Genomic DNA, 57,671 nt, shown 5'->3' on the forward strand with positions numbered 1-57,671 from the left:
CCTCCATCTGGGGGTGACGGAGGCGGGTCCGGCGTTCCAGGGGACGATCAAGTCGGCGGTGGCGTTCGGTGCGCTGTTGTCGCAGGGGATCGGGGACACGATCCGGGTGTCGTTGTCGGCGCCGCCGGCGGAGGAGGTGAAGGTCGGTATCCAGATCCTGGAGTCGTTGAATCTGCGGCAGCGGGGTCTGGAGATCGTGTCGTGTCCGTCGTGCGGGCGGGCGCAGGTGGATGTGTACAAGCTGGCGGAGGAGGTCACGGCGGGTCTGACGGGCATGGAGGTGCCGTTGCGGGTCGCCGTGATGGGGTGTGTCGTCAACGGTCCGGGCGAGGCGCGTGAGGCGGACCTGGGTGTGGCGTCGGGCAACGGCAAGGGGCAGATCTTCGTGAAGGGCGAGGTCGTCAAGACCGTGCCGGAGTCGAAGATCGTGGAGACCCTGATCGAGGAAGCCATGAAGATCGCCGAGCAGATGGAGGAGAACGGCGTCACGGCGGACGCCTCCGCCACCGGGACACCGACGGTGACGGTGAGTTGACGAACGGCACGGACCGAGAGGGGGCCCAGTGTGACCATTCTGGAGAACATCCGGGGACCACGCGACCTGAAGGCGCTGTCCGAGGCGGAACTCGGCGAACTGTCCGACGAGATACGTGACTTCCTGGTGCAGGCGGTCGCCAGGACCGGTGGTCACCTCGGGCCCAACCTGGGGGTGGTGGAACTCACCGTCGCACTGCACCGGGTCTTCGAGTCGCCCGCCGACAGGATCCTGTGGGACACCGGCCACCAGAGCTATGTGCACAAACTGCTGACAGGGCGTCAGGACTTCTCCAAGCTGCGCGGCAAGGGCGGCCTGTCCGGCTACCCCTCGCGCGAGGAGTCCGAGCACGACGTCATCGAGAACAGCCACGCCTCGACCGCGCTCGGCTGGGCCGACGGCCTCGCCAAGGCGCGCGACGTACGCGGGGAGAGCGGACACGTGGTCGCCGTCATCGGAGACGGCGCGCTGACCGGCGGCATGGCCTGGGAGGCGCTGAACAACATCGCCGCCGCCCGCGACCGGCCCCTGATCATCGTCGTCAACGACAACGAACGCTCCTACGCGCCGACCATCGGCGGCCTCGCCAACCACCTCGCCACCCTGCGCACCACCGACGGCTACGAGAAGTTCCTCGCCTGGGGCAAGGAGGTGCTCCAGCGCACCCCGGTCGTCGGCGGCACCCTCTACGAGTCGCTGCACGGCGCCAAGAAGGGCTTCAAGGACGCCTTCGCCCCCCAGGGCATGTTCGAGGACCTGGGACTGAAGTACGTCGGCCCGATCGACGGGCACGACCTGCGCGCCCTGGAGTCGGCGCTGCGCCGCGCCAAACGCTTCCACGGGCCGGTCCTCGTGCACTGCCTCACCGAGAAGGGCCGCGGCTACGAACCGGCCCTCGCCAACGAGGAGGACCACTTCCACACCGTCGGCGCGATGGACCCGCTCACCTGCGCCCCGCTCGCCCCGTCCGGCGGACCGTCCTGGACCTCCGTGTTCGGCGAGGAGATGGTCCGCATCGCCGAGGAGCGCGCGGACGTGGTGGCGATCACCGCCGCCATGCTGCACCCGGTGGGCCTCGGCAAGTTCGCCGAGCGCTTCCCGGACCGGGTGTGGGACGTCGGCATCGCCGAGCAGCACGCGACCGTCTCCGCGGCCGGCCTCGCCACCGGCGGACTGCACCCCGTCGTCGCCGTCTACGCCACCTTCATCAACCGCGCCTTCGACCAGCTCCTCATGGACGTGGCCCTGCACGGGTGCGGAGTCACCTTCGTCCTGGACCGGGCCGGCGTCACCGGCACCGACGGCGCCTCCCACAACGGCATGTGGGACATGTCCGTCCTCCAGGTCGTCCCCGGGCTGCGCATCGCCGCGCCGCGCGACGCCGCCCAACTGCGCGCCCAGCTGCGCGAGGCCGTCGCCGTGGACGACGCGCCCACCCTGGTCCGCTTCCCCAAGGAGTCCGTCGGACCGGAGATCCCGGCCGTGGACCGGGTGGGCGGCATGGACGTCCTGCACCGGGCCGGGCGGCCCGAGGTGCTGCTCGTCGCCGTCGGCGTGATGGCGCCCGTCTGCCTCCAGGCCGCCGAACTGCTCGAGGCGCGCGGCATCGGCTGCACGGTCGTCGACCCGCGCTGGGTCAAACCCGTCGACCCCGCCCTGCCGGGCCTCGCCGCCGGACACCGGCTGGTGGCCGTCGTGGAGGACAACAGCCGGGCGGCCGGCGTCGGCTCCGCCGTCTCCCTGGCCCTCGGCGACGCCGAAGTGGACGTGCCCGTACGGCGGTTCGGCATCCCCGAGCAGTTCCTCGCGCACGCCAAGCGCGCCGAGGTGCTCGCCGACATCGGGCTGACGCCGGTCGAGATCGCCGGCCGGATCAGCGCGAGCCTCGCCGTACGGGAGCAGAGCGCGGACGTACCGGCCCCGCGGTCCGCCGACGCGGCCGGGACCCCCATGCCAGTCAAGGAGACAACTGAATGACCACGGAGTTCGACCTCGGGGCCCTGCTGGCCGAGCGGGGAGCCGAGCGCTACGAGCTGCACACCCGGCACCTCAACCACCAGCTGCCGCGCATGCTGCACACCATCGGCTTCGACAAGGTGTACGAGCGGGCCGAGGGCGCCTACTTCTGGGACGCGGACGGCAACGACTACCTGGACATGCTCTCCGGGTTCGGCGTGATGGGCCTCGGCCGCCACCACCCCGTCGTCCGCAAGGCGCTGCACGACGTCCTGGACGCCCAGCTCGCCGACCTGACCCGGTTCGACTGCCAGCCGCTGCCCGGCCTGCTGGCCGAGCGGCTGCTCGCCCACAGCCCGCATCTGGACCGCGTGTTCTTCGGCAACAGCGGCACCGAGGCGGTGGAGACCGCGCTGAAGTTCGCCCGCCGCGCCACCGGCCGGCCGCGCGTCCTGTACTGCGAGCACTCCTTCCACGGCCTGACCACCGGCTCGCTGTCCGTCAACGGCGAGGAGGGCTTCCGGGACGGCTTCGCCCCGCTGCTGCCCGACACCGCCGTACCCCTCGGCGACCTCGACGCGCTCGCCCGCGAGCTGAAGAAGGGCGACGTGGCCGCCCTGATCGTCGAGCCGATCCAGGGCAAGGGCGTGCACGAGACCCCGCCCGGCTATCTGCGGGCCGCGCAGGAGCTGCTGCACCGGCACAAGGCGCTGCTCATCGCCGACGAGGTGCAGACCGGCCTCGGCCGCACCGGCGACTTCTACGCCTACCAGCACGAGGACGGCGTCGAACCGGACCTGGTGTGCGTCGCCAAGGCCCTGTCCGGCGGCTATGTGCCGGTCGGCGCCACCCTCGGCAAGGACTGGATCTTCAAGAAGGTCTACTCCTCCATCGACCGGGTGCTGGTGCACTCGGCGAGCTTCGGGTCCAACGCGCAGGCGATGGCCGCGGGCCTGGCCGTGCTGTCGGTCATGGAGAACGAGCAGATCGTCGCCAACGCCCGCGCCACCGGCGAACTGCTGAAGTCCCGGCTGACGGAGCTGAAGGACAAGTACGAGCTGCTCGCCGACGTGCGCGGCCGGGGCCTGATGATCGGCATCGAGTTCGGCCGGCCCAAGTCGCTGAAGCTGCGCAGCCGGTGGACCATGCTCCAGGCGGCCCGCAAGGGCCTGTTCGCGCAGATGGTCGTCGTCCCGCTGCTCCAGCGGCACCGGATCCTCACCCAGGTCTCCGGCGACCACCTGGAGGTGATCAAGCTGATCCCGCCGCTGATCGTCGGCGAGAAGGAGGTGGACCGGTTCGTGGACGCCTTCACCGCCGTGATGGACGACGCGCACGACGGCGGACTGATGTGGGACTTCGGGAAGACGCTGGTCAAACAGGCCGTCGCCAACCGCTGAGGGACGCTCTTCGGAGCCGCTGAGCGGGACCCGGGCGGACCGGGCCATGGGACCTCGCCCGGCTTTTGCCTCTGAGGCAAGAAATTTGCCGCAGAGGCAAAGCTGCGGCTGAATGGAGGCATGAGCTCCTCCGAGTCCGAACCCTCGGCGAGGCCGGCCGACAACCTGCCCGCCGTCGCGCCCCAGCTGCGTGCGCTGCGCCGCCGCGCCTCCCTCACCCTGGAGGCCGCGGCCCGCGCCGCCGGGCTGTCGCCCGCCCACCTCTCCCGGCTGGAGACCGGACAGCGCCAGCCCTCGCTGCCGATGCTGCTCGCCCTGGCCCGTGTCTACGGTACGACGGTCTCCGAACTGCTCGGCGAGACGGTCGCCGACCGGGACGCGATCGTGCGCGCCGGGGACATGGAACCCACCCGGGCCGGCGGCTGGACGTACTGGCAGGCCGGCTCGCCCGGCCGCGGGATGCAGTCCCTGCGGGTGCGCGTCCCGCACGGCTCCCAGGGCGACATCGTCCGCGTCCACCCCGGCGAGGAATGGCTGTACGTCCTCAAGGGGCGGCTCAGGCTGCGCCTCGGCGACACCTCGTACCTGCTGGCGCCGGGGGACAGCGCGCACTTCGACTCGCTGACCCCGCACCGGATCGCCGCCGAGGACCCCGACGGGCTCGAGCTGCTCTTCGTCCACACCCTGCTGCAGAGTCCCACGGCCGCGCTGTGCCTGGGCCCCCACACCGGAGACACGCCATGACCGACATGGAAGAGAAGTTCCCCCGCGCCCTGTGGGTCCGGCTCATCATCTACATCGCCGTCGGGCACGTCTTCGCCGCCTTCATCTGGCTGCTGTTCGAGGTCGGCGCCAAGTAGCGGGCGCGCCGCGCCGAGGGGCGGGCGAGCGATGCCCGGGGGGCGGACGGTTCAGGCCGCCCCCTGCGCCGGACCGGGCCCGCCGGTCAGTCCAGCAGGCGCTCGCGCAGCCGCTCCCGGGTCGCCGGGGCGAGCCGCAGGCCCTGCTCCAGATACGCGTCCACGCCGCCCCAGGTCTCCTCGATGGTCTCCAGGGCGGCCGTCAGATACTCGGCGCGCGCGTCGAACAGCGGGCTGAGCAGCTCCATGACCTCGGGGGAGTACGCCGAGGGCGAGGTGCTGGAGCGGTGCACCTTGTAGCGGCGGTGCTTGGCGTTCGACTCCAGGTAGTCCGCGACGATCGCGTCCCGCTCCACCCCGAGGGCGAGCAGGGTCACGGCGATGGACAGGCCCGCGCGGTCCTTGCCCGCCGCGCAGTGCATCAGCGCCGGGACGCTGTCCTCGGCGATGGCGTGCAGCACCCGCGAGTGCTCGCCGGTGCGCTCCTTGACGATCGTGCGGTACGAGGCGATCATCCGGGCCTCGCCCTTGCCGTCGGCCAGGATCGACCGCAGCTGGTCCAGATCGCCGTCGCGGACCATCTTCCAGAACTCCGCGCCGTCGGCCGGGTCGCTCAGCGGCAGGTTGACGTTGCGCACGCCGGGCAGCTCGACGTCCGGGCCCTCCAGCCTGCGGTCGGCCGCGTTGCGGAAGTCGAAGACGGTGTGCAGCCCCAGCGAGGCGAGGAACACCGCGTCCTTCGCGGTGGCGTGCGCGAGATGGCCGCTGCGGAACAGCACCCCGTGCCGCACCCGCCGTCCGTCCACCGTGGGCAGCCCGCCCACATCGCGGAAGTTGCGCACTCCGGCCAGCTCGGGCTCGGTCGACGGGACCTGCTGCGTCACGGGAACTCCTCCCTGTCGGCCCCGCTCCACGGCTCGTCGGCGGGCGCGCTACGACGATACGACATGGCTTCCCGGGGCAACGATGTGTCGGCGGCCACGCGCCCCACCTGCCCCGTCATCGCCCGGCACCGTGTATTCCCGGATGATCCAGGAAGTTGAAGTGGCTTATCTCACCGACCGTCAACCCCTTCCTACGGTCGCGTAAGTCACATTCCAAGGTGAATCATGGGCCGACGTGGCAGACGATTCGAAGAGTGACAGCGCAGCAGTGATCGGGTCGTACGTGGCGGTGGGGGACAGCTTCACCGAGGGCGTCGGCGACCCCGGCCCCGACGGGGCGTTCGTCGGCTGGGCCGACCGGTTCGCCGTCCTGCTCGCGGACCGCCGTCCCGAGGGCGACTTCCGGTACACGAACCTCGCCGTACGGGGGAAGCTGCTCGACCAGATCGTGGCGGACCAGGTGCCCCGGGCCGTGGAACTCGCCCCCGACCTCGTCACGTTCTGCGCGGGCGGCAACGACATCATCCGGCCCGGCACCGACCCGGACGACGTGGCCGAACGGTTCGAGAAGGCGGTGGCCCAACTCGCCGCCGTGGCCGGCACCGTCATGGTGACCACCGGCTTCGACACCCGCGGGGTGCCCCTGCTCAAGCATCTGCGCGGCAAGATCGCGACGTACAACGGGCATGTGCGGGCCGTCGCCGACCGCTACGGCTGCCCGGTGCTGGACCTGTGGTCCCTGCGGGCGGTCCAGGACCGTCGGGCCTGGGACCACGACCGCCTGCACCTGTCGCCCGAGGGGCACACACGTGTGGCGCTGCGCGCCGGGCAGGTCCTCGGTCTGGAGATCCCGGCCGACCCCGAGCAGCCCTGGCCGCCGCTGCCGCCGCGCGGCACCCTGGAGGTCCGCCGCGACGACGTGCACTGGGCGCGCGAGTACCTGGTCCCGTGGATCGGCCGCCGCCTGCGCGGCGAGTCCTCGGGCGACCATGTGACGGCGAAGGGCACGCTGTCGCCGGACGACATCAAGTCGCGTATCGCCGCGGTGGCCTGACGTAGCGTCAGCGGGGCGGAGGGGCTTACGGGACCCGGACGGGGGTCCCGCGGCCCCGTGGCCCCGTGGCCCAGGCTCCTGCCGTCGCCGTCGCCGTCGCCGTCGCCGCGCCGCGGCACGAGCGTTGCGTGCCCCCGTCGCCGGACGCCGTCGGCGCGCGCCGCGGTCATGGGGCCTGCGGCCCCCGCCTGTGCGTGTCACCGCCGTGCGGCGCCGGAGGGCCTGCGGCTCCGCCGCGTGTCGTCGCCCTGCCGCGCGCACGGGGCCTGCGGCCCGTCCCGCAGGTCACCGGGCCGAGGTCAGCGCCTCGCGGTCCAGGCCGAGTTCCCGGAGCAGGGCGTCGTCCACCCACTCCTGGGCGCGGGCCCGGGCGACCGTGCCGCCGTACGAGGTCAGCTGGACGGCCAGTCCGTCCAGGAGCGCGGTCAGCCGCAGAGCGGCGCCGGCCGGGTCCGGGCAGCAGAACTCGCCCGCCGCCACGCCCTCGGCCAGCACCTCGGTCAGGGCCGCCTTCCACTCCCGGTCGAGGTCCCGCGCCACCTCGCGCAGGGCCGGCTCGCGCAGCGCGGCCGCCCACCCCTCGATCCACAGCCGCCAGCCCTTGGCCGTACCGGTGGGCGCGTACCAGCGCACGGCGGCCCGCAGCCGGCGCAGCGCCGTCGTGCGCCGGCCGAGCAGCTTGCGCAGATGCGCGAGGTCGTCCTCGGCGGCGTGCGCGAACGCGGCGGAGACCAGCTTCTCCTTGGTGGAGAAGTGGTAGAGGACCAGCGCGTTGCTCACGCCGAGCACCGAGGCCACGTCGGCGATCCGCACCGCCGCCACGCCCCGGGCCTCGATCTGCTCGATGGCGGCCCGCAGCAACTCCTCGCGCCGCTCAGCCACGCTCAACCGCAATCTCGCCACGCCGTCACCCTAACGGGTGTTGCCCGAGAGGCAATCGAATTGCCGTCCCGCACGGAAGGCCCGCACCGGGAGGGACGGGCCGGGCGGCGCCGCACGAACCGGAGGCGGAGTCCGGTTGCCGCGGGCTCCGTTCATAATGGAAACCTGACCGACCCCACTGGAGGTACCGTGTCCGGCTTCCGTCTCCCGAGCTCCGGGCTGCGCGCACTGCGCCCCGAGGCCTTCGGCGCGGACCCCGACGGAGCGCGCATGGCGCGTATCCGCCGCTCACCCCACTTCAAGGACGGCGTCTTCCAGAACCCCGGAGGCCCCGCGCGCACGCGGCCCTCCGGCTCGATGCTCGACTTCGCCAAGCTGTACTTCGACAAGCAGGAGCGCCCCCGCCGCTCCCCGCAGGGCACCGTGCCGGTGCACCCCACCACCTACGCCGACCTGGCCCGGCCCGCGGCCACCGGCCTGCGGCTGACCTGGCTCGGCCACTCCAGCGTGCTCGCGGAGATCGACGGGCAGCGGGTGCTCTTCGACCCGGTGTGGGGCGAGCGCTGCTCCCCGTTCCCGTTCGCCGGCCCCGCGCGGCTGCACCCGGCGCCGCTGCCGCTGGCCGCGCTCGGCCCGGTCGACGTGGTCGTCATCTCGCACGACCACTACGACCACCTGGACATGCCCACGATCAAGGCGCTGGCGGGCACGGACACCCTCTTCGCGGTCCCGCTCGGCGTCGGCGCCCACCTGGAGCGGTGGGGAGTCTCCGCCGACCGGCTGCGCGAGCTGGACTGGCACGAGGCCACGAAGGTCGGCGGCCTGACCCTGACCGCCACCCCGGCCCGCCACTTCTGCGGCCGCGGCCTGCGCAACACCCAGCACACCCTGTGGGCGTCCTGGGTCGTCGCGGGCGAGGAGCACCGCGTGTACCACAGCGGCGACACCGGCTACTTCGAGGGCTTCAAGGACATCGGCGCCGAGCACGGCCCGTTCGACGCCACGATGATCCAGATCGGCGCGTACTCCGAGTTCTGGCCCGACATCCACATGACCCCCGAGGAGGGCGTGCGCGCCCACCTCGACCTCCAGGGCGGCACACCGCACGGCGCGCTGCTGCCGATCCACTGGGCCACCTTCAACCTGGCCCCGCACGCCTGGGCGGAGCCGGGGGAGTGGACGCTGGCCGCCGGCGAGGCGGTCGGCCAGGCGGTGGCCTGCCCGGTCCCGGGCCTGCCGTTCGAACCGGCGGGCGAGATCCCGGCCCGCCCGTGGTGGCGGGACGTCTCCCAGACCCTCACCCGCGAGTGGCCGGCGCCGGAACTGGCGCTGCGGACGAGCCGCGGGCTCGACCTGGTCGCGGAGGACTGACCGCCCGCGGAGGCGGCGGCCGTCGTGGCGCCGCCTCCCGAAAGCGGGTGACGGCCGCCCGCCCGTGCGCCATCATCGCGGCATGATCGGCAGACGCATCACCCATCGCACGGCGGACGGCACGCGCATCCCCGGCACCTGGCGCCACGTGTTCATCCGCAACGGCGGCTACTTCCTCACCGACCTCTTCATCTACGCCGACGGCCTCATCGACTGCTGGGGCCTGGTCACCCTGGAGGAGTTCGAGGAGAAGCTGCGGAGCGGCTGGGTGGCGACGGCCCTGCCGGAGGGCGCCCGGGCATCCGCCCACGATCTGGCCGTCTGGAAGTTCAGCGAACCCCGGGTGCGGCACACGCCCGAGCAGCTCCTGGCCGAAGTGCGCGACACCATCGACGAGTTGAACGCCCGGCCCGACTCCACCGGCCGCTGCCTGGCCGCCGTGGACGCCTTCCTCGCCGACCGCACGGAAGCCAACCGCGCCGCCGCCCGCGAGGCGTACCTCGCCATACCGGCGACCCGGCGGCGCTACGCACTCGGTGACATGGACCGCAAGGACGGGCCCCTCAAGGTGCTGGTCGCCGGCCCCGGCGGCACCGTCGAGGGGCTGCCCGGGCCCGTCCCCCAGGACGCCTACGACCGAGCCGTCTCCTACTTCGAGGAACGGGACCGCCTGCGGGCCGAGCACACCCGGCGGGAGCCGGCGGACGGCCCCGACAGCCCGCACGCGCCGGCCGTCCACCTGTACGAGTCGTATCCGCAGCAGGCGTCGGACGATCCGGGCACCCGAGCGCTGCGCAACGAATACCCGTCACCGATCACCGTGGGCCCGGACGACGCCGTGTACCCGACCGTCCTGCACGCCTACTGGGCCCTGTCCGTCGCCGAGCCGGACGCCCGGGAGGCCGTGCGCACGGCGGAGTCCGTCTTCGACGCCCGCGCCGTCGCCGCCGAGACGCCCCGCCGACCCGGCTGGGAACACCTGCGTACCGCCGTCATGACCGACCTGCTCCGCGCCAAGTTCGGCCGGCACCCCCAGCTCGCCGCCGTGCTGCTCGCCACCGGCGACGCCACCCTGATCTACGACGACCGTTCCGGCTTCTGGGGCGACCGGGGCGGCCGCGGCCGCAACTGGACCGGCCGCCTCCTCGAACTGGTCCGCTCCGAACTGTTCCTGGCAGCGGACGCCGAGCCCCCGACGAGCGGCTGACCACCGACCGGCGCACCCGTCCCCGACCGGCCCGTCCTTTGACGCTCCCGGTCCCTTTGACGCTCTCGTCGCGCGGCGACTACGTTCGGATCATGGACATCCTGCGCTACGTGGCGTTCAGCACCGACCCCCGGGGCGGCAATCCGGCGGGTGTGGTGCTGGACGCCACCGGCCTCGACGAGGCCGCCATGGGTGCCGTCGCGGCGGAGGTCGGCTACTCCGAGACGGCCTTCGCCCTGCCCCGCCCGGACGGGGCGCTCGACATCCGCTACTTCAGCCCGAAGGCCGAAGTGCCCTTCTGCGGCCACGCCACCATCGCCACCGCCGTCGCCCACGCCCACCGGCACGGCGTCGGCGGACTGCTGCTGCACACCCGGGCCGGACAGGTCACGGTGACCACCTCGGCGCAGCCCGACGGTTCGGTGGCGGCCACGCTGGTGAGCGTGCCGCCGCGTACCGAGGAGATCGCCGAGGCCGATCTCGCCGAACTCCTCGCCGCCCTGCGCTGGTCCGCCGCCGACCTCGACCCCGCCCTGCCGCCCCGCGTCGCCTACGGCGGCGCCCGGCACCCGGTCGTCGCGGCCGGCAGCCGCGAGCGTCTGGCCGACCTCGACTACGACATGGCCGCGCTCGACGCTCTCATGGCCCGCCGGGAATGGACCACCATCGCGCTCGTCCAGCGCGAGTCGGACACCGTCTTCCACGTCCGCAACCCCTTCCCGCCCGGCGGCGTGGTCGAGGACCCGGCCACCGGCGCGGCGGCGGCCGCCTTCGGCGGGTATCTGCGCGAGCTGAAGCTGATCGAACCGCCCGCCGTCCTCACCCTGCACCAGGGCGTGGACATGGGCCGTCCGAGCCTCCTCACGGTGGGCGTGCCGGCCGACCCGGCGAGCGGCATCGAGGTCACGGGCGCCGCGGTTCCCCTTCCCTGACGGGATCGCGCGGCCGGTTCCCTAGGGCCTCTCGTTCGGATCATGCCGGGCTCGCGGGCCGGCGGCGTGGACGACCGTGACGAGGCGTTCGCGGACCGGGTCCTCGACCTCGTCCAGGACGGCGACCGCCAGGTCCTCCGCGCTGATCCACGACCGGCCGTCGGCGGCGGTGAGCAAGGTGTCGGTGCCGCGCAGATAGCGGCCGGTCCGCTCGCCGGGTTCCAGCAGGGCCGGCGGGCACAGATACACCCAGTCCGCGTCGGGGTGGGTCCGGCAGGCCCGCAGCTGGGCGACTCCGGCGAGGGCCACGGGGCGTATCGCGGCCGGTACGTACGCCGGGTCGTCGGCGACCAGCAGCCCGGGGGCGCCGGGGCTGCGCAACGCCCCGGCGCCGCCGACCACGAGGACGCGGACACCGAGCCGCGCGGCAGCGTCCAGCACCGTACGGGTCGCGCCGACCAGGAACTCACAGTCCACCGGCTCGGTGCGGAGGCTCAGCACCACGGCGTCCGCGGGGCCGTACGAGGCGGAGCCCGCGAGCGCCCGGTGCACGGCGGCCGGGTCCCTCGCGTCGACCGCGAGCGGCGTCACGGCCCGGCTCTCGCGCGCCGGTCTGCGGGACAGCGCGAGCACCCGGTGTCCTCGCGCGGCGGCCTCCGCGCTCACCCGGCCGCCGACCATGCCGGTGGCGCCGAGCACGGCGACGGTCAGGTTCTTCCGGTTCTTCCGGTTGTTCCGGGGCGCGGTGGCAGCCGCCCCGAGGGCCGTGTCCGTCTGCGGGTCGGGCTTTATCGCAGGTGTCCTTCGCGTACCGCGTCTTCGCGTGCCGACGCTTCAGGTGTGTCGTCCGCTCGTGGGTGTGCCGCCCGGGGCGGCGGCACACGTGTGCGGCGGCCGGAGCGGGCCGGAGGTGTGAGCTGCGCGGCGAGCAGCGCGGCCAGGGCGAGGGCGAAGCCGAGGCTCTGGACCAGGTTCAGCGACTCGCCGAGCGCGACCCCGACGACCGCCGCGACCAGCGGCGACAGCAGCACCAGCGGCGCCGAGGCGCCGACCGGCAGCTTCCCGATCCCGCGGAACCACAGCGTGTACGCGATCAGCCCGCCCATGCCGCCGAGCCACAGATAGCCGCCCGCCGCCCCGGCGTCGATGCCCCGCGGCACTCCCTCGACGGTCAGGGTGGGCGGGAGCAACAGCAGCCCGCCCGCGGTCAGTTGCCACCCGGCCAGCGTCATCGGACCGACCCCCGCCGGACGGCCCCAGCGCTTGGTGAGGACGACCCCGACGGCCATGGTCGCCGTCCCGCCGAGACCGGCGAGGACACCGGGGACGTCCAGCCGGGCGCCCGGCCCGAGCACCACGAGCCCGACGCCCGCCACGCCGATCACCCCCCAGGCCAGCCGCCACGGCGTCGGCCGGTCGTGCAGCACCGCGGCGGCCACCGCGGCCACCAGCAGCGGCTGGGCCGCGCCGAGCGTGGCCGCGACACCGCCGGGGAGGCGTTCGGCCGCGAGGAACAGCAGCGGGAAGAACGCGCCGATGTTGAGCGCGCCGAGGACGGCGGCCTTCCACCACCAGTCGCCGCGCGGGAGCGCGCGGGTGAGCGCGAGGGCGATCAGTCCGGCGGGCAGGGCGCGCATCAGCGACGCGAACAACGGATGCCCGGGCGGCAGGAGTTGCGTGGTCACCGCGTAGGTGGTGCCCCAGGAGGCCGGGGCCAGGGCGGTCAGGGCCACGGTCGCCGCCCGGTGTGCGGAGGAGGTCCGCGCCGGGCTCGGCGACCCTTCGGTCGAGGTGTGCATGCCCCCGAGTCTCGGCCCGCCCGGCCATGAATCCAAAGCATGCTTTTCATGGCAGCGATGAACGAGCACGATAGCCGGATGGACCTCCAGCAGATGCGCTACGCCGTCGCCCTCGCCGAGACCCGCAACTTCACCCGCGCCGCCGAGCGCTGCTCCGTGGTGCAGTCCTCCCTCAGCCACCGCATCGCCGGTCTGGAACGGGAACTGGGGGTCAAGCTGTTCGCCCGCTCCAGCCGCCGGGTCGAACCGACCAGCGCCGGAGAGGCGTTCCTCGCCGCCGCGCGGGAGTGCCTGGCCGCGGCCGACCGCGCCGCCGTGGACGCCGCCGAGGCGGCGGGCGTGGTGCGCGGCCGGCTGGCGGTCGGCGTGATCGTGACGACGGCCGCCGTGGACGTCCCCGAGCTGTTGCAGCGGTACCGGGCCCGGCACCCTGACGTCCGGGTCGTCCTGCGCTCCGAACGCAGTGACCGGCTGGTCGCGGCGATCCGCGACGGCGACCTCGACATCGCCTTCCTCGGCCTGCCCGAGGACGAGCCCCCCTCCGGTGTGCGGACGCTCGTGCTCGACCGCGACCGGCACGTCCTGGTGGTGCCGGCCGGCCACCGGCTCGCGGGCGCCGACCGGGTCACGCTGCGGGAGATCGCCGGGGAGACGTTCGTGGACTTCGTGGCCGGCACCCCGGCCCGCGCCCAGTCCGACCGGGCGTTCGCCGCCGCCGGACTGGCCCGTGACGTCGCCTACGAGGCGGGCCTCATCGAGCTGATGACCGGACTGATCGCGCGCGGGCTCGGCGTCGCGCTGCTGCCGTCGGCGTTCGTCCGCCCGCTGGCCGAGGCCGCCCCGGAGCTGGCGCTCGTCCCGGTGGCCGACGGCCCGCGGCGGATCGAGTACCTGGCCTGGAGCCGCTTCAACCCGAGCCCGGCCACCCGCGCGCTGCTGGACGTCCTCGGCGTGCGCGAAGAGGCGCAGCCCTGAGAGAACGGAAAGAGGCAGGCGTATCCCTGAGAGAACGGGAAGAGGCGCAGCGCTGGAGGAAACGGCGTGGCGCGCCGAACTCCCCCTGCCCACCGCTGCGTCGAGGCGGGCACCGGTGCACGGCCGAGCGGCCCGGAGGCGCGCCGGGAGGGGCGCGGTCCGGGCCGCAGGCGGGCCGTGTGGGGGTCGGGCCCGGGGGAAGAGGGCCGTCGGGTCAGCAGGCGCCGAGGTCCTGCCAGACACCCCACTCACCCGTGGTGCCGGGCTCCTCGCCCGTCGTCCACCACTTGGCCTTCCAGTTGTGGCCCTTGTACGAGACCGTCTGGCCGCCGGTGTAGACCGCGCCCTTGTCCCACGGCGCGGCGGTGCACTGGTGGCCGCTGCCGCCGGTGACGGTCAGCGTGTACGTCGCCGAGTGGCTGCCGGAGGGGCTGGAGCCGGTGACCGTGAGGGTGTACGTGCCCGAGGCGGCGGCCGAGGTGGTGGCCACCGTGAGCGTCGCGGAGCCGCCCGCCGAGACCGAGGACGGGCTGACGGAGGCCGTCACACCCGCCGGGGCCCCGCTCACGCTGAGGTTCACCGTTTGCGCCTGACCGGAGGTCACGGCGGTCTTCACCGAGGTCGTCGCGGACTGGCCGGCCGTCACCGTGCCGGAGGCGGAGCCGAGCGAGACGGAGAAGTCGTTGCCCGGCTGGGTGCTGCCGCCGCCGGTGAACGGCGCGAAGATGTGGGTGAAGTCCCAGGTGTTCTGCTGGATGCCGGAGCAGTTGTCCGCGGCCGCGCCGCCCGCGCAACTGCCGTTGTCCCGCTGCAGCGCCCAGAAGGACAGGGTGTTGATGCCCTTGGAGACGGCCCAGTTGTAGACCGTGGTGGCGTTGGCCAGGGAGAAGGTCTCGGCCGGGCCGAAGTCGTCGACGCCGGGCATCTCGGTGACGCCGACCATGTTCCACAGCTGCGCCGAGGTCTTGTTCGGGTACAGCTCGGTGAGCGTGTCGACCAGGCCCTGCGCGGCGGTCTGGGTGTCCTTCGCCATGTCGTGGGACTGGTTGTCGTAGTAGTCGAACGTCATCAGGTTCACGACGTCGACCCGGGTGCCGTTGCTGACGGCGTTGCGCAGCAGCGCCTCGCCGTTGTCGGCCAGGCCGTGCGTGGTCGTCGGCAGCGTGTACGAGAACTGCACGGTGCGCCCGTTGGCCGCCGCCCAGTCCTGGACCAGCTTGATGGCCTTGTTGCGGCGGTCGATGCCCGCGGTGTTGTCCAGCGAGTCGACCTCGATGTCCATGTCGAGCCGCGAGATGTCGTAGGTCGTGATGACCTTCTCGTACGCGGCGGCGATCTGCTGGACGTCGGTGCAGCTGTCGGCGATCTCGGTGCCGGTGGTGTCGGCCGTGTAGCCGCCGAACGAGGGGATGACGTCGCCCCCGTTGGCCTGGATGGTCTTGATGTCGCTGCCGAAGGTGGACGCGGCGATCGGCATGCCGGTGTCGCCGTTCCAGTACGGCGTACACGAGCCCTTCGAGGCGGTCTGGAGGAAGGCCATCGTCAGGTGCTTGGCGCCGGACTGGGCGGCCAGCGCGGCCGGGCTCTCGCCGGTCCAGGCCTCGAAGTAGGGGGCGAAGACGTGGGCGGGCAGCGGCGTCGCCGCCTGGGCGCTGCCGGTGGCCGAGAGCGCGAGGCCCACCGAGGCCGCCGTGGTGACGGCCGCGGTGAGCGCCGCGCGGAAGGAACGCATGAGTCTCATGTCAGTCCCGGTGTGAGAGGTGGGGGAACGTCAGTTCCCGTACGCGGGGAGGAGGTTGAGCCGTATGGGATAGTGCGCTCGCACACCGGGCGGGTCAATGGTCTGGACCAAAAAGGGACTAGACCAATTCCCGGGCCACAGGGGTCATCCGCCAGCGCAGCGGCCCAGGACTTGGACTAGACCACGCGGCGGGAATTTCGGGGACCCGGGAGCCGGGGAGGTGCGGGGGCGTGGGGCGAGGCCGCTGCCTCGGGGGGCGTTCCGTGCGGCGCCCGTAACCCCCGCGGGGTCCGGCACGTTATCGGTCTGTCGTACGACGTCTCATACCAGAGCGGGGCGCTTCCCGGGGGATTTTGTCAACTGCCTGCCGCACATGACGGGTTGGTGACTACCGTGAGTGTCCGTCGGACGACGTAGCGCCGCATCGCCTGCGGTCCGGTCGGCCCGGCACAGCGATGGCGCACGCCCGCTCGCGCCCCCCGCCCGAGCACACCGGCCCGACGGACCCGTACGAGGAACAGATGTCTCACCTCCGCCCCCCGGCCGCCCGCGCAGACCGCCGTGAGGGCGGACGGCACGGACGGCCGGTGGCCCGCACCGCCCCCTCGCTGCCCGAACCCCGCCTGCGGCCCCAACTGCTGCGCCTGGCCGTGCTGCCGCCCACCGCGGTCGCCCTCTGCGCGGTCGCCGCCGTGCTCTTCACCGTGCGGACCACCGGGGCGCGCACCGAGCCCGCCCTCTACGCGGTCCTCGCCGGCGCCGCCTCGGTGGCCTTCGCCGGCATCGTCATCGCCGCGATCGCCGCCGGCCGCGCCGCCCGGTCCGTGCACGTACGGCTCGACGCGCTGCGCGACGCCACCACGCGCCGCGAGGCCGAACTGCACGCCCTCGTCGACGCCCTGCGGCACGGCGAGGCCGCGCCCCAGCGCAGGTCGCGCGGCGGACCGCCCGACGACGCCGACGAGTTCGAACTCCTCGCCGCCGACCTCTCCCGCGCCCACGACGGAGCCGTCGCCGCGGTAGTCCAGGCCGCCCAGCTCTCCAGCCAGGCCGGCAGCGAACAGAAGCTCGAGGTCTTCCTCAACCTCGCCCGGCGGCTCCAGTCCCTGGTGCACCGCGAGATCTCCATCCTGGACGAGCTGGAGAACGAGATCGAGGACCCCGACCTGCTCAAGGGCCTCTTCCACGTCGACCACCTCGCCACCCGCATCCGCCGCCACGCCGAGAACCTCGCCGTCCTCGGCGGCGCCGTCTCCCGCCGCCAGTGGAGCAACCCGGTCCCCATGACCGAGGTGCTGCGCTCCGCCATCGCCGAGGTCGAGCAGTACTCCCGCGTCAAACTCGTCCCGCCGATCGACGGACGGCTGCGCGGACACGCCGTCGCCGACGTCATCCACCTGCTGGCCGAACTCGTCGAGAACGCCACGGTGTTCTCCGCCCCGCACACCCAGGTCCTGCTGCGCGCGGGCCTCGTCACCTCCGGGCTCGCCGTCGAGGTCGAGGACCGGGGCCTGGGCATGCCGGTCGGCGAGCAGGTCCGGATGAACGCGCTGCTCGCCGACCCGGACCAGGTCAACGTCGCCAGCCTGCTCGCCGACGGCCGGATCGGCCTGTTCGTGGTCTCCCAGCTCGCCCGCCGCCACGGCATCACCGTCCGCCTCCAGACCAATATCTACGGCGGCGTCCAGGCCGTCCTCGTGGTGCCGCAGGCACTGCTCGGGGCCGAGCCGGCGGCGTTCCCCGAGAGCACCGGGGGATTCGCCCAGGCGCGCAGGCCCGCGCAGGCGCTCCCTCCGGCCGACGCGGAAGGCTCGGCGGGCGCGGAAGGCTCGGTGGGTGCGGAAGGCTCGGTGGGTGCGGCGGGTGCGGTGGGTGCGGTGGGTGCGGCGGGTGCGGTGGGTGCGGCCGGGCAACGGCCGCCCGGCGCGACCGAGCCGCTGCGGGCCGCTGAAGCGCCGCGGGCGACCGAGCCGCTGCGGGCCACTGAAGCGCCCCGCGCGTCCGAGCCGCCCCGCGCGTCCGAATCGACTCGGGCGTCCGGGTCGACCCGGGCGACCGAACCGACGGAGTCGGGTCCGGTGCCGGCGTCGGCACCCTTCGGCACGGCCGACTCCTCCGGGCAGTTCAGCCTCGTCACCCCGCCCGGGGTCGCGACCCCGTCCGGGTCTGCGACCCCGTCCGGGTCTGCGACTCCGTCCGGGTCCGTGGCTCCGTCCGGCTCGGTGGCTTCCTCTGGCTCGGTGGCTTCCTCCGGCTCGGCGGCTTCGTCTGGCCCCGCGACCCTGCTCTGGTCTGTGACCTCGCCCGGGTCTGCGGCTCCGTCCGGCCCGGTGACTTCGTCCGGCTCGGTGGCCGCGTCCGGCCTCGCGGCCCCGTCCGGTCCGGCGTCCTCGTCTGGCTCGGTGGCCGAGTCTGGCCCCGTGACCCCGCCCGGGTTCGTGGCTCCGTCCGGCCCGGTGTCTCCGTCCGGCGCGGCGGCTGCCTACGGCCCTGCGACCCCGCCCGGGTCCGTGGCTCCGTCCGGCCCGGTGTCTCCGTCCGGCGCGGCGGCGTCTGGCCCCGCGACCCTGCTCGGTCCGGCGACCTCGTCCGGCTCCGCCACCCCGTCCGGCCTGTCGGCCTCCTCCGGTCCGGCGTTCGCTTCGGTACCGGTCGGTGACTCCGGTGACTCCGGTGTCTTCGAGCGTGCCGCCGTGGACGGCACCGGCGGTCCCGGCGCGGAGGCGCACTCCGCCGCCCCCGCCGGCAGCGCGGCGGGAACGGACGTACACCTCCCGGACGGCGTTCCCGGGGCCGACGTACGCACCCCGGACGGCCTCCCGGACGCCGCCCGGACCGGCGGCGGTCCCGCGCCGCTGCCCCGGCGCGGCGACCGGGAGGGGCGGGCCAACCCGGCGGAGGCGGTGCCCGGCATCCGGCCCGGCGACCGGGCCGCCGTAGCCGCGCACCAGGGCGTCATGCCCGCCCCCCGCACCGGCGTCGTGCGCGGCACCATGGAGCGGCCCCAGCTGCCCCGCCGCCGCGCCCAGGAGCACATCGTCCCGCAACTGCGCGGCGGCCCCGCGCCCCGCCAGGACAGCGAGCACATCGCCGGCCACGACCCCGGTCTGATGGCCGCCTTCCAGCGCGGGATCGGACTCGCCGAGGCCGCCGAGCGCCGCCGTGATCCCGACCGGCCGGAGCCGTACCCGCCGAGCGCGCCCGACGCCCCCCACGAGACACCCGTACCGGACCCCGCCCCCCGCCACGACGGGAGCGCGTCCGCCGGATGACCACCCCGCCCCCCACACCCCGTCCCACCCCCACTTGCGCTCCCGCAGACCTTCGTACCCCAAGGAGTCGATCCACCATGGCGAGCGATGCGCCGACCGGCCATGCTTCCGACCTCGACTGGCTGATGAGCGGCCTCGTCCAGCGCGTTCCGCACACCACCAGCGCGGTCCTGCTGTCCTGCGACGGACTGGTCAAGTCCGTGCACGGCCTCGATGCCGACAGCGCCGACCACATGGCGGCCCTGGCCTCCGGGCTGTACTCCCTCGGCCGCAGCGCCGGCGTCCGCTTCGGCGACGGCGGCGACGTACGGCAGGTCGTCGTCGAACTCGACTCGACCCTGCTCTTCGTCACCACCGCCGGCTCCGGCACCTGTCTCGCCGTCCTCGCCGGCCGCGAGGCGGACGCCGCCGTGCTCGGCTACGAGATGGCGATGCTGGTCAAGAGCGTCCGCCCCTACCTCGTGACCGCGCCCCGCCAGCACACCGCCGACCATCCGGCGCTGCGGCCTTGAGCGCGGCGGCGGCCGGCGACGGGCCCTGGCTCGACGACGCGGCCGGACGGCTGGTGCGCCCCTTCACGGTCAGCAACGGCCGCACCCGGCCCACCGTCGCGCTCGACCTCATGTCGCAGGTGATGGCCACCGGCGTGACCCCCCTCGGGTATCTCGGACCCGAGCACGGCCAGGCACTCGACCTGTGCCTCGCGCCGGTCTCGGTGGCAGAGGTCGCCGCCCAGCTGAGACTGCCCGCGGCGGTGGCCAAGGTGCTGCTGTCCGACCTCGTCGACTGCGGCGCGCTGACCACCAAGCCCCCCGAGTTCCACCACCACCCCACCGACCGGGCCCTTCTGGAGGCAGTGCTCGATGGACTACGACGACAGCTCTGACTACGCCGGCGGCCCCGACCGCCAGGGCCGCTCCGACCCCTTCCCGACCGCGCTGAAGATCCTCGTGGCCGGCGGGTTCGGCGTGGGCAAGACCACCTTCGTCGGCGCCGTGAGCGAGATCGCGCCGCTCAGCACCGAGGAGCTGCTCACCACGGCCGGCGCGGACACGGACAACCTCGACGGCATCGAGAACAAGGTCGAGACGACCGTCGCCATGGACTTCGGCCGCATCACCCTCGACCCGCGCCATGTGCTCTACCTGTTCGGCACGCCCGGCCAGGAGCGGTTCTGGTTCATGTGGGACGAACTGTCCGAGGGCGCCCTCGGCGCGGTGATCCTCGCCGACACCCGCCGCCTCGTGGAGTGCTTCGCCGCCGTCGACTTCTTCGAACAGCGCGGACTCTCCTTCATCATCGCCGTCAACGAGTTCGACGGCGCCCACCGCTACGACCCCGAGGAGGTCCGCGCCGCCCTCGACCTCGCCCCGGACATCCCCGTCGTGCGCTGCGACGCCCGGATCTCCAGCTCGGGCGTCCAGACCCTGCTGACCCTGGTGCGGCACCTCCTCGCCCAGACCCCCGCCCCCGCACCGACCCACGGCGCCCACATGTGACCGCCCGCCCCGCGACCCGCCCGCCTCCCCGACGTGAACCCCGCACCCCGCCACGGAGCCCGTACATGACACACCCGCACAGCGCCGGAGCCCGGCCATGAGCTACGACCCGCCGCGTCCGGCCGGTCGCCTGCTGCTCACCCCCGAGGACAAGGACGCCCCCGCCCGCGCCGCACGCCTGCGCGAACTGGGCCTCGGCGAGCGTCCCGAACCGGCCCTCGACGCCTTCGCGGACCACCTCGCCGAGCTGACCGGAGCGCCGTACGCGATGGTCAACCTCCCCGACGAGAAGCGGCAGTTCTTCGCCGGACTGCACCGGCCCGAACGCAGCGTCCTGGACGTCGACAGCGCCGCCGCCCCGGCCGGCGCGGGCGGCGGCGAGCGGGTCCGGCGCGAGGTGGGCCGCAGCCTGGAGCGCGGCCACGGCTTCTGCCCGCACGTCGTGGTCCGGCGCAAGGCACTCGTGCTGGAGGACGTCCGCGACTACCCGCGCTTCGCGGGCAACCCCGTCGTGGACGAGTACGGCATCCGCTCCTACCTCGGCGCCCCGCTCATCGACAGCACCCGCACCGTGCTGGGCACGGTGTGCGTCGTGGCCATGGAGCCGCGGCCGTGGGGACGCGAGGGCCTGGACGCCATCAAGTCGGCCGCGGCGGAACTCGCCCCGCGGCTGGAACGGACAGGACCGCAGGGGCTGCGCTTCTGAGGCCGCCGCGACCTCGGACCGGGGCCGCCGTGAGCCCCGACCGGGCCGCCGTGACTCCAGTCGGGTGGCGTGAAGCAAAGCTGTGGCCGCGCTTAAGAAAGTCTCGATGGACCAGCGCGCCGCCGTACGGCAGATTGCAGATCGAATCCACCCCTCACCCCGGATGCGGGTCCGTTCGGCATGCCCGGACCCGGGGGCCGACGTACAGGAGCCGTAGCGTTGAAGGCGCTGGTCAAGGAGAAGGCGGAACCCGGGCTGTGGCTCGCGGACGTGCCCGAGCCCGCCGTCGGACCCGGTGATGTGCTGATCAAGGTCCTGCGGACCGGCATCTGCGGCACCGACCTGCACATCCGGGCCTGGGACGGCTGGGCGCGGCAGGCCATCGACACCCCGCTCGTGATCGGACACGAGTTCGTCGGCGAGGTCGTCGCCACCGGCCGCGACGTCACCGAGATCAAGATTGGCGACCGGGTCAGCGGCGAGGGCCACCTGGTGTGCGGCAAGTGCCGCAACTGCCTGGCCGGCCGCCGCCACCTGTGCCGCTCCACCGTCGGCCTCGGCGTGGGTCGCGACGGCGCCTTCGCCGAGTACGTCGCCCTGCCCGCCGGCAACGTGTGGGTGCACCGCGTCCCCGTCGACCTCGACATCGCCGCGATCTTCGACCCGTTCGGCAACGCCGTGCACACCGCGCTGTCCTTCCCGCTGGTCGGCGAGGACGTGCTGATCACCGGCGCCGGACCGATCGGCCTGATGGCGGCGGCGGTCGCCCGGCACGCGGGCGCCCGCAACGTCGTGATCACCGACGTCAGCGAGGAGCGGCTGGAACTCGCCCGCAAGATCGGCGTCAGCCTCGCCCTGAACGTCGCCGCGACCACCATCGCCGACGGCCAGCGGGTGCTCGGTCTGCGCGAGGGCTTCGACGTCGGCCTGGAGATGTCCGGCCGCCCCGAGGCCATGCGCGACATGATCGCCAACATGACGCACGGCGGCCGCATCGCCGTACTCGGCCTGCCCGCCGAGGAGTTCGCCGTCGACTGGGCCCGCGTCGTCACCTCGATGATCACCATCAAGGGCATCTACGGCCGGGAGATGTTCGAGACCTGGTACGCCATGTCGGTGCTGCTGGAGGGCGGCCTCGACCTGGCGCCGGTCATCACCGGCCGCTACGGCTACGCCGACTACGAGGCGGCCTTCACCGACGCCGCCGGCGGCAAGGGCGGCAAGGTCGTCCTCGACTGGACCGCGTGACCCACACCAGCGCAAGCATCCCGGGAGCTATCCACATGTTCGACTCCGTGCGCGACGACCTGCGCGCCACCCTCGACGAGATCCGCGCCGCCGGCCTGCACAAGCCCGAGCGCGTCATCGGCACCCCGCAGTCCGCGACCGTCGCCGTCACCGCCGGCGGCCGTCCCGGCGAGGTCCTCAACTTCTGCGCCAACAACTACCTGGGCCTGGCCGACCACCCCGAGGTGATCGCGGCCGCCCACGCCGCCCTGGACCGCTGGGGCTACGGCATGGCCTCCGTGCGCTTCATCTGCGGCACCCAGGAGGTGCACAAGGAGCTGGAGGCGCGCCTCGCGGCCTTCCTCGGCCAGGAGGACACGATCCTCTACTCCTCCTGCTTCGACGCCAACGGCGGCGTCTTCGAGACCCTGCTCGGCCCCGAGGACGCGGTGATCTCCGACGCCCTCAACCACGCCTCCATCATCGACGGCATCCGCCTGTCCAAGGCCCGCCGCTTCCGCTACGCCAACCGCGACATGGCCGATCTGGAGCGCCGGCTGAAGGAGGCCGACGAGGGCGGCGCCCGCCGCAAGCTCGTCGTCACCGACGGCGTCTTCTCCATGGACGGCTACGTCGCCCCGCTGGACGAGATCTGCGACCTGGCCGACCGCTACGGCGCGATGGTCATGGTGGACGACTCGCACGCCGTCGGCTTCGTCGGCCCCGGCGGCCGCGGCACCCCCGAGCTGCACGGCGTCATGGACCGCGTCGACATCATCACCGGCACCCTCGGCAAGGCCCTCGGCGGCGCCTCCGGCGGCTACGTCGCCGCCCGCGCCGAGATCGTCGCCCTGCTGCGCCAGCGCTCGCGGCCGTACCTGTTCTCCAACACCCTCGCCCCGGTGATCGCGGCGGCCTCCCTCAAGGTGCTCGACCTGCTGGAGTCGGCCGACGACCTGCGGGTGCGGCTGGCCGAGAACACCGCGCTGTTCCGGTCCCGGATGACCGCGGAGGGCTTCGACATCCTCCCCGGCGACCACGCCATCGCCCCGGTGATGATCGGCGACGCGGCCGTGGCCGGCCGGATGGCGGAACTGCTGCTGGAGCGCGGCGTCTACGTGATCGGCTTCTCCTACCCGGTGGTGCCGCAGGGCCAGGCCCGTATCCGCGTCCAGCTGTCCGCCGCCCACTCGACGGACGACGTGAACCGCGCGGTGGACGCGTTCGTCGCGGCCCGCGCGGAACTGGAGGGCTGACCGGGGCCCGGCCGGGGACCGGGGCCGGATGGGCCCCCGGCCGGGAACGGCAGGTCCGATCGGGGCCGAAGTCTTGCGATAATCGCTGACATGATCGAAGCGCGGCGGCTGCACATCCTCCGGGCGGTGGCCGACCACCGTACGGTGACCGCTGCCGCCGCCGCGCTGTACCTCACGCCCTCGGCTGTCTCCCAGCAGCTCACGGCCCTGGAGCAGGAGACCGGGCACCGCCTGGTGGAGCGCGGCGCCAAGGGCGTACGGCTCACCCCGGCCGGCGAGATCCTGCTCGCCCACACCAATGTCGTCCTCGCCCAGCTGGAACGGGCCGAGGCCGAACTCGCCGCCTACGGCTCCGGGCAGGCCGGCACGGTCACCGTCGCCGCCTTCGCCACCGGCATCGCCGAGGTCGTCGCCCCCGCGGTGGCCCGGCTGGCCCGCGCGGCGCCCGGCATCCGTATCCGCGTCCAGGACGCCGAGGGCGACGCCAGCCTGCCGATGGTGCTGGACCGGCAGGTCGACGTCGCCGTCGCCGTCGAGTACCGGGGCGCGCCGCCCGCCGACGACCCGCGCCTGACCCACGTCCCGCTCTACGCCGAGCCCTTCGACGCCGTCGTCCCGATGGACCACCGCATGGCCGGCGCCGCCGAGGTGCCCCTCGCCGAGCTGGCCAAGGACCCGTGGATCGGCCCGTACCCCGGCAACCCCTGCCATGACGTGGTCGTCCTGGCCTGCGAGAGCGCCGGCTTCCAGCCCCGCCTCGAACACTCCTCCGACGATTTCCGCGCGGTCGTGGCGCTCGCCTCCGCGGACGTCGGCGTGGCCCTCGTCCCGCGCTCCGCGCTGCGCGGGACGGACCTGACGGGCGTGGTCGTGCGCCCCGTGGACGGGGTCGCCCCCACACGCCGGGTGTTCGCCGCGGTGCGCCGGGGTGCGGAGGAGCATCCGCTGATCCGCCCGGTGCTGGACGCGCTGGGCGAGGTGGCACGGGGCGGGGCGGCGTAGGAACGGGACGGCGTAGGAACGGGGCCGCGTAGGGGCGGGGCGGGGCGGCCCGGCACGGGGCCCGCGGCTTCGCGTGACCGGCGTTGTCAGTGGCAGGGGTTAGCGTGCGGGGCATGCCGGACGCAGAAGACGTACGCCGTGTCGCCCTGTCCCTGCCGGACACGGGGGAGAAGACCGCCTGGAACATGCCCACCTTCCGGGTCGCGGGGAAGATGTTCGCCACGCTGCCCGAGGACGAGACCTCCATAGCCGTGCGCTGCCCGAAGGAGGAGCGCGAGGAACTGGTCCGGGCGGAGCCGGAGAAGTTCTGGATCGCCGGTCACGAGGCGCAGTTCGCCTGGGTCCGGGTCCGTCTCGCCGCGCTGGAGGACGAGGGCGAGCTGCGCGACATCCTTGCCGACTCGTGGCGTCAGGCGGCCCCGCCCCGGCTGCTGGAGGCGTATCCGGAGCTGGGTCTGCCCACCGCGCCCTGAAAAACCCCTCGGACGCCGTCGGCGGGCCGTGGCATGATCCGCGGTGATTCCGGGGAATGCGCGGGCCACGGGACATGGTTCAGACCAAAGTTCGAAGTGTGCGATTCGGGACTTCGGGAGACGCGATCCGGGGCCCTGAGTCGTGGACGCGTCGGCCGGGGACGGGAGTTGAGGCAGGGGTGGGGAGCGAAGCCGAGGCGGGAGCGGGCTCCGGGACCGGGACCGGTGGTGCGGGGGACGGGCCCCGGGCGGGGTCCGGGTCCGGGGCGGGGAAGGACCCCGGAGGGGGGTCCGGGGCGGTGCCCGGATCCGGGGCGGAGCGCCTGGAAGACGTGGGCGGCGCAGGCGGTGTGGGCGGTGTGCGGCGGCGGCCGGTCTGGTCACGGGACTTCGGGCTGTTCTTCGTCGCGCGGGCCGTCGCCCGGCTCGGCGACACCATGCTGCCCGTCGCCCTCGCGGCGGGCCTGCTCCAGCACGGGTACGGCGCGGGCGCGGTCGGCCTCGCCATGGCCTCCACGGCGGCGGCCTTCGCCGGCCTGGTGGTCTTCGGCGGGGTGATCGCCGACCGGTTCAGCACCCGCAAGCTGATGATCGGCGCCGACCTGGTGCGGCTCGGCACCCAGGCCCTGGCCGCCGTGCTCTTCTACTCCGGCCATGTGGTGCTGTGGGAGATCTGCGTCATCGGCTTCGCCAACGGCGTGGCCGGCGCGGTGTTCCAGCCCGGCGTGGCCAGCACGGTGCCCCGGCTCGCCGCCGACATCCAGGGCGCCAACGGGGCGATACGCATCGCCGAGTCGGCGGCCCAGCTCGCGGGCCCGGCCGTCGCCGGTCTCCTCGTCGGCTTCGCCTCGCCCGGCGGGGTCTTCGCCGCCCACGCCGCGACGTACGCGGTCAGCGCCCTGTGCCTGCTGCTGCTCAGGCTGCCCGCGACGGCGCCCGGAGCCGGCGGGGCCGGCGGGGCGGGCCACGGTACGGGCGCGTCGGGCGCCTTCCGGGCCGATCTGGTCGAGGGCTGGCGGGAGTTCCGGGCGCGGCAGTGGCTGTGGGGCGTGATCGCCGTCTGGTGCCTCTACATGATCGCCGTGTGGGGGCCGACCGTCCCGCTGGTGGCCACGGAGGTGGTCCAGCAGCACGGCCCGCGCGCCTACGGCCTGGTCAACTCCGCCCTGGGCGCGGGCACCGTCGTCGGCGGCTTCCTGGCGCTGCGGCTGCGGCCCCGCCGGATGCTGCGGGCGGGCGCGTTCGCGCTGTTCGCCTTCGTCTGGTTCCCGGCGGCCGTCGGAGCGGGCCTCGGCGTGGGCGCGATGGCCGCGGGGGCGGCCGTGGCCGGGGCGGGCATGTCCTTCTGGGGCGTGATGTGGGCGACCAGCGTCCAGACCCAGGTCCCGCCCGACGTGCTCAACCGCCTGCACGCCTACGACGTGGCGGGCTCCCTGGCCATGATGCCCGTCGGCCAGGCCCTCGCCGGCCCGGCCGCCTCCGCCCTGGGCGCGGACCACGTCCTGCTGACGTCCGCCGCGATCAGCCTCGTCATACCGGTCGCCCTGCTCGCGGTCCCGGCGATACGGGGGCTGGTGCGAGCGGACGCGGTGCGTGCGGACGCGGCGAGGGCGGCGCGGGTCGCGGGGACGGGGGGTACGGAGGGCTCGGGTGCCGGGCGCCGGCCTGCCTCCGCCTCGCTCGCCGTCCCGGCCCCCTCGGGCCGCCGCGACCGCCGTCCCGCGCCCTCAGGCGGCGGTCCCGCCGCCGAGGAAGCCGGAGATCCGCTCCCGTAGGGAGCGGGCGTCGAGGCCGTGGGCGGCGGTGTGCTCGGCCACGGTGCCGTAGCGGCGCAGCTCGGCGCGGCCCACGCCCAGACCGAGGACGCGGTGCGGCACGTCGGCGAGGGCGTCGTTCGCCGCGCCGACGGACGTGCCCGCCAGGTACGGCTCCACCAGGACGACGTCCGCGCGGGCCGCCGCAGTGGCCCGGCGCAGCGCGGCCGCGTCGAAGGGCCGTACCGTCGTCGCGTACAGCACGGTCACGTCCAGGCCCTCCGTCGCGGCGAGCACCGGTTCGAGCAGGGGCCCCACGGCGACGACCACCGCGGAGCGGCCCTCGCGCACGGGCCGGAAGCCCTGGCCGTCCACCGGGCGCGCCTGGGCGTTGGACTGCGTGGACAGCCGTACGTAGACCTTGTCGTCGCCCGCGGCGACCGCGTGCCGCAGCAGCGTCTCCGCCTCGTCCGGGTGCCCGGGGACGTGGACGGTCCAGCCGTCGAGGGTGTCCAGGAGGGCGACGTCGCCGGGGGCCATGTGGGTGTAGCCGCCGGCGGGCCAGTCGTAGGAGGCGGCGGCGCTCACCAGCACCGCGCCCACGCCCTGGTGCCCGAGGTCGAGCTTGACCTGCTCGAACGGCCGCTCGACGAGGAAGCTCGCGAAGGTGTGCAGCACCGGCCGCATCCCGGTCAGGGCGAGCCCCGCGCCGACGCCCACGAGCAACTGCTCGCGGATGCCGACGTTGAGCACCCGGCCGGGATGCCGGCGCAGCGCCTCGGCGAAGCCGTCCTTGCCGATCTCGGCGAGGACGACCGCGACCCGGGGGTCCTCGTCGAGCAGGCGGGAGACGGTGGGCGCGAGGCGGTCGCGCATGGTGTCCATGGGAAGGGACCCTTTCGTGCGGAAGGCTGGTGCGGGAGGCTTTTCCCCGGGGCTCTCGGGCCTCTCGGGCCTCTCGGGGCTCCCGGGCTCTCGGGGCGCTCGGGGGAGGCGCGGTCAGGAGTTCTTGGGCTCCACGCGGGCGACGACCACGTGCGGCCGGCCCGGGTGCGGTGCGGTGAACGCGGCGTACAGCGCCTCGTGGTCGCGGCCGTCGACGGCGGCCGCCGACCAGCCGGCGGCCTCGAACCGGGCCGCGATGCCGCCGGGGCGGGCATGACTGGCGGAGGAGTTGTCGACCACGACGGTGTGCAGGTTCTCCAGCCCCGTGGGCCCGGCGTAGGCGATGGCTTCGTGGTTGCTGCCCTCGTCCAGCTCGGCGTCGCCGATCAGCGTCCACACCCGGGGCCCGTGCAGGCCCTGGGCGCGCAGCCCCAGGGCGGTGCCGACGGCGATCGGCAGCCCGTGCCCGAGCGAGCCGCTGCCGATCTCGGCGCCCGGCACGAGCATGCGGTCCGGGTGGTGGCCGAGCGGCGAGTCGTACGCGCCGAAGCGGGGCAGCCACTCCACGGGCAGGAAGCCCTTCGCGGCGAGGACCGCGTAGTAGGCCATCGGCCCGTGGCCCTTCGAGAGCAGGAACCGGTCCCGCTCGGGGTCCTCCCGCCGCTCGGGACGGACCCGGAGCACCCGGTCGTAGAGCACCCACAGCACGTCGAGCGTGGACGTGGCCGCGGGCCCGTGCTTCTCGTCGCCCGTCATCAGCCCCATCAGGCGGCGCAGGTCGGCGTATCCGTGGACGCGTCCGGATTCCTCGGTGATCGTCATGTGCCGATCGTGCTACCTCAACCAAACTTGAGGTCAAGGACGGTCGGTGCGCCCTCCCGGTCGGCGCGCCGGGGTGCCGGGGCGCCGTCCCGGCCGGAAAGGGGTGCGCGACCACCGACCCGAGTGCGGTATTGTTTCCCTGCGCGTTCGGCCAGGGGAAACCCCAGGTCAGACGGGCAACGGGACGTGGCGCAGCTTGGTAGCGCACTTGACTGGGGGTCAAGGGGTCGCAGGTTCAAATCCTGTCGTCCCGACTCGATGGAGTCGCAGGTCAGGGGCGGTTTCGGAGGTATCCGAAACCGCCCCTTGGCCATTTTTGGGGACCAGGTGGGGGCCGGCGTCTCTTGACTCGTGTCAGCGGGTGAGGACGGTCGGTCCGGGAAGGGAACGCGGGGCGCGCAGCACACTGAGGTGTGCGGAGAGCGCCGCACCGGCGGCCGTGATCTTGTGGGTGTCCGGGCGCAGGTGGCGCTGAGTGGTTGTCAGTGAACCATGGCCGGCGATCCTGCGCAGGACGTGGAGGGGCACTCCGGCGTCGGCCACCCGGACGAGTGAGTGCCAGTCGGACAGGGCGAGAGCCCGTGGGTCGCGGAGTTCGTCCTCGGCCTGCTTGCAGAGCTTCTGCCAGCCGCCGACCCGGGCGGGGTCGACTTCGTGTGGTGTCGCACAGAGACGACAGGGTCGCCGGCGGTGAGCATCTCGCGCAGGGCCCGAGACGGTCACCTGGAAACCCATAGGGTTGGACCATGGCGAGTGAATTCAGCGATGCCTTCCTCTGCGAGGCCGAGCGGCATGCCGCATGGGGCGCCGTCCAATTGGAGACTCTGACCGCGTTTCTGCCCGAGGGGCCCTGGACCGCCGACCTGGAGGCGTGCCGCTACCGGCAGGGAGACCTGGAACTGCGCGTGGGTGTGCTGGGGACGTACGACACTGCGGAGCAGTCCTGGATGTGGGGCTGGGCCAACCCGGGGTTGCGGGGCACCGAGGTGGTCTCCCTGGCCGCCGCCGTCGAGCGGTACGGGCGGGCGCGCGGTATCCCCGAACTGGCCGAAGCGGTCCTTGACCTGTCCGGCTTCCCCGATCCGCGCCGGGCCGCCGAGACGCTCGCCTTCACCGGCATGGGGGTGGCCGAGGCCCACGGATACATCGGCGCCCCGGCGGGGCCGGCTACTCAGGTGTACTTCCTGCCTGACGACGCCCAGGTGCCGCGCGCCGGCCTGGACGCGGTCGCCCTGCCGCGGACGCTGCTCACCGGCGCGCAGCTGATCGGGCATTCGGCTCGGCACGTCGTCAGCGGGTACTTCGACCACCACGGCGTCCCGCACCGTAGGGAGGGCGACCGAATCGTCGCCGAACTGCCCGGCGGCGGGCCGGTCGAGGTGGCCTTCGACGCGGCCGGGCGGATCGCGCGAGTGGAGACCGGGATCCGCCCCTGAGGCGGGGGTGACGGCCGCCGGCCGCCGGGACCCGCCCGCCGGCGTCCTTCAGTCCTCGTCGCCGAGGATCTCGTCGTTGGAGTCGAACTGATGGCTGTCGGCGGGCAGGCCGGGAAAGTACGAGCTCTCGGACTCCCCCGTCAGGACGGCCCGGAGAAAGGAGACGCACCGGGTGGCGTGGTGCTCCCACTCGGGACCGCGCCCCTCGTTGAACAGCACGGTCCACTCGTCCGGGCTCTGCCCCGGGCCGGCCAGCCAGTAGAGCATCGCTCCGCTGCCCTCGATGTAGGCCCAGGGCAGGACTCGCGTGCCCGGCCTGTCGAGTTCCGCCGGCTTCGGCTCGGTCTGCCACAGCCGGGCGAGGACCTTCTCCCGCTCGGCGAACTGCGCCACGAGGTTGTAGTCCTCGTCAGGGCACTCAGGGTCGAGCAGCCACACCGTCTCGTCGAAGACGCCGCCGCCGTAGACCTCGATCAGTTCCTTGTAGTCCTCCGGCAACGGCGTGCCGAGCTCACGTTCGATAGCGTTCCAGTCACGGGAGCGCCGGGGACCGCTCGGCGGCACGATCTCGATGAGCCTGGCTACAGCGGGGTGCATGAGGCGAGTGTCTCCTTGGAGGACGTCATATGCGTTTGGGGACGTTCAGGATAGTGACGATGTTCGTACGGCTGCCGCCTTCGTAGGGGGTGAAGGCGAATCCCTTGTCGCCTCGGGCCTCGATGGTGAGCCCCAGCGGGATGACGTCGGTGGGGTCGTTCGAGCGGTAGACGGGTGTGACGGTGTACTCGATGGTCTCACCGTGCTTGTCGACCGCTTCCCTGATCTGGTCCTCGATCTTCCGCATGACCGGCGAGTTGGCGAACCGGTGCATGGTGACGAAGTTCCGGGGGTCCCGGTTGGAGCCGCCGATCTGCGCGCCGAGCAGGTGGGTCTTGTTGAGCTTCTTGTACTTCTGGTATCCGGGCACATTCACCCGGGGATCGGTCTTGCCGCCGGTCATGTCGGACTCGATCGTCGCCCGCATGGTGGTGGCGCGGCCCCCGGGACCGGGCGTGCCGTAGCGGACCCGGCCGCCCCACGTGACGTCGTTCTCGTCACAGGGGGTGAGGCCCAGCGGATCGGACTGCGTCTGCGGGTTGTCGACGTAGGCGAAGGGGTTCGGCGAGGGGTCCAGGCCGAGGGGGTCCGAGGTGAGGTAGCGCGCGGTCTCCGGGTCGTAGTGACGGAAGTAGTTGTGGTGCAGGCCCGTCTCGGGGTCGTAGTACTGGCCCGGGAACCTGAGCGGCGTGTAGGCGGTGGCGTCGTGATTCCAGGTCGTCGAGCCCCACAGAGTCGTGCGGGTGCGCCACGCGATCCTGCCCTCCTCGTCGACGAGTTCGGTGGGAGTGCCGATCTGGTTGGTGACGATGGCGAAGAAACGCTGGTCGATGACGTCCTGCGGAGCGTCCGCAAGGGACTTGGTCTCCGTCTGCGCGACAGGCGACTGGCCGTCGTGGTCCCAGGTGAGCGTGACCAGTTCGGCCGCGCCGCTGACCCGGGTGGTCTGCTCCACCAGCGTGGAACCGTCCCAGACGAACCGGGTTTCCTCGGCGACGGCGCCGTCCGCGGACAGACGTTGTTTCGCGATGCGCCGGCCGAGAGGGTCGTACAGGTACCGCCAGCAGGTGCCGTCAGGGGTGACGACGGAGACGAGCCGGTCCTCGGCGTCCCAGGCGTAACGCCAGGTGTCGGGCTTGCGAGAGAGACGTTTGACCTGCCGGAGCACGCACCGGCCGGCGGCATCGTGCTCGTAGCGCACGTTGCCGGCGCTGATCAGGCGCGTTCCGGCGTAGTCGCGCGTTCCTCGCGCCTGGCTGCCGGGGTGCTTCTCCGGCCAGGTCGCCCGCGTCTGATTGCCCGTCTCGTCGTAGGCGTAGCTCTCGCTCCACCTCCCGGCCTCGACGGCGCTGACCCGTCCCGCGCGGTCCAGGAGGAACGAGCGCCGGCCGGTGTCCCGGTCGGTGACGCCGGTCAGGAGCCCGTCATGACGGTAGGCGTAGCTGCGCTGGATCGACGGCTGCTCGGTGCCGTGGACGGTGAGTGTCTGCCCGCTGAGGCTGCCGACGGCGTTCCACGCGAAGGCGAGGGTGAACCGGTCACCGAGGTGCCGCAGCATCTCCCGCCCCGCCGCGTCGTACTCGAAGGAGAGGGTGCGGCCCGAAAGCGACAGCCCGGCGTAGCGTCCGGCCGCGTCGTAGGAGTACGCCGTCTCGACGCCCCCGGGTGTCCTGCGCAGTGTCCGGCGCCCCGAGGAGTCGCAGGCCGTGGTGAGCGTCCGGTCGTCGATGGTCTCCGCGATGACACGCCCCACCGCGTCGTACGCGTAGGCCAGTGTCCCGTCGGGTCCCGCTGCCGAGAGGAGCCGCCCGCACGCGTCGTTGCGGAAGACGGTCCTGCGCCCGTCGACGACCTTCTCGACGAGTTGGCCGGACGCGTCGTAGTGGTAATCGACGGTCTGCCCCGCCGGGTTGATCCGCGTGGTCAGGTCGCCTGCCGCGTCGTAGCGGTACGTCGTCTCGCGCCCGTCGAAGTCGGTCTCCTTCACCAGTTGTCCGGCGGCGTCGTAGACGTACTTCCAGACGAGTCCCCGGGGGTTGAGTACCTCGGTCAGCCGGCGCTCGGTGTCGTAGCGGTACCGGTATTCCGCGCCGTCCGGGCAGACACGGGCGACCAGCAGGTCGAAGGGGCCGTGGATCAGCCGCGTACGCCCGCCGACAGCGTCGGTGTGGCCGGTGCAGTTCCCCTCTCCGTCGTACGACCAGGATTCGGTGGCGCCGTTGGCCGCGGTGCGTTCCCGCAGCCGCCCCTCGGCGTCCCACACGAGCGTGGTGGTCGCCCCGGTCGGGTCGGTGATGCGCGCCGGGCGTCCGAAGGCGTCCCGCAGATAGCGGGTGCGGTTCCCCTGCGCGTCTTCCACGACGGTGGCCAGGCCCGCCGGGTCGGTGGCGATGCGGAGGGTGTCGCCCGCGGGACCGCCGACCGTGGCGACGGCGCCCGTGGAGTGGTGGGTGAACCGGTGGATCGAGCCGTCCGGTGCGGTCAGGGCGGTGCAGTTGCCGCGTGCGTCGAAGTCCTGGACGTAGGTCGCCCCCTGCGGATCGGTGATGCGGACCGGCAGGTGCGAGGCGTTGTAGGCGACGTGGCCGCTCGTGCCGTCGGGAGCCGTGACCGAGACGAGGTCGCCCGCGTCGTCCCAGGTCCAGTGGGTGGTACGGCCCAGCGGGTCGGTGCGGGAGAGCAGGTGGTCGTGGCGGTCCCAGGTCTGGGTGGTGGTGTGCCCGAGCGGGTCGGTGATCGCGACGATCTGCCCACGCCGGTTGGCGCGGTAGATCGTGGTGTTGCCGAGCGAATCGGTGTACGCGACTGTGCTGGTGCCGTCGTCCTGGCGCTCGCCGTAGGTCAGGCGGGAGGTGAGGATGCCGTCGGTCCCGCGGGTCTCGACCACGCGTCCCTCGGCGTCGTACACGTAGGCGAACTCGGTGTCGTTGGAGTCCCGCCACCCCGTCACGCGGTGGGCGCTGTCGTAGGTGAACCGCGTGGGCGCGTCGACCGCGTTGCGGACTTCGTCCAGGTTCCCGGTCTCGGCGTCGTGGCCGAAGGCGCGCAGGCGTACCGGGGCGCCGTCGGTGAGGGCCCACAGCGCGGTGACGCGCTGCTGGTCGTCATGGTCGACGCGTATGCGGTAACCACCGCTGTGGGTGACGGTGAGCGGCACACCGTCCTCGTCGCGTTCGAGGGAGATGTGGTTGCCGTTGCGGTCCTCGATGCCGACCAGCCACCACGGTCCGCCCCGCGCTGTGCCGGCTTCGAACTGGCGCGTGAGTCCTGAGTACGGGTCTTCCACGGTCAGGACGTAACCGCTGCCGCGGCTCACATAGGTCAGCGGGAGGCGGGCGCCCTCGGCGGACCCCACCCGATCGCCGGGCAGGTCGGGCATACGCGGATAGGCGAGTGCCGACCCATCCTCCCGGTGCCACCAGTATCCGCCCAGCGCGTCGTCCCGCTGGATCCGTTCGTCGAGGGTGGAGGCCCAGGACGGGCCGAAGAAGCGGCCTGCTGCGTAACCGGAGAGGTGGGTGCGGCGCAGGATCAGGGGCAGCACACCCGGCAACGCCACATCCGTCTGGGCGAGCACCATCTGGCCGCTGGACATGTCGATCGGGTCGCCGCACAACTGCTTGGCGTCCAGCTCGCGGGCCTGCCGGGACAGTTTCGACGAGTCGATCTTCAGGCCGGGGTCGGGCTTGCGGCCGGACGAGGGAGCGCCGTGACGGGTTCCTGAACCATCGCCTGAACGGCTGGAGTTGACGTGGACGCTGTCGGCCCGGCGGCCAGCGTCGATGTCGTTGCCCTTGTGCAGACGGGAGGTGGCCTTCACGCGGTCCGGGACGGTCTCGGCGAGATGCTTGACGACCTTCTTGACGGCCTTCTCGGAGCCCTTGAGGGCGCCCTCCAGCACCGACTCGAAGGGCGCGGTGAAAGCGTCCTTGCCCTTGGTGCGGCCGAAGTGGCCTTTCGCGCGCTCAAGCGGGGCGGTGACGGCGGTGTGCAGCTCACCGCCGTGGCGGGAGACCTTGTCGGCGCCGTCCTCGAACTCGACGTGGTCGATGAACAGGTCCACCTCGCCACCTGGGCCTGTACCGGCGGACGCGAGCATCATGGCCCCGCCGCCGGCCGATGCCAGCTGCATGCCGCCGCCGTGGCCGTGCTTGACGGGTCCACCGCCGCCGCCCGCGTTCGGCTCGGGGGGCAGCGAGAACGCGCCCTCGGCCAGGTCCAGGACCGCGTCCTCGACCATCTTCTCCAGCTTGGCGTTGACCGGCTCGGTCACTCGGGCCACCAGCTCGTCCACGATCCGGTCGGCGGCCTCGTCGACGATCCGCTTCACCGCCTGCCGCATCGCGGTGATCTCGGCCGCGCCCAGCAGTGCCGACAGGCCGCCGGTGAACGCGGCGAGGCCGAGGGAGACGCCCACCGAGGCGGCCATCGCACCCAGTTCGATCTCGGCCTTGATCTTCATCCCGTAGATGATGTCCGCGACGACATCGCACGCGTCCGCGAACAGCCGTGCCAGTTCTGGGATCTTGTCGAGGTGCCCGGCCTTGACATGAGACCAGTGCTTCTCCATCGCGTCGACGGCCCAGCCCTGCGAGGAGGACAGGATCCGGGCCACCGCCTGGTGCGCGTCGCCGCCCTTGCCCTCGAAGTTGTCGGCGAACTCGCGCATGGACGTGGCCATTTCACGGAAGTCGTCCTCGTCCACGTTCGGGAAGTTGATCCCGATGACGTCGAGTATCTCGTCCAGCCACCCAGGGATTGTGTAGCCCATTCCCCGTGTCCCCCATTGATCGATCAAGTGTGCGTCGCGCGAGCGAACGAATGATAGCCAGTGTGCTGACGTGCTATCAGTCAGCCTGGTCTCGGCGTTCGGCCGCGGCGGAATCGTCGAGCTTCGGTCAGTGACCGCCGCACGGTCGGCGCATGCTTGATCAGGAGGAACGTCTGGCGCCGGACGAGCAGTATGAGCTGGTGCTTCGGTGCGGCGCACCGATCACACGACATCGCGCGGTGATGCAACGGCAGGAGCGGAATTCTCGACACGAGACCCTCCACGGTGACCGCCCGCTCGGCAGTGCGGGCGGCCGGGCAGGCGCTCGATGAGGAGCCTCTCGTCCCGGCGGCGACCGAGATGCGCATGCGTCACGGACCTGTTTCGCGGGGACCGGTTGGGGACCGGACGTCGTCCGCGCACGTGAACGGCGTCCGGGACCGGCCCTCCGTCGTTTTCGGGCACTGACGCGGACGCCGGTCGTGGTTCAGCGCCGGGTGATCCACCCGGTCTCCGTGGCCCTGGCGATGGCATCGGGGACGGTGGTGCCGCGGAACCCGATCCGGTCCACCAGCGGTCGGACGAGACCCGGCGTCCGGGCGGCCGGCGCGATGCGGCGCGGCACGACGATCATCGGGGAACGGCGTTCGATTCCCGTCACGACGGCGTCGACGACTTTCCCGAGGGGGACCATCTTCCACAGGCCGGCCCGGTTGCCGCCCCAGAGCGTGGCGCCCGCGGGGTCGGCGTGGACGTCGTCCATCATCGGGGTCTTGAAGAACGTCGGGTGGGCGCTGCCCACGCCCACGCCCTGGTGGCGCAGTTCGAGCCGGGTGGCGTCGCACAGCGCCCACACCCCGGCCTTGGCGGCGACGTAGGGGCCGTTGAGCGGCGAATGCACGAAGGCGGCCATGGATGAGACGGCGAGCAGGTAGCCCCGGTGCCGCTTGACGTGCGGGAGGCCGGTGCGGAAGGTGCGCCAGACGCCGGAGAGGTCGATGTCGACGACCCGCTCCCAGACCTCGGGGTCGAGGGTTTCGAGCGGCGCCATGGAACCGACTCCGGCGCCCGCGACGACGACATCGAGGCGGCCGAAGTGAGCGGCGTCGTCGTCGGCCGCCGACCGCAGGCTGTCGAGGTCGCGTACGTCGGCGGCCCAGCCCCGCGCCACCGCCTCCGGTCCGAGGGCGGCGGCCTGCCGGTGTGCGAGGTCGCCGTCGAGGTCGAGGAGGGCGAGGCCCGCGCCCCGTGCGCGCAGGGCGCGGGCGAGCGCCGTGCCGAGGCCGCCGGTGGAGCCGGTGATCAGCACGGTGCGGCCGGCGAGGTGGTAGCGGGGCATGGCGGTTCCTTCCGCGGAAGACGGGGGTACCGGGCGTGTGCTCAGGCGGCGGGCACGTGGCGGGTGAGGAAGTCCAGCTGGTCGGTGACGTTGCGCTCGAAGTCCTCGCCGACGTAGATGTCGAAGTGGCCGGCGTCGTAGAGCCTGATCTCGCCCTTGGGCGCCTGGCGTACTTCTGGGTGGGCCGCGGTGGGGCGACGGAGTCCCGCTCGCAGACGGCGAAGAAGATCGGGCAGGCGACGTTCTTGGCCTGGCGGCCCGGGAAGTCGCGGATGATGTCGAGCGCGAAGCGGGCGGCGACGTCCTTCGGACAGTCCGCGCCGGGAGGCAGGAGCCGCGCCATGCCGGCGACGACGTCGGGAGCCGTCATGAGCGCGGTGGAGCCCGGCTCGCCGTAGGTGGGGACCATGACCGGGGCGCGGCCCAGACGCGAGCCGAGCGCGTCCGCGAGCGCGCGGACCGTGAGCTTGAGCGAGGTCAGCGGTGGGACGGCCGTGGAGGACGCGAGGCCGTCGGTGAAGGGGCACTGCGCGATCGCGGCCGCGATCCGCGGGTCCTCGGCGGCGGTGACGATCGCGTGCCCGCCGCCGAACGAGGTGCCCCACACGACCACGCGGTCGGGGTCGGCCGCGTCGACGGTGCGGGCGTGGGCGACGGCCGCCTTCCAGTCCTCGCGCTGCCGTCCGATGTCGAGCAGTCGGCGCGGTTCGCCTGAACTGGCGCCGAAGTGGCGGTAGTCGAAGACCAGGCACAGATAGCCGGCGGCGGTGAACCGCTCGGCGAAGGCGTCCAGACGCTCCTCCTTGACGCCGCCCAGTCCGTGCGCCATCACCACGATCGGTCGAGTCGCCGGTGCCGTGCTCTCCTCGGAGACCGTGGGCGTGTAGAGCCAGGCGGCGCAGAAGCCGGTGCCGGAGGGGAAGGTCACGTCGGTTCGGGGCATGGTGTTCCCGGTTCTGGTTGAGGCCGCTGCCGGCCGCGGGTCGGCTGGGGATTGGGGGACTGGGGAATTGGGGGACTGGGGTGCTGGAGGAGACGGAGCCGCTTGGTGAGCGGTGATCCCGGTGCTCCGGAGGAACGGTGGGCTCCGGAGGAACGGTGGGCTCCGGAGGAACGGTGTGGGCCCCAGTGTCCGGGACGGACGCACGGCGATCGAGGTGCAGAACCACCCATGATCCGGCCGCAGGTGGTGCGAAATGGCCTCGCCGGACGGCCTGGCGGGGTGCGGTGAGCGCCGCCCGACTCCGGCGCCGCGCCGACGGCACGTCCCCCGACCCGCAGGAGCAGAGGGGCGGGACTGCCCTCAGACGGGGAGGCGGAGGTCGGGCGGGAAGCCGGTCCATCAGACGGGCAGGCGAAGATCGGGCGGGAAGCCGGTCCAGCGGAGGTCGGCGGGGAGGTGGCTCGCGTCGTTGTGGAGCAGCAGGGACGCGGGGCGGCCGGGGGCGTAGCGGATGACGGTCAGCGCGGCGTTGGCGTGGTGGATGCCGATCCAGCGCCACTTCGGGGCGTCGAGGGCGGCCCGGACGAGCCAGCCGATGAGGAAGTTGTGCGTGACGACGAGTTCGTGGCGCGGCTCGTCGCCGGGGACCGGTCCGGTGAACCGTGCGAGGGCCGCCCGGGCCGACTCGGGTCCTGTTTCGCGCTCTTCGGCCGGGAACCGGGCCAGGTGGGCGAGCGTGGCGTCGGCCGATTCCGGCGGCAGCTCCTCGCGGCGCGGCATGTACGGGATGTAGTCGCCCGCCGCCTCGGACGGCCGCAGAGGGACGCCGTCGAGCTGTTCGTGGATCAGCCGCGCCGTCTGCTCCGCGCGGGCGAGCGGACCGTGGTGGATCGCCGTGAGCGGGGCCGCGCGCAGCCGCTTCCCGAGCAGGACGGCTTGCCGGCGGCCGGTGTCCGCCAACTCGCTCTCGTCCTCGGACGCTTCACCGTGCCGCGTGAGGTAGAGGTAACGGGTGGCTGTTGCCGTCATGGGCGCGTCCTCCGTCAGGGTCCGTGATCTTGCGGACGTCTGGACGGACGTCGGTACGCGCTGTGGTGGTTGCGCTGCGAGGGGAGCGGTGCGGGGGGCGGTGCGAGGGGTGCGGTATGGGGTTGCGGTGCGGGGGATGCGCCGCGGGGTTGCAGTGCGGGGTTGCAGTGCGGGGGCGCGGTGCCGACGTACGCCGCTGACGTATGTCGCTGAACGTACGCCGACCGCCGGCCTGCGGGTGAACGCCGGGGCGTCCGGCTCGGTCACTCGGTGTGCGTCAGGCCCCGGACGATGATCGCCACTTCCGAGGCGAACGTCTTGCCGGGATCGTCCTCGGGCTGCGCGTCGAGGATGCGCCGGGTGGTCGGGTAACGCCCGGTCGCGAGCTGCCGGTTGAGGTAACCCGCGACCGACGCCTGCCACTGGGCCTCGTCGGTGCCGGTCTCGCGGGCGATGCGCCGTTCGGTGACCTCGTTGCGGACCGCGCCGACCAGATAGGCGTTGAAGACGCCGAGGGCCGGCATGAGCCGGTCGCCGCCGTCCGGGCCCAGGGCGCGGGCCAGGGTCGAGGCGGTGGCCTCCATGACCTTCAGCGCGTTCGGGCCCAAGTGCGGCCTGCCGCCGATCAGTTCCACGAACCATTCGTGCCGCAGGGCGGCGTCGCGGGTGGCGACGGCGATCTCGTGGAGCGCCCGCTCCCACTCGGCGGGGGCGTCGAGGGCCGCCGCGATCTCGCCGTAGACGGAGTCGGCCATCAGGTCGAGCAGTTCGTCCTTGGTGGCGATGTACCCGTACAGCCGCATCGGGCTGACTCGCAGCTCGGCGGCGACCTTGCGGATCGACAGTCCCGACAGTCCTTCGGCGTCGGCCAGCGCGATCGCGGCCGCCACGATCCTGCCCCGGTCCGTGGGGGCGACCGTGCGCCCGCGCGGTTCGGGACGTTCCCAGATCAACTGCTCCACGCCCTTACCGTACACCGTATTCCTGGCGTACGGTGTACGGTAACTTCCGTACACCGTACGGAACGCTCGGGATGGAGAACTGCATGAACACGACCGACGTGAAGAGGGCGCCCCGGATCGCTGTCGTCGGAGGCGGCCTCGGCGGACTGGCGCTGGCCGGGATGCTGCACCGGCAGGGGATCGCGGCCACTGTCTACGAGCGGGACGCCGGGCGCGCCGCCCGTACCCAGGGCGGCACCCTGGACCTGCACCCCGAGTCGGGGCAGCGCGCCCTGGACGAGCTGGGACTGACCGAGGCGTTCCGGGCCGACGCCCGGCCCGAGGGCGAGGAACTGCGGATCCTCGACCCGGCCGGCCGCACGCTGGTGCACCGCGTCCCCGAGCCGGGCGGGGGCAGCCGCCCGGAGATCGACCGCGGGGTGCTCCGCGAACTGCTGCTGTCCAGGGTGCCGGACGAGGCGGTGAGCTGGGGCCGTCGGCTGACCGGGGTCGAGGGACTGCCCGACGGCGGCCACCGGTTGGAGTTCGCGGACGGCGGCCACGCGGACTGCGACATCCTCGTAGGCGCGGACGGCGCGCGCTCCCGCGTACGCCCGCTCCTCACGGACGCGCGGCCGGTCCACCTGTCCGCCTACCTCCAGCTGGCGATCACCGACGCCGACCGACGCCGGCCCCGGGTCGCCGAGTTCGTCGGGCCGGGCAGCCTGATGGCCCTCGGCGACAACCTCAACCTGGGGGCGCAGCGGTCCGGCGACGGCACGATCCGGGTGTCCGTGACCACACGTGTGGACGCGGACTGGGTCGACCGGCAGGGCTTCGGCGACGCGGAGTGGGGTGACGTCGTGGCGCGGCTCCACGAGCTCTTCGCCGGCTGGGACACGGGGCTGACCTCGCTGATTGGCGCCTGCGATCCCGGGTCGCTGGTCGGGCGGAACATCGAGGCCCTGCCGGTCGGCACCCGGTGGCCGTCCCGCCCGGACGTCACCCTGCTCGGCGACGCCGCCCATCTGATGCCTCCGGTGGGCGAGGGCGCCAACCAGGCGATGCTGGACGGCGTTCTGCTGGCCCGGGCGTTCGCCCAGCACCGCGACGACCCCGCCGCCGCGATCGCCGCCTATGAGACCGAGATGTTCGACCGCGCGGCCGTGATCGGAGCGAAGTCGGCCCGGATAGAGAGCATGGGCCTCGCCCCCGACGCGGCCGAACGACTGGCGTCCTACTTCAACCGGATGACAGCGGCCAGCTGAACACGACGGTTCCCGGCCGCCGCGGCGCGCTGTGCGCGACCAGGCGAGGCCCCGGCGAGGCCCCGGCGAGGCCCCGGCGAGGCCCCGGCGAGGCCCCGGCGAGGCCAGGGCGAGGCCAGGGCCGAGCGCCCAGGACAGGGACGGTCGGAGAGGAGACGGTGTCCGCGTAAGGCTCTGGCTCGCCTGATGGGAACGGTGGTGTGATGCCGCCGGTCTCCCCGGCCGGCACCCGTCGTCCGCGTCTTCTTCCGCTTCCGGCGGCGTACCGTGGCCACGTGGCGAACGAAGATCTGGGACGGGCCCTGCGCCGCCTGCGGCGGCTGGCCTCTCTGACGCAGGAAGAGCTGGCCGAGCGCTCCGGGGTGTCCGTGGATGTGATCCGCCAGCTCGAACAGGGGCGGAAGCAGTCGGCACGCCTGCCCACGCTGCACGCACTGGCCGACGGACTCGGGGTGGAACTGACCACGCTCCTCGGCGATCCGCCTGCCGTCTCCTCGTCTGGCGAGAACGACGGGCCCCGGTTCGTGGCGGTGCGTCGCGCCATCATGCCGGCGCTCTGGGGGCCGGAACCGGAGCCACCCGGGCCGGAGTTCTCCGTGGACCGCCTGCGCGAGCAGATCGCGGACGGCTGGACGCAGTACCATTCCGCGGAGTTCGACACCGTGATGAAGGCGCTGCCGGAACTGATCGCCGATGCGCGTGCCGCCGCGGCGTCGGGTGACGACGACCTTCGCGGGGCCGGTTTCGCCGCTCTGGGCAAGGCGCTTCAGCTCGCCGGGCATGTCGCGGTCCGGATGGGCAAGACGGATCTCGCCCTCACCAGCCTGGAGCGCGCCATAGAGGCGGCGAAGCGGTCCTCGGACCCGCTGCTCGTGCCGATGATCGTCAATTCCATGGCGTGGACGTACCAGCGGCAAGGACGCCTGGAGGACGCGTTGACCATCGCACTCCGCGTCGCCGACGACATGGCGGGCGCGGGGCGTACCGACACGGCCGACGGACTGAAGGTGTGGGGCGCCCTGACCATGAGCGCCGCCACCTCTGCCGCCCGGAGCGGGGACTACGAGCGCGCGGCGGCGATGATGGAGACCGCGGAACGGGAGGCCGCCCGGGTCGCCAAACTGCCCGACGGAGGCGACAACCGCATGGTCAGCGTCTTCAGCCCGTCGTCGGTCCGCATCGAACGTGTCCGGCTCGCCGTCCAGTACGGGCACCCGCACGACGCGTTGACCCTGGCCAAGGGCATGCGGCTGAGCAAGGACACCCCGCCGTCCTGGCGCACCTGGCTGCTGTTGGACGTGGCCCGCGCCCATACCGACATCGGAGACGCGGCCGGAGCGGTGAAGACCCTGGAGTCCCTGCGCCGGGTGGCGCCCACCTGGATGCAGCACCACACGTTGGCGGTCGCCATCGTGCGCGACCTCTGGGCGCTCCCCAACCACCCGCCGGGACTGCGCCCGTTGGCGGAGTTCCTGGGAGTCGTCGAGTAGCGCACGTGAAGAGCGTGCCGAAAGTGGGACGTTGCGTCCCTGTCGGCGTGTGCGACATGTCGCTTTCATGGCGGTCGACGCCCCGGTGACCGTGCGACCGGTTCCGTGGGTCCGGCCGACCTGAGAAAGCAGACCGACATGCCGCAACCTACGACGCGGGCCCGTCCGACGGGACACCCCGGTTACAGCGAGACCTTGCCACGTGTGCCCGAGAGCGCCGCGACGGCGCGGCGTCTGGTGCGTGTGGCCTTGATCGCCTGGGGGATGGACGACCTGGCCGAGGACGGAGCCCTGGTCATCTCCGAACTGGTGGCCAATGCCGTACGGCACGCCCGGCGGAAGGCCGTCCGCGTCGTCATCGACCGCCCCTGTGCGACCCGCGTCCGCATCGGCGTGGTGGACTTCTCCACGGCGCGACCGGTGAGCACAGTGCCCGGCCCCGAGGACGAGGGCGGGCGTGGCCTGGCGCTCGTGGGGGAGTTGGCCGTGGGCTGGGGCACCGATGTGCTGCCGTGGGGCAAGCGGGTGTGGGCGGAGTTGGAGCCACGAGGGTGAGCGAGGCCCGGCGAAGTCCGTGGGTGGGCGACCTCGCTCGGGACGAGGACGCGGGCCGGTGCGGCGTGGTCACGGATGTGGAAGGCGGTGTTGTGTGGGTGTTGCGTCCTGAGGCCGGGCCCGGGCGGTGGACCTCGGACCGGCCCGAACGGCTGACCGTGGTGACGCCCCGGGAGCGGATGCGGGACCGGCTGTAGGTACGGAAGAAGCCCTCGCCCGGCGTGCTGCCGGGTGGGGGCTTGACCACTGGCTGGTGAATGTGTGCCCTCCGGCGTTCGCCCTACGCCACGGCATTACCTCCCGTCATCACCCTTTTGATGCGTTTTCCCTGACCGCGTACGGAATGGGCGCCTTCCGCCCCTAGCGTGGACCACGCACCGTTCCGTCAGGGACGCGACTTCGGAGGGGAAACCGTGATTTCGAGGAGCAAGAGGGTCGCGCGGTCCGCCGCCGTGGCGCTCGCCGCGGCCACCGCTTTCACGCTCGGGATGCCGAGCGGCAACGCCTTCGCCATCGACCACGTCCAGTGCGTCGGCGGGGAGAACTTCCTGAAGATCTGGTCGCACCTCGACAGCCGGCAGAGCGTCGACTGCTACGCCAACGCCGGGAAGACCGACTTCGGCGGGTGGTGGGTCGACCGGATCTTCACCGGCAACAACGACCTCATCTACTACGACGTCAACGGCGACTCGGTGAAGATCCCGCGCTGGACCGACATCACCTTCCCGAACCGCCCGCCGAGGGTCGCCGCCATCCAGATCCTTTGATCAGACGAACTCCGGTCACCTGAGCTTGCGTTGTCCCGGTCGTGTGCCTTCGGGTGCGGGACCGGGACACGTTCGTGTACGGGGTCCTCGTGGCCCCGTCCCTCACGCCGGGGTGAAGCGGCCGTAGCCGCCCCGGTAGAACAGCAGCGGGCCGTCGCCCTCCGTCGTCCCGAGGGCGTGGACCCGCGCCACCACGATGTGGTGGTCGCCCGCCGGGTGCTGGGCCTCCACCGTGCACTCCAGCCAGGCGATCGTGCCGTCCAGGACCGGCTGGCCCGCGGGGGAGGGCGACCACCGCACCCCGGTGAACTTGTCCGGTCCGCTGCGGGCGAGCCGGCGCGAGGTCTCCTCCTGGGCCGCGCCGAGGATGTTCACGCAGATCCGCTCGGCCGTCTGGAGCACCGGCCAGGTGCGGCTGGTGCGGCCCGCGCAGAACGACACCAGCGGCGGGTCCAGCGACACCGATGTGAAGGAGTTCACGGTGAGTCCGGCCGGCCGCGCCTCCGCGCCGACCAACCCGGTGACCACCACCACACCCGTCGCGAAACGACTCAGAGCGCCGCGGAAGGACGCCGCGTCCGGGCGCGCGGGCACGGGTGCGGGCGCGGGCGCATGTGCGGATGCGGATGCGGATTCGGGTACGGACGCCGGGCGGGTGACTGTCACCCGCCCACCCTCCACGACCCCGCTGAAGCCGCGCTAAAGCAACGCCCCGCCGCCCGCACTGGATTAGGGCTGCTTTAGACCGCGCTCCTAGCGTCCGGACGGAAGCCGGAACCGTAACCGGAACGACCGGAACGACCGGAACGAGAGGAGGACGCCACGTGGTGGACCTGCATCCGGACCGTACGGTGCGCGTGCTGTCCGCGGGGACCGCCCTGCCCGGACCCCCCGTCGACACCGAGGCGCTGGCCGAACGGTTCGGCATGGACCGGCTCTGGCGGCAGTGGGTCGACACGTTCATCGGCACCCGCACCCGCCATCTCGCCGTCGACCTCGCCACCGGCGAACCCCGCGAGTCCCTCGCCGACCTCGCCACGACGGCCGCCGGGGCCGCGCTCGTCCGGGCCGGGGTGTCCGCGCAGGACATCGACGTCGTCGTCCTCGGCTCCGCGACCCCCGACACCCTGATGCCGGCCACCGTCAACGTCGTCGCCGACCGGCTCCGCATCGACGGCATCCCCACCTTCCAGCTCCAGTCCGGCTGCTCGGGCGCCGTGCAGACCTTCGACGTGGCCACCGCCCTGCTCGCCACCGGCCGCCACCGCACCGCCCTCGTCATCGGCGGCGACGTCATCGCCAAGCACTACGACGTGCACGCCGACCTCCGCTCCCTGCCGCCCGAACTCCTCGTCAACTACGTCCTGTTCGGCGACGGCGCCGGAGCCGCCGTCCTCACCGCCGAGCCGGGGCACGACGACGCCCCGATCGTCCGCACCGTACTGACCCGGCTGGCCGGCCTCGACCGCGAGCCGGGCCAGGTGCTGCGCTGGTACGGCACCGCCGACCGCGACCGCGCCGACACACCCGCGAACGAGGACTACAAGGCCATCGAGGAACTCGTCCCCGAACTCGCCGCCGAGGTGACCGACGAACTCCTCGACGACCTCGGCTGGGAGCGCGACGAGATCACCTACCTGCTGCCCCCGCAACTGTCCGTCACGATGACCGAGAAGATCGTCAAACGGCTCGACCTCCCGCTCGCCGAGGAGATCACCGTGGTCGGCGAGACCGGCAACAACGGCAACGCCCTGCTCTTCTTCCAGCTGGAGCGCCTGCTCGACACGATGAGCGCCCCCTCCCGGGCCGTCGCCGTCGCCATCGAGTCCAGCAAGTGGATCCGCTCGGGCCTCGCCCTCGAACGCGACGGAGGCAACTGAGATGAGCGCGACACTCGACCGGGCGGACTTCGCCGGCCTCGTCCGCGACGAACTCGGCATCGACATCGACGAGACCGAACTCGACCGCCCTTTCGACGCGTTGGAGGGCTGGGACTCCGTCCATCTGCTGACCCTGCTCAGCCTGCTGGAGAAGGAGACCGGCGCCCCGCTGTCGCTGCCCGACTTCCTCGACGCGCAAAGCCTCGCGTCCATCTACGAGTTGGTGACCCGTTGAGCGTACGACCGTTCCCCACCCAGCGCCGGCACACCCTCTTCTTCCTCGACCAGATACGGGACTTCGCGCCCGTCCACCTCGACACCGAGGTCGACGCCAGCGCGATCGTCGCCGCCCGCGCGAAGGCCCGCGAGGACGGCCGACGCCGTTCCGTCGTCGCCTACGTCGTCCACGCCGCCGCCGGAGTGCTGCGCAAGCACCCCGAGGCCAACGGCGCCATCCAGGGCCGACTCGACCCGGCCGTCGCCACCTACGACACCGTCAGCGCCAAGGTCACCCTCGACCGCACCCTCGACGGCCGCCGCGTGGTCCTCGCCACCGTGATCCCCGGCCTGGAGGACGCGACCCTCGACACCGTCCAGGACCACCTCGACCGCGCCCTCGCCGACGACCCCGACACCGCCGAGCGGTTCGCGCCGATCCGGGCCCTGCGCGCCCTGCCCTGGCAGGAGGCCCTCGACCGGTTCCGGGCCGCGGCCGGACTGCTGGAGCGCCGCCCGGAGATCACCGGCACCTTCAGCGTCACCTCGCTCGGCCACCGGGCCGTCGACGGCTTCCACTCCGTCGGCGGCACCACCGTCACCCTCGGCGTCGGCCGCATCGCCGAACGGCCGGTCGTCCGCGACGGGGCGATCGTCGCCGCCCCGGTCCTGCGGCTCTCCCTCACCTTCGACCACCGGGTGATCGACGGCGCCGAGGCCGCCGACGTGCTCACCGAGATCAAGGACGCGCTGGAGGCGTACCCCGTATGACCGACACCACCGCCGCTTCGGCGCCCGCCGGTTCCGCCGAGGGGAGCGACCATGGCAACGACCTGGACGAACTCAAGCGCTTCGTTGTGGCGCACGCCGTCTCCCAGGACCTTCCCGCCGACCACTACGCCCCCCTCCTGGACCGGATCACCACCGACCAGGGCGACGCCCCCGGCTCATGGGCGTACGAATGGATCCGCGCCGGCGACGAACTGGACGCGGCCGGGCAGCCGTTGGCCGCCGCGCAGTACTACCTCCTGGGACGCTTCCCGTTCGTGGACGGCCCCGGCCGGGCCCGCGCCCTGGAACGCTCCGTCGACGCCTTCGACCGCTGGCGCAAGGCCGGGGACACCGGCATCGAACCGGAGACGGTCGACGTCGGCGGCACACCCGTCCGGATCTGGACGGCCGGACTCTCCACCGGCACACCCCGCCCGCTGCTCGTCGTGACCGGCGGTATCGTCAGCACCAAGGAGCAGTGGGGCCCCCTGCTGCCGCAGCTCACCTCCCTCGGGCTGGCCGCCGCCGTCGCCGAACTGCCCGGCGTCGGCGAGAACCCGCTGCGCTACGAACGCGACAGCTCCCGCCTGTTCACCGCGATCCTCGACGCCCTCGACGGCCGCGCCGACGTCTCCCGCACCTATCTGCTGGCCCTCAGCTTCAGCGGCCACCTCGCCCTGCGCGCCGCCCTCGCCGACCCGCGCATCCGCGGCATCGTCGGCAACGGCACCCCGGTCCACGACTTCTTCACCGACGCCGAATGGCAGCGCCGCGTCCCCCGGATCACCCGCGACACCCTCGCCCACCTGGCCGGCGTACCCGCCGACGCCGTGTACGAGCGGATCCGGGACTGGGCCCTCCAGGACGACGAACTCCGCGCCCTCGCCGTCCCGTTCGCCACCGTCAGCGCCCGCCGCGACGAGATCGTGCCGCCCGGCGACACCGACCGGCTGCGGCGGCACGTGGCCGACCTGCGGCTGCTGGAGCACGACGACGTGCACGGCGCGCCCGGCCACCTCGCCGAGACCAAGGTGTGGAGCCTGCTCGCCGTCCAGCGGATGCGCCCGGACGCCGACCCGACGACCACGGCCGGACTCGCCGCCGCCGTCGAGGCGGCCCGCGCCGCCGGAGCGAAGCGATGAGCCCGCCCGCGAACTCGCTCACAACGCTTCCCGCGCACCGCCTCACCGGCACCGCCGCCGACTGGCTGCGCGAGTACGCGCCCGCCGAACCCGACGCCCCCTGCCTGGTGTCCTTCCCGCACGCCGGGGGCTCGGCCGGCTTCTTCACCCCGCTCGCCCGCGCCCTCGCACCCGCCGTCCGGGTCCTCGCCGTGCAGTACCCCGGACGGCTCGAACGCCGCACCCACCCCCCGGTGCACGACATACGCGAACTCGCCGCCCGCACCCTGACGGCGATCGGCGAGGCCGTCCACGGCACACCGGTCGCCCAAGGCCGCGCGCCGCTCCTCTACTTCGGCCACAGCATGGGCTCCCTCGTCGCCTTCGAGACCGCCCTGCTGGGCGAACGCGGCCACGGTCCCGCGCCCGCCGCGCTCCTCGCCTCCGGCGGCCGGGCGCCCGCCCTGACCCGCGTCGACCCCGCGATCCTGCGCGGCGACGACTCCCTCGTCGCGGAGGTACTCCGCCTCGGCGGCACCGAGCGGGCCGTCCTGGACGACCCCGACCTGCGCGAACTGGTCCTGCCCGCCCTGCGCGCCGACTACCGGGCCCTGCACGACTACGTCCCCGAGCCCGCCGCCCGGGTGCGCTGTCCCGTCCGCGCGCTCGTCGGGGACCGCGACCCGCTGGTGCCCGTCGCCGACGCCCGGCGCTGGGCGGACCACACCACCGGCCCCTTCGCGCTGCGCGTACTGCCGGGCGACCACTTCTATCTGAACCCGCGGCTGCCGGACGTGGCGGACACGGTGCGCGCGGTGCTCGCCGAAGTCGCCGAGCTGTCCTGACCCGCCCGCCGCAGTCGGCTCATGTGCCGCGGCCACCTTTGGGCGCAGCTGCCGATCCCCGCCCAACGGCCGTCCCCGTCAAGGGAGTCGTACCCGTCACCGTGGCCGTGTCCGCCGCCGGAGCCGTACCCGCCGCCGCGGTGGTCGCGGCGCCGCCGGAGTCGTACCACCGCCGCGGCCGAATCCGTCGCCCCGGTGGTCCACCCCGCCGCGACCGGAACCGTCCCGACCGAGAGTGAGGCTGTAGTTGAGCGGCAAGCGCACCGACGCACAGGAAGCCCCGCGGACCACGACCACCCTGGTCGGACCGGCCGCGCCGGTCGCCCCGATCGCCGTGATCGGCCTGGCCTGCCGGCTCCCCGGGGCCCCCGACCCCGACGCCTTCTTCAGGCTCCTGCGCGACGGCCGCAGCGCCGTACGGGAGGTACCCGAACACCGGGCCGGACCCGCGGCCGGACCGGGCTCCGTCGCCCACCTCGCCGCCGGGCACCCCGGCATACGCCACGGCGGATACCTGGACGCCATCGACCGGTTCGACCCCGCCTTCTTCGGCATCTCGCCCCGCGAGGCCACCGCCATGGACCCCCAGCAACGCCTGGTCCTCGAACTGGCCTGGGAGGCCCTGGAACACGCCGGCATCCTGCCCGCCGCCCTGCGCACCACCGCCACCGGCGTGTTCGTCGGCTCCCTCGCCGACGAGTACGCGACCCTCGCGCGCCGCACCGGACCCGGCCGGCACACCCTCACCGGCACCACCCGCGGCATCCTCGCCAACCGCGTCTCCTACGCCCTCGGGCTGCGCGGCCCCAGCATCGCCGTCGACACGGCTCAGTCCTCCTCGCTCGTCGCCGTCCACCTGGCCTGCGAGAGCCTCAGGCGCGGCGAGTCGCGCCTCGCCCTCGCGGGCGGCGTCAACCTGATCGTGGACCCCGCCTCCACCGCCGCCGTCGCCCGGTTCGGCGGCCTCTCGCCCGACGGGCGCTGCTACACCTTCGACCGCCGCGCCAACGGCTACGTACGCGGCGAGGGCGCCGGCCTCGTCCTGCTCAAGCCGCTCGACGCCGCCCTCGCCGACGGCGATCACGTCCACGCCGTGCTGCTCGGCAGCGCTGTCAACAACGACGGCGCCACCGACGGCCTCACCGTGCCCAGCCCCGAGGCCCAGGCCGACGTCGTCCGGCGCGCCTGCGCCGCCGCCGGAGTCCCGCCCGAAGCACTCCAGTACGTCGAACTCCACGGCACCGGCACGCCGGTGGGCGATCCGCTGGAGGCGCGCGGCCTCGGACTCGCCCGCGACGGCGGCGTACGGCGGCCCGTCCTGGAGGTCGGCTCGGTCAAGACCAACATCGGGCACCTGGAGGGCGCGGCCGGCATCGCCGGACTGCTCAAGACCGTCCTCGGCGTCGCCCGGCGCGAACTGCCCGCCACGCTCAACCACAGCGAGCCCCACCCCGACATCGACCTCAACGGACTCGGCCTGTCCGTGCGCACCGAGACCGGCGCGTGGCCGCGCCCCGACGAGCGGCTGCTGGCCGGCGTCAGCTCCTTCGGCATGGGCGGCACCAACTGCCATGTCGTGGTCGCCGAGGCGCCGCCCGTGCCGGACGACACACGTGTGCCGCGGGAGGGGGAACCGGCCGCGCCCCTGGTCCTGAGCGCCCGGAACGCCGCCGCACTCCGGGAACAGGCGCGCAGGATCGGCGAGTTGATCGAGAGGGAGGGCCGCGCGCCGGCCGGGCTCGCGCGCGCCCTGGCCACCACCCGTACCGCCTTCGAGCACCGCGCCGCCGTCACCGGGGACGCACGGGCCGCTCTCGCCGCCCTCGCCGCGGGGCGGGCCGCCGTCGGCGTCGTGACCGGACGGACCGGTCAGGGAGCCACGGCCGTGCTCTTCCCCGGCCAGGGCAGCCAGCGGCTCGGCATGGGCCGACGGGCCTACGACGAGTCGCCGGTGTGGCGGGCCGCGTTCGACGAGGCCGCCGAGGCCCTCGCCCCGCATCTGCCCCGCCGTATCGAGGACGTCGTCTGGGCGGAGCCCGGCACCGACGCCGCCGCGCTGCTCGGCCGCACCGCCTACACCCAACCCGCCCTGTTCGCGGTGGAGATCGCGACCCACCGCTGGCTCGCCTCGCTCGGCGTCGAAGCGGCCTTCGTCGCCGGGCACTCCATCGGCGAGGTCGCCGCCGCCCACGCCGCCGGCATTCTCGACGTCGGTCAGGCCGCCGAACTCATCGCCGCGCGCGGCCGGTTGATGGACGCGCTGCCCGACGGCGGCGGCATGCTCGCGGTCGGGGCCGCCGAGGACTCCGTCGCCGAACTCGTCGCCCTGGCCGGGAGCGGGCCCGTGGACGTGGCCGCCGTCAACGGCCCCGCATCCGTGGTTCTTTCCGGCGCGAGCGGCGCCCTGGACGAGATCGCGGCGCGGGCGGCCGAACGCGGCTGGCGGCACCGGCGCCTCGACGTCAGCCACGCCTTCCACTCCTCGCTGATGGAGCCCATGCTCGCCGAGTTCCGCACGGTGCTGGACGGCATCGCCTTCCGCCCGGCCCGCGTCCCCTTCGTCTCGACGGTGACCGGGGACCTGGTGACGACCCTGGACGCTGACTACTGGGTGGAGCACGCCCGGCGGCCGGTCCGGTACGAGACCGCGGTACGGCGGCTGCACGCCCTCGGCGCGGGCGTCCTGCTGGAAGCCGGACCGGGCACCACGCTCAGCGCCCTGGCCCGCGAGATCACCGGGCGCGAGGCGACCTACGCCCCCGTGCTCGGCAAGGACGACGAGCCCGACCGGGCGCTCGGGCGGCTCTTCGTCGCCGGGGTGGACCCGGACTGGGACGCCGTCCTGCCGACGGGCGGGCCACGCGTGGAGCTGCCGACGTATCCCTTCCAGCGGGAGCGGTACTGGCTGGAGGGCGGGACGGACCAGGTCGGGGGCGGCGCGGTCCCGTTCGGGGGCGGGGCGGACCCGGGGGAGCCCGCGGCGTCGTCCCAGGAGCCGACGGCCGCACGCCAGGAGGCCCAACAGCCCCCCGTCGCAACGGCTCTCGAAGGGACCGCCGAAGGCCCGCTCCCCGACCCCGAGTTCGAGCGGCGCATCGTGGACGAGGTCGCCGCCGCCCTCGGCTTCACCGACCCGGCCCGCGTCGACCGCACCGCCACCTTCAAGGAGTTGGGGCTCGACTCGCTCGGGCTGGTCGGACTGCGCGACCGGCTCAGCGGCGTCCTCGGCGCCGAGCTGCCCGCCGCCGCCCTGTTCGCCCACCCGACGACCGACGCCCTCCTCACCCACCTCCGCCCGGCCGCCGAAGCACCTTGCGAGACGCCCCTCGCCCGGCCGCGGAAGGCCGCGGACACCGACGATCCGGTGGTGATCGTCGGCATGGGCTGCCGATTCCCCGGCGGAGTCGCCTCGCCCGAGGACCTGTGGCGGCTGGTGACCGACGGCACCGACGCCATCGGCGGCTTCCCCACCGACCGCGGCTGGAACCTCGACGCCCTCTTCGCCGACGACCCGGAGCGCTCCGGCACCTCCACCACCCGGCACGGCGGATTCATCGACACCGCCGCCGAGTTCGACGCAGAGTTCTTCGGCATCAGCCCCCGCGAGGCCCTGGCCCTCGACCCGCAGCAGCGGCTGCTCCTCCAGACCTCCTGGGAGGCCCTGGAACGCGCCGGCATCGATCCGCACGCGCTGAAGGAGACCGACACCGGCGTCTTCATCGGCGCGACCGCCTCCGACTACACCCCCCGCCTCCACGAGGGCGGCGCGGGCTCCGACGGCTATCTGCTCACCGGCTCCACCATCAGCGTCGCCTCGGGCCGGATCGCGTACGTGCTGGGGCTGCGGGGTCCCGCGCTGACCGTGGACACCGCCTGCTCGTCGTCGCTGGTGGCGCTGGACCTCGCGGTCCGCGCGGTGCGGTCGGGGGAGTGCGGGACCGCCCTCGCCGGCGGCGCGGCCGTCATGGCGTCGCCCGGCATGTTCGTGGAGTTCTCCCGGCAGCGCGGCCTGTCCCCGGACGGCCGCTGCCGCGCCTTCTCCGCCGAGGCGAACGGCACCGGCTGGGCGGAGGGCGTGGGCGTCCTGGTCGTCGAGCGGTTGTCGAAGGCGCGGCGCGAGGGGCATCGGGTGCTGGCGGTGGTGGCCGGTTCGGCGGTGAACCAGGACGGTGCGTCCAATGGTCTGACGGCGCCGAACGGGCGGGCTCAGGAGGAGGTGATCGCGCGGGCGTTGGCGGACGCGGGACTGTCGCCGGGTGATGTGGATGCGGTGGAGGCGCACGGTACGGGGACGCGGCTGGGCGATCCGATCGAGGCGCAGGCGTTGATCGCGGCGTATGGCTCGGGTCGTGAAGTGCCGTTGTGGTTGGGGTCGTTGAAGTCGAACATCGGGCATGCGCAGGCGGCTGCCGGGGTGGGTGGTGTCATCAAGACGGTGATGGCGTTGCGGGCCGGTGTGCTGCCGCGCACGCTGCACGCGGACACGCCCTCGCCTCATGTCGGTTGGGAGGGTTCGGGTCTCGCGCTGCTACAGGATCCGGTGGAGTGGCCGGATCGGGGGCGGCCGCGCCGGGCCGGTGTGTCGTCGTTCGGCATCAGCGGCACCAACGCCCACGTCGTCCTCGAACAGGCTCCTGAGCCCGTGGAGTCGGTCGATCGCGGCGCGGTCCAGGCCCCCGTACGGCCGGCCCCGCCCGTCCTGCTGTCCGGCAACACCCCCGCCGCGCTGCGCCGCCAGGCCGCCGCCCTCACCGAGTACCTGGACGTCCACCCCGACACCGAGCCGGCCGACCTCGCCGCCGCCCTGGCCCGGCGCGCCCGCCTCGCCCACGGCGCGGCCCTCCCCGCCGACGACCCGGACGCGCTGGCCGCCGCGCTGCGCGCCCTCGCCGCCGGGGAGGTCCACGACGACCTCGTCACCGGCGAACGGACTCCCGGCCGTACCGTCTTCGTCTTCCCCGGCCAGGGCTCCCAGTGGGCCGGGATGGCCCGCGAACTCCTCGACACCAGCCCGGTGTTCCGCGCCGAGATCGAGGCCTGCGCCGACGCGTTCGCGCCGCACACCGACTGGTCGCTGCTCGACGTGCTGCGCGGCGCGCCCGACGCCCCCGGCCTCGACCGGGTCGACGTCGTCCAGCCGGTGCTGTTCGCCATGATGGTGTCGCTGGCCGCCCTGTGGCGGGACGCGGGCGTCGTGCCCGACGCCGTCGTCGGCCACTCGCAGGGCGAGATCGCCGCCGCCCATGTCGCCGGGGCGCTGTCCCTCGCCGACGCCGCCAAGCTGGTCACCCTGCGCAGCCGCGCCCTGACCGGCATCGCCGGGGACAGCGGCATGGTCTCCGTCGCCCTCGACGCCGACGCGCTCGCCCCGCTCCTCGTTCCCTACGGCGACGAGCTGGAGATCGCCGTACGCAACGGGCCGCGCGCCACCGTCGTCGCCGGCGGCGACACCGCCCTCGCCGACCTCCTCGCCCGCTGCGAGGAGCAGGGCGTACGGGCCCGGCGCATCCCCGTCGACTACGCCTCCCACACCCGATACGTCGAGCCGCTGCGCGCCCACCTGCTGGAGATCGGGGGCACCCTCGCGCCGCGCGCGGCCGGTACCGCGTTCTACTCCGCCGTCACCGGCGGCCCGGTCGTGACGGACACCCTCGACGCCGGATACTGGTACCGCAACCTGCGGCAGACGGTGCGGTTCGAGACCGCCGTCGGCAGCCTGATCGACTCCGGGCACCGCCGGTTCATCGAGGTCAGCCCGCACCCCGTCCTCACCTACGCCGTCGAGGAGATCCTCGCCGCGCGCGGTGTGGCCGCCTTCACCGGCGCGACCCTGCGGCGCGACCGGGGCGGGCCGGACGCGTTCCTCCGGGCGCTCGGCTCCGCACACCTCGGCGGGGTCCCGGTCGCCTGGGAACTCCCCGCGCAGACACCCGAGTTGCCGCTGACGTACCGCTTCGCCTCCGACCGCCACTGGCTCGCACCGAGCGGCGGGCAGGCCGACGCCGGACGGCTGGGACTCGCCGCCGACCCGCATCCGCTGCTCGCCGCCCGCGTCGAACTCGCGGACGGAAGCGCCCTGTTCACGGGGCGCATCGACCTGGACGCCCTGCCGTGGCTCACGGACCACAGCGTCTTCGGCACCACGCTCGTCCCGGGCACGGCCTTCGCCGAACTCGCCGCGCACGCGGGTGCCGCCGTCGGGCTGCCGGAGGTGCGCGAACTCACCGTCCGCGCCCCGCTCGTGCCCGACCCCGGCCGGCCCACGCTGCTTCAGGTCCGGGTCGGAGCACCCGACGCAGACGGCGCACGCGAACTCTCCGTGCACGCGCGCGCCGATGACGAGCACCCTTGGACGCCGCACGCGGTCGCGACCCTGCACACGCCGCCGCCTCCGACCGCCGACGACGCATTCGGCGACCGGATCCAGGAGTTCGCCGCCTGGCCGCCCGCCGACGCCGAACCCGTCCCCTTGGACGACGTCTACGCCGGGCTGTACCGGCTCGGGTACGACTACGGACCGGCCTTCCAGGGGCTGGTGGCCGCCTGGAAGGCCGCCGACGGAACGCTGTACGCCGAACTCGCCCGCACCGAGGGCGGCGACGGCGGCGGTACGGGTGCACCGGACGGCGAGGGCTTCGCCCTGCACCCCGCGCTCCTCGACGCAGCCCTCCATCCGGTCGTCGCCGGACTCGTCGGCGGCACCGCCCCCGATCCTGAACGTCCCTTGCTTCCCTTCGCGTTCGAAGGGCTGCGGCTCGCCCCCGAGGCCACCGGAGGGGTCCGGCTGCGGGCCCGCATCGAACCGCTCGCCGACACCCGCTTCCGCTGCGTCCTCGCCGACGAGCACGGCCGGCCCGTCGCCGCCGTCGACTCGCTGGTCTTCCGGACCGTGGGCCGCGCCGACCTCACCGGCGAGCGGCCGAGCGCCCGCACCGCGCACCACATCGAGTGGCGCGAACTGCCCGCGCCCCGCGCCGCGACGGGAACCCCGCTCGTCCTCGGCGGTCTCGGCGACACCGGCCTCGTCACCGACGCCGGCAGTGTCGCCGACCTGGACGCCCTGCTGGGCCTCGAAGGCCTGGACACCCGCCCGGACGCGGTCCTGGTCCCCGTCACCGACCCGGAGACCGGCCGTGGTGCGGAGACCGGCCGCGGCAAGGGGACTGACCCCGGCACGGGGGCCGACCGAGATACGGGGACCGATCGCGGCGCGGCGACCGACGGCCGTACGGAATCCAGCCCCGGCTCGGAGACCGCCCCCGACGCGGAGGCCCGCCCCGGCCCGGAGACCGCCCCCGCCGTCCCTCTCCCCGCGCGCGCCCACACCCTGACCGCCGCCGTCCTCGACCTCCTCCAGCGCTGGCTCGCGACACCCGGGTGGGACGACGTCCCGCTGCATGTCGTCATCCGCTCGGGCGACCTCGCCGCCGCCCCCGTACGAGGGCTGCTGCGCACCGCGACCGCCGAACACCCGGGCCGTTTCCGCCTCGTGGAGACCGATGGGCCCGCCCCGGCCGCCCTGCTCGCCGCCGACCACGGCGAACCCGAGTCCGCGGTCCGGGACGGCCGCGTCCACCTGCCCCGGCTCGCCACGCACGACCTCGCCCCCGACCCCGCGCCCGGCGCGTGGAGCGGCGCGGGCACCGTGCTCGTCACCGGCGGCACCGGAGCGCTCGGCGCGCTGGTCGCACGGCGCCTGGCCGCCCAGCCCCGGCCCCCGCACCTGCTGCTCGTCAGCCGCAGCGGACCGGACGCGCCCGGCGCGGCCGAGCTGACCGCCGCGCTGCGCGAGGCCGGCGCCGAGACGACCGTGGCCGCCTGCGACGTCACCGACCGCGAGGCCCTGGCCCGGCTGCTGGACGCCGTACCCGAGGACCGTCCGCTACGCGCGGTCGTGCACACCGCCGGCGTCCTCGCCGACGCGACCGTCGCCGAGCTGACCCACGAGCAACTGGCCACCGCGCTGCGGCCCAAGGCGGACGCCGCCTGGCTGCTGCACGAACTCACCGCCGGCCGGCCGCTCGACGCCTTCGTGCTGTTCTCCTCGGCCGTCGCCACCGCCGGCGTGCCCGGCCAGGCCAACTACGCCGCCGCCAACACCTTCCTGGACGCCCTGGCCGCCCACCGCCGCGCCCTCGGGCTGCCCGCCGTCTCCCTGGCGTGGGGGCTGTGGGAGGAGACCGGGGCCATGACCGGCCACCTCGGCGCGGCCGACCGGGTCCGGCTCGCCCGGCACGGCGTCGGGCCCGTCGCCACCGAACCGGGCCTGGACGCCCTCCTGCGCGCCGAACGGCCGCACACCGTCGTCTCGCCGCTGGACGAGGTCCTGCTGCGCGAAGAAGCCGTCACCGGACAGCTCAAGCCCCTGTTCCACGAGCTGATACGTGTGCCGGTCGCGTCCCGGCGCCCGGGAGGCGGCACGGGCGGAGCGTGGGCCGACCGGATCGCCGCCGTGCCCGCCCACGAACGGCTGCGCACCGTCACCGCGCTGCTGCGCGAACAGGCCGCGCTCGTCCTCGGGCACGACGACGGCGACGGCATCGGAGCCGGACGGCCGTTCAAGGAGCTGGGGTTCGACTCGCTCACCGCCGTCGAACTGCGCAACCGGCTCGGCCGGCTCACCGGCCTCACCCTGCCCGCCACCGTCGTCTTCGAGTACCCCACCCTCGGCGAACTGGCCGCACACCTGCACGACGCGCTCACCGCCGCCGCACCCCAGCGGAAGACCGTCGCAGTACGCCGGGCCGCCGACGACGACCCCGTGGTGATCGTCGGCATGGGCTGCCGATTCCCCGGCGGAGTCGCCTCGCCCGAGGACCTGTGGCGGCTGGTGACCGACGGGACCGACGCGACCGGCGCGTTCCCCACCGACCGCGGCTGGGACCTGGAGAAGCTGTACGACCCCGACCCCGACCACAAGGGCACCACCTACACGCGGCGCGGCGGATTCCTGCACGACGCCGCCGAGTTCGACGCCGACTTCTTCGGCATGAGCCCCCGCGAGGCCCTCGCCACCGACCCCCAGCAGCGGCTGCTCCTCCAGATCACCTGGGAGGCCCTGGAACGCGCCGGCATCGACCCGCACACCCTCAAGGACTCGGACACCGGCGTCTTCATCGGCGCCATGTACGACGACTACGCCGCGCGCCTGCGCACCGCACCCGAGGACGTGGAGGGCCTGCTCCTCGCCGGGAACCAGTCCAGCGTCGC

The 57,671-nt window shown here is 73.5% G+C and carries 44 protein-coding genes, 1 tRNA gene and 2 pseudogenes (1 of these 47 running past the window's edge); 32 read left to right on the top strand and 15 right to left on the bottom strand.

What is annotated here, in order from left to right; translation table 11 throughout:
- From K7787_RS19430 to K7787_RS19450, 5 genes are all read left to right on the top strand, one after another.
- Positions 1-535, top strand: a 535-nt coding sequence (locus K7787_RS19430; RefSeq protein ID WP_223002355.1) for a flavodoxin-dependent (E)-4-hydroxy-3-methylbut-2-enyl-diphosphate synthase, incomplete at its 5' end; no start/stop codon positions are given.
- A gap of 30 nt (positions 536-565) precedes the next feature.
- A complete protein-coding gene (gene dxs, locus K7787_RS19435) occupies positions 566-2,512 on the top strand; it encodes a 1-deoxy-D-xylulose-5-phosphate synthase (protein WP_223002356.1) in 1,947 nt (648 codons plus the stop codon).
- On the top strand, positions 2,509-3,891 hold the full coding sequence (locus K7787_RS19440; RefSeq protein ID WP_009191625.1) for an aspartate aminotransferase family protein: 1,383 nt from the start codon (positions 2,509-2,511) through the stop codon (positions 3,889-3,891). The genes dxs and K7787_RS19440 overlap by 4 nt, the downstream gene beginning before the upstream one ends.
- A gap of 120 nt (positions 3,892-4,011) precedes the next feature.
- Complete coding sequence (locus K7787_RS19445; RefSeq protein ID WP_009191626.1) at positions 4,012-4,635, top strand: helix-turn-helix domain-containing protein; 624 nt, start codon at positions 4,012-4,014, stop codon at positions 4,633-4,635.
- Positions 4,632-4,751, top strand: coding sequence for a DUF6126 family protein (locus tag K7787_RS19450; protein ID WP_019984828.1), 120 nt, complete (start codon positions 4,632-4,634; stop codon positions 4,749-4,751). The genes K7787_RS19445 and K7787_RS19450 overlap by 4 nt, the downstream gene beginning before the upstream one ends.
- Before the next feature lie 86 nt (positions 4,752-4,837).
- On the opposite strand, the gene K7787_RS19455 is transcribed toward K7787_RS19450, so the two are convergent.
- Positions 4,838-5,635 carry a tyrosine-protein phosphatase gene (locus K7787_RS19455; protein WP_019984827.1) on the bottom strand — a complete coding sequence of 266 codons (798 nt, stop codon included), beginning with the start codon at positions 5,633-5,635 and terminating at the stop codon, positions 4,838-4,840.
- A gap of 268 nt (positions 5,636-5,903) precedes the next feature.
- Here K7787_RS19455 and K7787_RS19460 point away from each other — a divergent pair, with 268 nt between their 5' ends.
- On the top strand, positions 5,904-6,689 hold the full coding sequence (locus tag K7787_RS19460) for an SGNH/GDSL hydrolase family protein (RefSeq protein ID WP_164390593.1): 786 nt from the start codon (positions 5,904-5,906) through the stop codon (positions 6,687-6,689).
- A gap of 285 nt (positions 6,690-6,974) precedes the next feature.
- Here K7787_RS19460 and K7787_RS19465 read toward each other — a convergent pair whose 3' ends face one another.
- On the bottom strand, positions 6,975-7,592 hold the full coding sequence (locus K7787_RS19465; protein ID WP_223002357.1) for a TetR/AcrR family transcriptional regulator: 618 nt from the start codon (positions 7,590-7,592) through the stop codon (positions 6,975-6,977).
- A gap of 168 nt (positions 7,593-7,760) precedes the next feature.
- Here K7787_RS19465 and K7787_RS19470 point away from each other — a divergent pair, with 168 nt between their 5' ends.
- The 3 genes from K7787_RS19470 (at position 7,761) to K7787_RS19480 (ending at position 11,081) form a co-directional block, all read left to right on the top strand.
- The gene (locus K7787_RS19470) at positions 7,761-8,942 is read left to right on the top strand and encodes an MBL fold metallo-hydrolase (RefSeq protein WP_164390586.1); all 1,182 of its coding nucleotides are present in this window, start codon (positions 7,761-7,763) and stop codon (positions 8,940-8,942) included.
- 82 nt (positions 8,943-9,024) lie between these two features.
- A complete protein-coding gene (locus tag K7787_RS19475) occupies positions 9,025-10,149 on the top strand; it encodes an NADAR family protein (protein ID WP_223002358.1) in 1,125 nt (374 codons plus the stop codon).
- Between the two features lie 92 nt (positions 10,150-10,241).
- Positions 10,242-11,081 (top strand): PhzF family phenazine biosynthesis protein, encoded by an 840-nt coding sequence (locus tag K7787_RS19480; RefSeq protein WP_169439301.1) that lies wholly within the window; start codon positions 10,242-10,244, stop codon positions 11,079-11,081.
- Between the two features lie 21 nt (positions 11,082-11,102).
- Here the strand turns inward: K7787_RS19480 and K7787_RS19485 are convergent, their stop codons facing one another.
- Positions 11,103-11,780 (bottom strand): NAD(P)-dependent oxidoreductase, encoded by a 678-nt coding sequence (locus K7787_RS19485; RefSeq protein WP_308036396.1) that lies wholly within the window; start codon positions 11,778-11,780, stop codon positions 11,103-11,105.
- An 89-nt stretch (positions 11,781-11,869) separates the two neighbouring features.
- The gene (locus tag K7787_RS19490) at positions 11,870-12,880 is read right to left on the bottom strand and encodes an EamA family transporter (RefSeq protein ID WP_223002359.1); all 1,011 of its coding nucleotides are present in this window, start codon (positions 12,878-12,880) and stop codon (positions 11,870-11,872) included.
- 78 nt (positions 12,881-12,958) lie between these two features.
- On the opposite strand from K7787_RS19490, the gene K7787_RS19495 reads away from it, so the two are divergent.
- Complete coding sequence (locus K7787_RS19495; RefSeq protein WP_223002383.1) at positions 12,959-13,855, top strand: LysR family transcriptional regulator; 897 nt, start codon at positions 12,959-12,961, stop codon at positions 13,853-13,855.
- Between the two features lie 214 nt (positions 13,856-14,069).
- Here the strand turns inward: K7787_RS19495 and K7787_RS19500 are convergent, their stop codons facing one another.
- On the bottom strand, positions 14,070-15,596 hold the full coding sequence (locus tag K7787_RS19500; RefSeq protein ID WP_223002360.1) for a glycosyl hydrolase family 18 protein: 1,527 nt from the start codon (positions 15,594-15,596) through the stop codon (positions 14,070-14,072).
- Positions 15,597-16,117: 521 nt separating this feature from the next.
- Here K7787_RS19500 and K7787_RS19505 point away from each other — a divergent pair.
- From K7787_RS19505 to K7787_RS19550, 10 genes are all read left to right on the top strand, one after another.
- Positions 16,118-18,868, top strand: coding sequence for a sensor histidine kinase (locus tag K7787_RS19505; protein ID WP_247721082.1), 2,751 nt, complete (start codon positions 16,118-16,120; stop codon positions 18,866-18,868).
- Positions 18,869-18,945: 77 nt separating this feature from the next.
- Complete coding sequence (locus tag K7787_RS19510; protein ID WP_009191637.1) at positions 18,946-19,380, top strand: roadblock/LC7 domain-containing protein; 435 nt, start codon at positions 18,946-18,948, stop codon at positions 19,378-19,380.
- Positions 19,377-19,754, top strand: coding sequence for a DUF742 domain-containing protein (locus K7787_RS19515; protein ID WP_009191638.1), 378 nt, complete (start codon positions 19,377-19,379; stop codon positions 19,752-19,754). Before K7787_RS19510 ends, K7787_RS19515 begins: the two co-directional genes overlap by 4 nt.
- Positions 19,732-20,367 carry a GTP-binding protein gene (locus tag K7787_RS19520; RefSeq protein WP_169439305.1) on the top strand — a complete coding sequence of 212 codons (636 nt, stop codon included), beginning with the start codon at positions 19,732-19,734 and terminating at the stop codon, positions 20,365-20,367. Before K7787_RS19515 ends, K7787_RS19520 begins: the two co-directional genes overlap by 23 nt.
- 97 nt (positions 20,368-20,464) lie before the next feature.
- Positions 20,465-21,073, top strand: coding sequence for a GAF domain-containing protein (locus K7787_RS19525; RefSeq protein WP_169439306.1), 609 nt, complete (start codon positions 20,465-20,467; stop codon positions 21,071-21,073).
- A gap of 219 nt (positions 21,074-21,292) precedes the next feature.
- Positions 21,293-22,321 (top strand): L-threonine 3-dehydrogenase, encoded by a 1,029-nt coding sequence (tdh, locus tag K7787_RS19530; RefSeq protein WP_169439307.1) that lies wholly within the window; start codon positions 21,293-21,295, stop codon positions 22,319-22,321.
- Between the two features lie 35 nt (positions 22,322-22,356).
- A complete protein-coding gene (locus K7787_RS19535; protein WP_169439308.1) occupies positions 22,357-23,556 on the top strand; it encodes a glycine C-acetyltransferase in 1,200 nt (399 codons plus the stop codon).
- Between the two features lie 90 nt (positions 23,557-23,646).
- A complete protein-coding gene (locus tag K7787_RS19540; protein WP_223002362.1) occupies positions 23,647-24,558 on the top strand; it encodes a LysR family transcriptional regulator in 912 nt (303 codons plus the stop codon).
- Positions 24,559-24,671: 113 nt separating this feature from the next.
- Positions 24,672-25,031: an MmcQ/YjbR family DNA-binding protein gene (locus K7787_RS19545; RefSeq protein WP_223002363.1), complete on the top strand. Its 360-nt coding sequence runs from the start codon at positions 24,672-24,674 to the stop codon at positions 25,029-25,031.
- A 323-nt stretch (positions 25,032-25,354) separates the two neighbouring features.
- Complete coding sequence (locus K7787_RS19550; protein ID WP_247721086.1) at positions 25,355-26,806, top strand: MFS transporter; 1,452 nt, start codon at positions 25,355-25,357, stop codon at positions 26,804-26,806.
- On the opposite strand, the gene K7787_RS19555 is transcribed toward K7787_RS19550, so the two are convergent.
- Together K7787_RS19555 and K7787_RS19560 are read right to left on the bottom strand one after the other, a co-directional pair.
- Entirely contained in the window at positions 26,759-27,670 is a 912-nt protein-coding gene (locus K7787_RS19555; RefSeq protein WP_223002364.1) for a transketolase family protein, read from the bottom strand. The genes K7787_RS19550 and K7787_RS19555 overlap by 48 nt on opposite strands.
- Positions 27,671-27,784: 114 nt before the next feature.
- Positions 27,785-28,492, bottom strand: coding sequence for a thiamine pyrophosphate-binding protein (locus tag K7787_RS19560; RefSeq protein ID WP_223002365.1), 708 nt, complete (start codon positions 28,490-28,492; stop codon positions 27,785-27,787).
- Between the two features lie 180 nt (positions 28,493-28,672).
- On the opposite strand from K7787_RS19560, the gene K7787_RS19565 reads away from it, so the two are divergent.
- Positions 28,673-28,746: transfer RNA gene (locus tag K7787_RS19565), tRNA-Pro, on the top strand.
- A 100-nt stretch (positions 28,747-28,846) separates the two neighbouring features.
- Here K7787_RS19565 and K7787_RS32290 read toward each other — a convergent pair.
- Positions 28,847-29,032, bottom strand: a pseudogene (locus K7787_RS32290) (site-specific integrase); the annotation flags it as partial.
- 206 nt (positions 29,033-29,238) lie between these two features.
- Here K7787_RS32290 and K7787_RS19570 point away from each other — a divergent pair.
- Entirely contained in the window at positions 29,239-29,928 is a 690-nt protein-coding gene (locus K7787_RS19570; protein WP_027758574.1) for a DUF6882 domain-containing protein, read from the top strand.
- A gap of 48 nt (positions 29,929-29,976) precedes the next feature.
- Here the strand turns inward: K7787_RS19570 and K7787_RS19575 are convergent, their stop codons facing one another.
- The 6 genes and pseudogenes from K7787_RS19575 to K7787_RS19600 form a co-directional block, all read right to left on the bottom strand.
- Positions 29,977-30,525 (bottom strand): SMI1/KNR4 family protein, encoded by a 549-nt coding sequence (locus tag K7787_RS19575; protein ID WP_223002366.1) that lies wholly within the window; start codon positions 30,523-30,525, stop codon positions 29,977-29,979.
- A gap of 25 nt (positions 30,526-30,550) precedes the next feature.
- Positions 30,551-35,296 carry a DUF6531 domain-containing protein gene (locus tag K7787_RS19580; protein WP_223002367.1) on the bottom strand — a complete coding sequence of 1,582 codons (4,746 nt, stop codon included), beginning with the start codon at positions 35,294-35,296 and terminating at the stop codon, positions 30,551-30,553.
- A 487-nt stretch (positions 35,297-35,783) separates the two neighbouring features.
- Positions 35,784-36,635, bottom strand: a complete 852-nt coding sequence (locus K7787_RS19585; protein WP_223002368.1) for an SDR family NAD(P)-dependent oxidoreductase — start codon at positions 36,633-36,635, stop codon at positions 35,784-35,786.
- 217 nt (positions 36,636-36,852) lie between these two features.
- Positions 36,853-37,578 (bottom strand): annotated as a pseudogene (locus K7787_RS19590) (alpha/beta hydrolase); the annotation flags it as partial.
- 399 nt (positions 37,579-37,977) lie between these two features.
- Complete coding sequence (locus K7787_RS19595; RefSeq protein WP_223002369.1) at positions 37,978-38,607, bottom strand: histidine phosphatase family protein; 630 nt, start codon at positions 38,605-38,607, stop codon at positions 37,978-37,980.
- Positions 38,608-38,870: 263 nt separating this feature from the next.
- On the bottom strand, positions 38,871-39,569 hold the full coding sequence (locus tag K7787_RS19600) for a TetR/AcrR family transcriptional regulator (RefSeq protein WP_308036398.1): 699 nt from the start codon (positions 39,567-39,569) through the stop codon (positions 38,871-38,873).
- 83 nt (positions 39,570-39,652) lie between these two features.
- On the opposite strand from K7787_RS19600, the gene K7787_RS19605 reads away from it, so the two are divergent.
- From K7787_RS19605 to K7787_RS19620, 4 genes are all read left to right on the top strand, one after another.
- Positions 39,653-40,816: an FAD-dependent oxidoreductase gene (locus K7787_RS19605; RefSeq protein ID WP_223002371.1), complete on the top strand. Its 1,164-nt coding sequence runs from the start codon at positions 39,653-39,655 to the stop codon at positions 40,814-40,816.
- Between the two features lie 275 nt (positions 40,817-41,091).
- Entirely contained in the window at positions 41,092-42,306 is a 1,215-nt protein-coding gene (locus K7787_RS19610) for a helix-turn-helix transcriptional regulator (RefSeq protein WP_223002372.1), read from the top strand.
- A gap of 138 nt (positions 42,307-42,444) precedes the next feature.
- Positions 42,445-42,861 carry an ATP-binding protein gene (locus tag K7787_RS19615; protein ID WP_223002373.1) on the top strand — a complete coding sequence of 139 codons (417 nt, stop codon included), beginning with the start codon at positions 42,445-42,447 and terminating at the stop codon, positions 42,859-42,861.
- A 413-nt stretch (positions 42,862-43,274) separates the two neighbouring features.
- Positions 43,275-43,628 carry a beta/gamma crystallin domain-containing protein gene (locus tag K7787_RS19620; protein ID WP_027758569.1) on the top strand — a complete coding sequence of 118 codons (354 nt, stop codon included), beginning with the start codon at positions 43,275-43,277 and terminating at the stop codon, positions 43,626-43,628.
- A gap of 102 nt (positions 43,629-43,730) precedes the next feature.
- On the opposite strand, the gene K7787_RS19625 is transcribed toward K7787_RS19620, so the two are convergent.
- Positions 43,731-44,309 (bottom strand): flavin reductase family protein, encoded by a 579-nt coding sequence (locus K7787_RS19625; protein WP_223002374.1) that lies wholly within the window; start codon positions 44,307-44,309, stop codon positions 43,731-43,733.
- Positions 44,310-44,452: 143 nt separating this feature from the next.
- On the opposite strand from K7787_RS19625, the gene K7787_RS19630 reads away from it, so the two are divergent.
- The 6 genes from K7787_RS19630 to K7787_RS19655 form a co-directional block, all read left to right on the top strand.
- Positions 44,453-45,508 carry a 3-oxoacyl-ACP synthase III family protein gene (locus K7787_RS19630; RefSeq protein ID WP_223002375.1) on the top strand — a complete coding sequence of 352 codons (1,056 nt, stop codon included), beginning with the start codon at positions 44,453-44,455 and terminating at the stop codon, positions 45,506-45,508.
- A 1-nt stretch (position 45,509) separates the two neighbouring features.
- Positions 45,510-45,743, top strand: coding sequence for a phosphopantetheine-binding protein (locus K7787_RS19635; RefSeq protein WP_043261562.1), 234 nt, complete (start codon positions 45,510-45,512; stop codon positions 45,741-45,743).
- The gene (locus tag K7787_RS19640) at positions 45,740-46,495 is read left to right on the top strand and encodes a 2-oxo acid dehydrogenase subunit E2 (RefSeq protein ID WP_223002376.1); all 756 of its coding nucleotides are present in this window, start codon (positions 45,740-45,742) and stop codon (positions 46,493-46,495) included. The genes K7787_RS19635 and K7787_RS19640 overlap by 4 nt, the downstream gene beginning before the upstream one ends.
- Entirely contained in the window at positions 46,492-47,637 is a 1,146-nt protein-coding gene (locus K7787_RS19645; RefSeq protein WP_223002377.1) for an alpha/beta hydrolase, read from the top strand. The genes K7787_RS19640 and K7787_RS19645 overlap by 4 nt, the downstream gene beginning before the upstream one ends.
- Positions 47,634-48,461: a thioesterase II family protein gene (locus K7787_RS19650; protein WP_223002378.1), complete on the top strand. Its 828-nt coding sequence runs from the start codon at positions 47,634-47,636 to the stop codon at positions 48,459-48,461. Before K7787_RS19645 ends, K7787_RS19650 begins: the two co-directional genes overlap by 4 nt.
- Positions 48,462-48,708: 247 nt before the next feature.
- Positions 48,709-57,671, top strand: the beginning of a protein-coding gene (locus tag K7787_RS19655) for a type I polyketide synthase (RefSeq protein ID WP_223002379.1). It continues 10,279 nt past the right edge of the window; 8,963 of the gene's 19,242 nt are visible here — the first part of the coding sequence; it begins with the start codon at positions 48,709-48,711; its stop codon lies beyond the right edge, outside the window.

This window comes from Streptomyces sennicomposti (assembly GCF_019890635.1).
GTDB lineage: Bacteria > Actinomycetota > Actinomycetes > Streptomycetales > Streptomycetaceae > Streptomyces > Streptomyces sennicomposti.

What these genes read in the sequence shown, in the direction of transcription:
- K7787_RS19440 (WP_009191625.1), top strand. Translation starts at nt 2,509, where the DNA reads ATGACCACGGAGTTCGACCTCGGGGCCCTGCTGGCCGAGCGGGGAGCC.
- K7787_RS19445 (WP_009191626.1), top strand. Translation starts at nt 4,012, where the DNA reads ATGAGCTCCTCCGAGTCCGAACCCTCGGCGAGGCCGGCCGACAACCTG.
- K7787_RS19450 (WP_019984828.1), top strand. Translation starts at nt 4,632, where the DNA reads ATGACCGACATGGAAGAGAAGTTCCCCCGCGCCCTGTGGGTCCGGCTC.
- K7787_RS19475 (WP_223002358.1), top strand. Translation starts at nt 9,025, where the DNA reads ATGATCGGCAGACGCATCACCCATCGCACGGCGGACGGCACGCGCATC.
- K7787_RS19480 (WP_169439301.1), top strand. Translation starts at nt 10,242, where the DNA reads ATGGACATCCTGCGCTACGTGGCGTTCAGCACCGACCCCCGGGGCGGC.
- K7787_RS19490 (WP_223002359.1), bottom strand. Translation starts at nt 12,880, where the DNA reads ATGCACACCTCGACCGAAGGGTCGCCGAGCCCGGCGCGGACCTCCTCC.
- K7787_RS19495 (WP_223002383.1), top strand. Translation starts at nt 12,959, where the DNA reads ATGGACCTCCAGCAGATGCGCTACGCCGTCGCCCTCGCCGAGACCCGC.
- K7787_RS19500 (WP_223002360.1), bottom strand. Translation starts at nt 15,596, where the DNA reads ATGAGACTCATGCGTTCCTTCCGCGCGGCGCTCACCGCGGCCGTCACC.
- K7787_RS19505 (WP_247721082.1), top strand. Translation starts at nt 16,118, where the DNA reads ATGTCTCACCTCCGCCCCCCGGCCGCCCGCGCAGACCGCCGTGAGGGC.
- K7787_RS19510 (WP_009191637.1), top strand. Translation starts at nt 18,946, where the DNA reads ATGGCGAGCGATGCGCCGACCGGCCATGCTTCCGACCTCGACTGGCTG.
- K7787_RS19520 (WP_169439305.1), top strand. Translation starts at nt 19,732, where the DNA reads ATGGACTACGACGACAGCTCTGACTACGCCGGCGGCCCCGACCGCCAG.
- K7787_RS19525 (WP_169439306.1), top strand. Translation starts at nt 20,465, where the DNA reads ATGAGCTACGACCCGCCGCGTCCGGCCGGTCGCCTGCTGCTCACCCCC.
- K7787_RS19535 (WP_169439308.1), top strand. Translation starts at nt 22,357, where the DNA reads ATGTTCGACTCCGTGCGCGACGACCTGCGCGCCACCCTCGACGAGATC.
- K7787_RS19540 (WP_223002362.1), top strand. Translation starts at nt 23,647, where the DNA reads ATGATCGAAGCGCGGCGGCTGCACATCCTCCGGGCGGTGGCCGACCAC.
- K7787_RS19545 (WP_223002363.1), top strand. Translation starts at nt 24,672, where the DNA reads ATGCCGGACGCAGAAGACGTACGCCGTGTCGCCCTGTCCCTGCCGGAC.
- K7787_RS19555 (WP_223002364.1), bottom strand. Translation starts at nt 27,670, where the DNA reads ATGGACACCATGCGCGACCGCCTCGCGCCCACCGTCTCCCGCCTGCTC.
- K7787_RS19560 (WP_223002365.1), bottom strand. Translation starts at nt 28,492, where the DNA reads ATGACGATCACCGAGGAATCCGGACGCGTCCACGGATACGCCGACCTG.
- K7787_RS19570 (WP_027758574.1), top strand. Translation starts at nt 29,239, where the DNA reads ATGGCGAGTGAATTCAGCGATGCCTTCCTCTGCGAGGCCGAGCGGCAT.
- K7787_RS19575 (WP_223002366.1), bottom strand. Translation starts at nt 30,525, where the DNA reads ATGCACCCCGCTGTAGCCAGGCTCATCGAGATCGTGCCGCCGAGCGGT.
- K7787_RS19580 (WP_223002367.1), bottom strand. Translation starts at nt 35,296, where the DNA reads ATGGGCTACACAATCCCTGGGTGGCTGGACGAGATACTCGACGTCATC.
- K7787_RS19585 (WP_223002368.1), bottom strand. Translation starts at nt 36,635, where the DNA reads ATGCCCCGCTACCACCTCGCCGGCCGCACCGTGCTGATCACCGGCTCC.
- K7787_RS19595 (WP_223002369.1), bottom strand. Translation starts at nt 38,607, where the DNA reads ATGACGGCAACAGCCACCCGTTACCTCTACCTCACGCGGCACGGTGAA.
- K7787_RS19605 (WP_223002371.1), top strand. Translation starts at nt 39,653, where the DNA reads ATGAACACGACCGACGTGAAGAGGGCGCCCCGGATCGCTGTCGTCGGA.
- K7787_RS19615 (WP_223002373.1), top strand. Translation starts at nt 42,445, where the DNA reads ATGCCGCAACCTACGACGCGGGCCCGTCCGACGGGACACCCCGGTTAC.
- K7787_RS19635 (WP_043261562.1), top strand. Translation starts at nt 45,510, where the DNA reads ATGAGCGCGACACTCGACCGGGCGGACTTCGCCGGCCTCGTCCGCGAC.
- K7787_RS19645 (WP_223002377.1), top strand. Translation starts at nt 46,492, where the DNA reads ATGACCGACACCACCGCCGCTTCGGCGCCCGCCGGTTCCGCCGAGGGG.
- K7787_RS19650 (WP_223002378.1), top strand. Translation starts at nt 47,634, where the DNA reads ATGAGCCCGCCCGCGAACTCGCTCACAACGCTTCCCGCGCACCGCCTC.